Source organism: Butyricimonas faecalis, from assembly GCF_003991565.1.
Taxonomy (GTDB): domain Bacteria; phylum Bacteroidota; class Bacteroidia; order Bacteroidales; family Marinifilaceae; genus Butyricimonas; species Butyricimonas faecalis.
Genome location: NZ_CP032819.1, coordinates 4,835,454 through 4,893,124, shown reverse-complemented (window position 1 = coordinate 4,893,124; position 57,671 = coordinate 4,835,454). Strand labels below are relative to the sequence as shown.

The 57,671-nt window shown below is 40.0% G+C and carries 45 protein-coding genes and 1 pseudogene (2 of these 46 cut by a window edge); 2 read left to right on the top strand and 44 right to left on the bottom strand.

Annotation, left to right across the window (positions count from 1 at the left end):
- From D8S85_RS20835 to D8S85_RS20825, 3 genes are all read right to left on the bottom strand, one after another.
- Nucleotides 1–27, bottom strand: partial view of a Fur family transcriptional regulator gene (locus D8S85_RS20835; protein WP_106624205.1) — the 5' end (the start) only. The gene continues 402 nt to the left of window position 1, outside the view; 27 of the gene's 429 nt are visible here — the first part of the coding sequence; the start codon lies at nt 25–27; its stop codon lies beyond the left edge, outside the window.
- Nucleotides 28–34: 7 nt separating this feature from the next.
- Complete coding sequence (locus D8S85_RS20830; protein ID WP_127075678.1) at nt 35–1,912, bottom strand: heavy metal translocating P-type ATPase; 1,878 nt, start codon at nt 1,910–1,912, stop codon at nt 35–37.
- Between the two features lie 134 nt (nt 1,913–2,046).
- Nucleotides 2,047–2,400 (bottom strand): winged helix-turn-helix transcriptional regulator, encoded by a 354-nt coding sequence (locus tag D8S85_RS20825; RefSeq protein ID WP_106624203.1) that lies wholly within the window; start codon nt 2,398–2,400, stop codon nt 2,047–2,049.
- A 165-nt stretch (nt 2,401–2,565) separates the two neighbouring features.
- Here D8S85_RS20825 and D8S85_RS20820 point away from each other — a divergent pair, with 165 nt between their 5' ends.
- Nucleotides 2,566–3,096 carry a DJ-1/PfpI family protein gene (locus D8S85_RS20820; protein ID WP_106624202.1) on the top strand — a complete coding sequence of 177 codons (531 nt, stop codon included), beginning with the start codon at nt 2,566–2,568 and terminating at the stop codon, nt 3,094–3,096.
- An 84-nt stretch (nt 3,097–3,180) separates the two neighbouring features.
- On the opposite strand, the gene D8S85_RS20815 is transcribed toward D8S85_RS20820, so the two are convergent.
- The 6 genes from D8S85_RS20815 to D8S85_RS20790 all read right to left on the bottom strand — a co-directional run bounded on the left by D8S85_RS20815 (nt 3,181) and on the right by D8S85_RS20790 (nt 8,700).
- A complete protein-coding gene (locus D8S85_RS20815; RefSeq protein WP_172726553.1) occupies nt 3,181–4,140 on the bottom strand; it encodes a hypothetical protein in 960 nt (319 codons plus the stop codon).
- A 14-nt stretch (nt 4,141–4,154) separates the two neighbouring features.
- Entirely contained in the window at nt 4,155–4,418 is a 264-nt protein-coding gene (locus D8S85_RS20810; RefSeq protein WP_106624201.1) for an HU family DNA-binding protein, read from the bottom strand.
- Nucleotides 4,419–4,769: 351 nt separating this feature from the next.
- Entirely contained in the window at nt 4,770–5,738 is a 969-nt protein-coding gene (locus D8S85_RS20805; RefSeq protein ID WP_106624200.1) for a helix-turn-helix domain-containing protein, read from the bottom strand.
- Between the two features lie 486 nt (nt 5,739–6,224).
- Nucleotides 6,225–6,914 (bottom strand): 2,3-diphosphoglycerate-dependent phosphoglycerate mutase, encoded by a 690-nt coding sequence (gene gpmA, locus D8S85_RS20800; protein WP_106624199.1) that lies wholly within the window; start codon nt 6,912–6,914, stop codon nt 6,225–6,227.
- A gap of 95 nt (nt 6,915–7,009) precedes the next feature.
- Entirely contained in the window at nt 7,010–8,044 is a 1,035-nt protein-coding gene (locus D8S85_RS20795; RefSeq protein WP_127075676.1) for an inorganic phosphate transporter, read from the bottom strand.
- A gap of 5 nt (nt 8,045–8,049) precedes the next feature.
- Nucleotides 8,050–8,700: a DUF47 domain-containing protein gene (locus D8S85_RS20790; protein WP_106624197.1), complete on the bottom strand. Its 651-nt coding sequence runs from the start codon at nt 8,698–8,700 to the stop codon at nt 8,050–8,052.
- A 200-nt stretch (nt 8,701–8,900) separates the two neighbouring features.
- On the opposite strand from D8S85_RS20790, the gene D8S85_RS20785 reads away from it, so the two are divergent.
- The gene (locus D8S85_RS20785) at nt 8,901–11,165 is read left to right on the top strand and encodes a cation:proton antiporter domain-containing protein (protein WP_106624196.1); all 2,265 of its coding nucleotides are present in this window, start codon (nt 8,901–8,903) and stop codon (nt 11,163–11,165) included.
- A gap of 95 nt (nt 11,166–11,260) precedes the next feature.
- Here D8S85_RS20785 and D8S85_RS20780 read toward each other — a convergent pair whose 3' ends face one another.
- From D8S85_RS20780 to D8S85_RS20610, 35 genes and pseudogenes are all read right to left on the bottom strand, one after another.
- Nucleotides 11,261–11,848: a hypothetical protein gene (locus tag D8S85_RS20780; protein WP_106624195.1), complete on the bottom strand. Its 588-nt coding sequence runs from the start codon at nt 11,846–11,848 to the stop codon at nt 11,261–11,263.
- 47 nt (nt 11,849–11,895) lie between these two features.
- A pseudogene (locus D8S85_RS20775) lies at nt 11,896–12,981 on the bottom strand (DNA polymerase III subunit gamma/tau); the annotation flags it as partial.
- Nucleotides 12,982–13,103: 122 nt separating this feature from the next.
- The gene (locus D8S85_RS20770) at nt 13,104–13,481 is read right to left on the bottom strand and encodes a bactofilin family protein (protein WP_106624193.1); all 378 of its coding nucleotides are present in this window, start codon (nt 13,479–13,481) and stop codon (nt 13,104–13,106) included.
- A 118-nt stretch (nt 13,482–13,599) separates the two neighbouring features.
- A complete protein-coding gene (locus tag D8S85_RS20765; RefSeq protein WP_127075674.1) occupies nt 13,600–14,565 on the bottom strand; it encodes a ParM/StbA family protein in 966 nt (321 codons plus the stop codon).
- Nucleotides 14,566–14,817: 252 nt separating this feature from the next.
- Complete coding sequence (locus D8S85_RS20760) at nt 14,818–15,573, bottom strand: tetratricopeptide repeat protein (protein WP_106624191.1); 756 nt, start codon at nt 15,571–15,573, stop codon at nt 14,818–14,820.
- 61 nt (nt 15,574–15,634) lie between these two features.
- Nucleotides 15,635–17,452, bottom strand: coding sequence for a BatD family protein (locus D8S85_RS20755; RefSeq protein WP_127075672.1), 1,818 nt, complete (start codon nt 17,450–17,452; stop codon nt 15,635–15,637).
- Between the two features lie 47 nt (nt 17,453–17,499).
- A complete protein-coding gene (locus D8S85_RS20750; RefSeq protein ID WP_106624190.1) occupies nt 17,500–18,333 on the bottom strand; it encodes a tetratricopeptide repeat protein in 834 nt (277 codons plus the stop codon).
- Between the two features lie 17 nt (nt 18,334–18,350).
- Nucleotides 18,351–19,403 (bottom strand): VWA domain-containing protein, encoded by a 1,053-nt coding sequence (locus D8S85_RS20745; RefSeq protein WP_106624189.1) that lies wholly within the window; start codon nt 19,401–19,403, stop codon nt 18,351–18,353.
- A 77-nt stretch (nt 19,404–19,480) separates the two neighbouring features.
- A complete protein-coding gene (locus D8S85_RS20740) occupies nt 19,481–20,473 on the bottom strand; it encodes a vWA domain-containing protein (RefSeq protein ID WP_106624188.1) in 993 nt (330 codons plus the stop codon).
- An 82-nt stretch (nt 20,474–20,555) separates the two neighbouring features.
- Nucleotides 20,556–21,590 (bottom strand): hypothetical protein, encoded by a 1,035-nt coding sequence (locus tag D8S85_RS20735; RefSeq protein WP_106624187.1) that lies wholly within the window; start codon nt 21,588–21,590, stop codon nt 20,556–20,558.
- A 26-nt stretch (nt 21,591–21,616) separates the two neighbouring features.
- Entirely contained in the window at nt 21,617–22,495 is an 879-nt protein-coding gene (locus D8S85_RS20730) for a DUF58 domain-containing protein (RefSeq protein WP_106624186.1), read from the bottom strand.
- A gap of 104 nt (nt 22,496–22,599) precedes the next feature.
- Entirely contained in the window at nt 22,600–23,592 is a 993-nt protein-coding gene (locus tag D8S85_RS20725; protein WP_106624185.1) for an AAA family ATPase, read from the bottom strand.
- 337 nt (nt 23,593–23,929) lie between these two features.
- Nucleotides 23,930–26,386, bottom strand: coding sequence for a replication restart helicase PriA (priA, locus tag D8S85_RS20720; protein ID WP_106624184.1), 2,457 nt, complete (start codon nt 26,384–26,386; stop codon nt 23,930–23,932).
- Nucleotides 26,387–26,404: 18 nt separating this feature from the next.
- A complete protein-coding gene (gene pfkA, locus D8S85_RS20715; RefSeq protein ID WP_106624183.1) occupies nt 26,405–27,385 on the bottom strand; it encodes a 6-phosphofructokinase in 981 nt (326 codons plus the stop codon).
- A 54-nt stretch (nt 27,386–27,439) separates the two neighbouring features.
- Complete coding sequence (locus tag D8S85_RS20710) at nt 27,440–28,291, bottom strand: 4-hydroxy-3-methylbut-2-enyl diphosphate reductase (RefSeq protein WP_106624182.1); 852 nt, start codon at nt 28,289–28,291, stop codon at nt 27,440–27,442.
- Nucleotides 28,275–28,976 (bottom strand): (d)CMP kinase, encoded by a 702-nt coding sequence (gene cmk, locus D8S85_RS20705; protein WP_106624181.1) that lies wholly within the window; start codon nt 28,974–28,976, stop codon nt 28,275–28,277. The genes D8S85_RS20710 and cmk overlap by 17 nt, the downstream gene beginning before the upstream one ends.
- An 87-nt stretch (nt 28,977–29,063) precedes the next feature.
- A complete protein-coding gene (locus tag D8S85_RS20700) occupies nt 29,064–29,894 on the bottom strand; it encodes a hypothetical protein (protein WP_127075671.1) in 831 nt (276 codons plus the stop codon).
- Nucleotides 29,895–30,595: 701 nt separating this feature from the next.
- Entirely contained in the window at nt 30,596–31,570 is a 975-nt protein-coding gene (locus D8S85_RS20695; protein ID WP_106624180.1) for a hypothetical protein, read from the bottom strand.
- 24 nt (nt 31,571–31,594) lie between these two features.
- Complete coding sequence (locus D8S85_RS20690; RefSeq protein WP_106624179.1) at nt 31,595–33,184, bottom strand: PKD-like family lipoprotein; 1,590 nt, start codon at nt 33,182–33,184, stop codon at nt 31,595–31,597.
- Nucleotides 33,185–33,207: 23 nt separating this feature from the next.
- Nucleotides 33,208–33,954 (bottom strand): DUF4843 domain-containing protein, encoded by a 747-nt coding sequence (locus tag D8S85_RS20685; protein WP_106624178.1) that lies wholly within the window; start codon nt 33,952–33,954, stop codon nt 33,208–33,210.
- Between the two features lie 6 nt (nt 33,955–33,960).
- Nucleotides 33,961–35,469: a RagB/SusD family nutrient uptake outer membrane protein gene (locus tag D8S85_RS20680; protein WP_106624177.1), complete on the bottom strand. Its 1,509-nt coding sequence runs from the start codon at nt 35,467–35,469 to the stop codon at nt 33,961–33,963.
- Nucleotides 35,470–35,479: 10 nt separating this feature from the next.
- A complete protein-coding gene (locus tag D8S85_RS20675; protein WP_127075669.1) occupies nt 35,480–38,917 on the bottom strand; it encodes a SusC/RagA family TonB-linked outer membrane protein in 3,438 nt (1,145 codons plus the stop codon).
- An 85-nt stretch (nt 38,918–39,002) separates the two neighbouring features.
- Nucleotides 39,003–40,166: a FecR family protein gene (locus D8S85_RS20670; protein ID WP_106624174.1), complete on the bottom strand. Its 1,164-nt coding sequence runs from the start codon at nt 40,164–40,166 to the stop codon at nt 39,003–39,005.
- Nucleotides 40,167–40,219: 53 nt separating this feature from the next.
- Nucleotides 40,220–40,771, bottom strand: coding sequence for an RNA polymerase sigma factor (locus tag D8S85_RS20665; RefSeq protein ID WP_127075667.1), 552 nt, complete (start codon nt 40,769–40,771; stop codon nt 40,220–40,222).
- A gap of 106 nt (nt 40,772–40,877) precedes the next feature.
- Nucleotides 40,878–43,157, bottom strand: a complete 2,280-nt coding sequence (locus tag D8S85_RS20660; RefSeq protein WP_127075665.1) for a Gldg family protein — start codon at nt 43,155–43,157, stop codon at nt 40,878–40,880.
- A gap of 35 nt (nt 43,158–43,192) precedes the next feature.
- A complete protein-coding gene (locus tag D8S85_RS20655; protein ID WP_127075663.1) occupies nt 43,193–44,119 on the bottom strand; it encodes an ABC transporter ATP-binding protein in 927 nt (308 codons plus the stop codon).
- 8 nt (nt 44,120–44,127) lie between these two features.
- Entirely contained in the window at nt 44,128–46,440 is a 2,313-nt protein-coding gene (locus D8S85_RS20650; protein WP_106625203.1) for a Gldg family protein, read from the bottom strand.
- Nucleotide 46,441: 1 nt separating this feature from the next.
- Complete coding sequence (locus D8S85_RS20645; RefSeq protein ID WP_106624171.1) at nt 46,442–47,377, bottom strand: ABC transporter ATP-binding protein; 936 nt, start codon at nt 47,375–47,377, stop codon at nt 46,442–46,444.
- A 187-nt stretch (nt 47,378–47,564) separates the two neighbouring features.
- Nucleotides 47,565–49,190, bottom strand: a complete 1,626-nt coding sequence (locus D8S85_RS20640) for a PKD-like family lipoprotein (RefSeq protein ID WP_106624170.1) — start codon at nt 49,188–49,190, stop codon at nt 47,565–47,567.
- A 21-nt stretch (nt 49,191–49,211) separates the two neighbouring features.
- Nucleotides 49,212–49,937 carry a DUF4843 domain-containing protein gene (locus tag D8S85_RS20635; RefSeq protein WP_106624169.1) on the bottom strand — a complete coding sequence of 242 codons (726 nt, stop codon included), beginning with the start codon at nt 49,935–49,937 and terminating at the stop codon, nt 49,212–49,214.
- Between the two features lie 16 nt (nt 49,938–49,953).
- Nucleotides 49,954–51,426: a RagB/SusD family nutrient uptake outer membrane protein gene (locus tag D8S85_RS20630; protein ID WP_172726552.1), complete on the bottom strand. Its 1,473-nt coding sequence runs from the start codon at nt 51,424–51,426 to the stop codon at nt 49,954–49,956.
- A gap of 33 nt (nt 51,427–51,459) precedes the next feature.
- Nucleotides 51,460–54,804, bottom strand: coding sequence for a SusC/RagA family TonB-linked outer membrane protein (locus D8S85_RS20625; RefSeq protein WP_394345049.1), 3,345 nt, complete (start codon nt 54,802–54,804; stop codon nt 51,460–51,462).
- Between the two features lie 156 nt (nt 54,805–54,960).
- The gene (locus D8S85_RS20620; protein WP_106624167.1) at nt 54,961–56,130 is read right to left on the bottom strand and encodes a FecR family protein; all 1,170 of its coding nucleotides are present in this window, start codon (nt 56,128–56,130) and stop codon (nt 54,961–54,963) included.
- A gap of 225 nt (nt 56,131–56,355) precedes the next feature.
- Nucleotides 56,356–56,934, bottom strand: a complete 579-nt coding sequence (locus D8S85_RS20615; protein WP_106624166.1) for an RNA polymerase sigma factor — start codon at nt 56,932–56,934, stop codon at nt 56,356–56,358.
- Between the two features lie 503 nt (nt 56,935–57,437).
- Nucleotides 57,438–57,671, bottom strand: the 3' end of a protein-coding gene (locus D8S85_RS20610) for a Gldg family protein (protein WP_228423288.1). 2,064 nt of this gene lie beyond the right edge of the window; 234 of the gene's 2,298 nt are visible here — the last part of the coding sequence; its start codon lies off the right edge, out of view; it ends in the stop codon at nt 57,438–57,440.

Sequence of the window (57,671 nt, the reverse complement as noted above, 5' to 3'; positions counted from 1 at the left end):
TTTTTCCAAATATACCTTCTCGTCCATAAACTTCTTATCTTACTCGTCTCTGTATTCTTATCGCATTCAGTATGGCCAACAAGGCCACCCCGACATCAGCAAACACGGCTTCCCACATAGTGGCAAGTCCCCCGGCTCCCAATATTAGCACGATCAACTTCACCCCGAAAGCCAGCGTGATGTTCTGCCAGATGATCCGACGAGTCTCTTTCCCGATCCGAATTGCCATAGCCAACCTACTAGGCTGATCCGTTTGGAGAACCACATCCGCAATCTCAATGGCTGCATCACTTCCCAAACCACCCATGGCTACACCCACATCACTCAAGGCAAGCACCGGGGCATCATTAATTCCATCGCCCACGAAAGCAACACGTCTCTCCGAATCGCTCTTCAATGTCTCCACATGGGCCACCTTGCCTTCGGGCAACAAATCTCCATAAGCCTCATCCACGCCTAAATACCCTGCTAATTTAGAAACAATTGTTTGTTTATCTCCCGATAATATTTGAATATTATCAATATTTAATCTTTTTAATGCCGCAACGGCTTCTTTAGCATCTTCTTTCACGGTATCTGCCAACAACAAGTGACCAACATACACCCCATTTACCGCACACGCAACAAGCGTTTCGGAGACCTTGGTCAGTTCGGACGGAAACGAGATCCCGTACTTATCCAGCAAACGGGCATTTCCCACCAGTACTTCTTTCCCATCAATAAACGCTTTCAAGCCGTAACCTGCCAACTCGAAGACCTCCATGTCCCGCCGGATGGCAACTTGGCGGGAGTTGGCGTACTGCCCGATTGCCTTGGCTATCGGGTGATTACTCCGACTTTCGACAGAAGCAATTATCCGAATCACCTCTTCTTCGGTAAACCCATCCCGCACCCAAACCTGTTGCACCTCGAATACACCTTTCGTCAACGTCCCGGTTTTGTCAAAAATGACCGTGTTAATCTTCGTGATCGCATCCAGATAATTTCCTCCTTTAAAAAGGATGCCCTGACGGGATGCCGCTCCGATTCCCCCGAAATACCCCAGTGGAATACTAACCACCAACGCACACGGGCAAGATATTACCAGAAACACGAGAGCCCGATACAGCCAATCATTCAACATGAAAGAGAAGTCCGGCTGCACCCACGACACGATCCACGGAATCAACACGATCAACACCGCCAATCCCGAGACTACAGGCGTATAAACCCGGGCAAATTTCCGGATAAAGAGTTCCGCCGGAGCCTTACGCTCGGAAGCATTCTGCACCATTTCCAGAATACGAGCCAAGGCACTCTGATTATAGGACTTGGTCACCTTTACCCTCACGACCCGGTCAGTCACGATCATCCCAGCCAGCACGGTCTCTCCCGTTCGGATGTTTCTCGGTACGCTCTCTCCAGTCAAAGCCGCCGTGTTAAAAGCCGCCACGTCTCCCAGCATCGTCCCGTCCAACGGAACCCGTTCCCCAACTTTAATTTCGATAATCTCTCCAACACTTATTCGTTCGGGTTTCTCGATTACATCATGCCCATCCCGTATAACCGTTGCCCGTTCCGGACGCACATCTAGCAACGAGCGAATATTCGACCGAGCCCGACTCACCGCACTATCTTGGAATTTCTCCCCAATGGAATAAAATAACATCACGGCCACACCTTCCGGATATTCCCCGATATAAAAAGCCCCGATGGCAGCCAAAGACATCAACATGAACTCGTTAAAGTATTCTCTCTCCCGCAAGCGCTCCACGACCTCTTTCAACACAGGAAATCCTACCGGAATAAAAGCTACCAGATACCAGACCAATCGCACGATTCCCGTCTGGAACCAGACGACATTTCCCAAAGACAAACCAATTCCGCAAACTAGCAGCCCGAAGGAAATCAATTCTGCACTATATTTTTTCATTATTCTACCGTTTTAATTTTTCGTGAAATTACAATTCATTTCGTGCAACTAAATTGCAAAAAAACAGAACGCACCTGAACATGATTCCAAAACATCCCCACATGCGTTTCTCCAAGTTGACACTCCATAATTGATTATTTCATCATCACTTCCCGGTGTTTCATGATTTCACCCATATGTTCCAATGCCCAATCCACCAGCACCTGTACCCGCGGCATCAGGCTCTCGCCCAAGTCCGTGAGCTGATATTCCACTCTCGGCGGTACTTCAGCATATACTTTTCTCGAAATTAGCCCATCGGTTTCCAGCGTCCGCAAGGTAACCGTCAGCATACGCTGTGATATGTCGGCAATCGTTTTATGAATATCGCAAAATCGCATGGTTCCATTCGCCTTCAACGTTACCAAAACAAGCATTGACCACTTGTCACCCAAGCGACTCAATACATCACGAATAGGGCAATTATCGTTCGAGTAAAAATTTTTCATTTTTTTCTTCGTTATATATGGTTTAATATCAATAATAGTTATCTTCGTGTAACTATCTTATCTATAAGTTCGTTCTTGTTTATACACATCAAATAGCATACATTTGCTAAACAAAAGTAATAAACTTACTTTAGAGAACTATTGTTTAACTAAAAAATTATACTCATGGCAAAAAAAGTAGCCGTATTGGCTGTTAATCCGGTAAACGGATTCGGTTTATTCCAGTATTTGGAAGCATTTTTCGAAAATGGCATTTCCTATAAAGTATTTGCAGTGGCAGACACGAAAGAGATCAAAACGAATTCCGGCATCGCTCTTGTAGCTGACGACGTGATTGCCCATTTGAAAGGACACGAGGATGAGTTCGACGCTCTTGTGTTCGGCTGTGGTGATGCAGTACCTAAATTCGGGGAAAACGCCGGAAAACCTTACAATCAAGATATGTTAGCCGTGATCAAAACTTTCGGAGACACGGGTAAAATCATGATCGGTCACTGCGCCGCAGCCATGATGTTTGACTCTGTTGGTATTGCCACCGGCAAGAAAGTCGCTATTCATCCTCTTGCTAAACCGGCCATCCAACATGCAAAAGCTACCGACGAGAAATTCGAAATCGAAAGCAACTTCTACACCGCCCAAACAGAAAACACGATTTGGATGATGATGCCACAAGTAATTGCAGCGCTGAAGGAATAACAAAGTCAACAGTTACAGGTGTTCTTCGGATAATATTAACGGCAGTTTAGGCTGCCGTTAATAAAATACTTTTATACGTTCATATTACAAGGCATCTATTATTTTCTTTTGCTCATTAAAAAACATCATCCTCTGTATCTCGCCACTCTGTGAGATCAGCGTGGAATGTCTCTTCAATGAATGAATCCATTTTTTCTGGTAATCACACATTTTACTATCTCGTGAATTCATCGAATTAATCGAATAAACCCGTAAAAAGCATATCTGGAATCCGACTTTTTCCACATAACTATACGTCGCTTCAAAATTTACGTTAGAAAGATAAACCGACAAGCTGTTTCCATTGTGGAACGATCCTTTTTCAGACAATATTTCCAACTCGTGTAAAAGCTGGTATAACTCCTTTTTCATGTCCTGCACGTCTGTCGTTGAAACCAGTCCCAATTCAGAGAAATACTTGATTTCTTTAACGAACGAAGTGAAGAGATTTTCATCTAAGATAAAGCAAGTCTTCTTGACGAGCCTTAAATCTTCAATTAATTCTTTCTGAACTTTTACTAATTTTTCTGGAAGAACGACATCGGACAAGGAGGTGGGAGTTCTCAAGTGTTCGTTCTGGTATAACCACCTGCCAATCCGGAACTTTGACAAATGTTCGTAAGGGGCGTAAAAGGTATAGGGAATCGTGTTCGATGCAGTCACGAACTCCGTCGTCGGGTCAGCCTTCACATAACGGAAAAGCCTCTGGTAACGCATCAGAATCTCGTAATAGGTATCCATGGGATCTGCAAGATCAAGCACGTTCAGATCAAACATTGCCCCTCCGGACATACTGTTACCGATAATCCTATCTAACGATATGCCCAACTGATTGGCAATGATCGCAACCTCACTGAACGTAAAAGCCACCTCTCCCCTCAATCTCCGATAAATTGCCTCCTTACTCATGCACAATATATCCATAAGAATATTAGCAAGATTACCCCCTTTAGGGGTAACCTCGCGCATCGTGCTGATGAATTCATTTACCACGGCTTTCTTCATAGGGGTATCATTCCTTAATCAAAAAAGTATTTACCTATAGAAAACTTAACTACTTTCTTAGCCGGAATTACCATGTTCTCCTTGCTATTCGGGTTATAACCGTTGCGCTCCTTACGTTCTCTGATAGTAAAAGAACCCAGTTTCAACAAGGATATCTTTTCTCCTTTTTTCAATGTTTCAGCCATTGTCCTGATCACAGCGTTTACAGCTTTAGCTGCTTCCACCTTACTAGTTCCGTTTTTTTCGGCCACTTTTTCAATTAATTCTCGTTTGTTCATCGTAAATGGTTTTTAAATTAATAAATAGAGTTTATGTTACATATCACGAAGCCGCACCCGGCGAATAATCACCAGATGCGGCTCGAATTATAATTGTATTTTTGTCCCATTGATTTGCACGTTTAAAATTCATACCATACAAGCGATATCTCGCTCACTAAACGGTACAAATATGAAGTATATTCTTCATAATTCTGTGCTACATTCAGGGTATCAACAATATACCAACTTTCTAATATCGTACTATATTTATATTTTAATTTATTTTATGCAACAAATAGTTTTTACTTCTGATAGAAATTTCATTAATCGAAACAAAAATGGAAATACATTTTCAAAAACAGCACTAACCTAAATACACAAACCTTCAACGATTTCCCGTTGTGTTTTAAAGAATTTAATACGTTGCATCTCCCCGCTTTGGGATATTAACGTGGAAAATTTCTTCAACGAATAAATCCATTCTTTCATACTGTTAAAAACTTGCTCGTCACGCGTCGCAAAAGAATTAATCGCAAAAACCCGGACCAAACTGATATGATAGGCAGAAGACGCCATATAACTATAGGTGGCTTCGAAGTTTATATTAGATATATATATAAAGACCTCCTGTCCCGTTTTGAATATTCCTCTCGTGGCAATCTCTTCCAGCTCATGGAGCAACTGGAGCAACTCCCTTTTCAATTTCTGAACATATTCTTGGGAGATCAGATGTATGCTGGCAAAATACCTGATGTCATTGATCAGATAAATAAACAATTTATTATCCCATATATACTCTGTGTACGGAAACTTCTGAGACTCCCGCACAAATTCTCTCTGTTTTTCCAAGAATTTATCCTCGATCTCCATATCCTCGAAATGCTTCTCTATATCAATCTTTTCAAACTGATACATCCACTTGAACATTCTAAATTTAGACAAAAGTTCATATTTTAAGTAAAAAGTCTGAGGAATGATGTTCGAGGCAGAACAAAGTTTCGAAGATGGGTCATGGTTCAAATCCCGGAAAATCTTCACGTAATTATCCACGATAGAATAATAGGTTTCCAATGGATCGGTTTGACGTACAATGTTCAGATCAAATATTGCATTCGAACTCACATTTGTTTCAGCCAGTTTATCCAACGACACACCCATTTTCCGAGAGATTGCGGCAGCCTCCGCTAACGTAAAAGGTACTTCTCCCCGTAATCTACGATAGACAGCCTCTTTACCTAAATATAAGATATCTATTAGCGTATTCGCCAAATTAGTACCATTCGGTAATTTTTCATTCATGGCTTTAACCAACTCGCTGTTGTAATTATAAGTTGTCATGATTTGAGGTTTGATTAATGCAACTATTTGATTTATCGTACGAGCCCTATTTACTTCTGTTGCGAAATACGAAATAAATATTTAGTAAAGGTAACAAAAATATCGGGAAACAAATCAATCCAAAATACAATTCTTTCATTAGAAAATATTTACTTCAAAAATACACCTTTACAGTCACCAATCCAAGCATTCCATTTGATACCTTTGTAACAACAAAAAAACAAAGCATGGGTTGGTAAAATGTTACAGAACCTGCGGATCTTATTTAATAGGAAAGAATATATTGGTCTGCACATATTAAACTAAAAACATTTCCTGAATGCCCCTCGGTATAACAAACGCCGATCCCCACATACACCTCTTACCGGGGGCATTCTTCAAAAAATTAACAAACTATCCTTGAATACCCTTCGGTTGTAACAAACGTCGATCCTCACACACACCTTCTAAACCGAGGGTATTCATTTACAAGATACATGCAGAAACCTATTCTAAATATTTATGAAATTGTGGATGCAATTGTTCATCCAACTCGTACAACTGGGGGATTCCCGTTGGAATCTCCAGATTGACAATCTCCTCGTCACTGATATCATCCAAATACTTGATTAATGCCCGCAAGCTATTCCCGTGGGCTGTTACCAAGACCGTTTTTCCCAAAAGCAACGAAGGTGCTATATAATCCTGCCAAAACGGGAGAACCCGCGTAATCGTCAATGCCAACGATTCCCCCAAAGGAAGAACGGCCGGGTCTACCTCCCTGTACTTATCCTCGAAAATAGCACAACGAGAATCATCCGGTTCCAACAATGGAGGTGTCACGTCAAAACTCCTTCGCCATACATGCACCTGTTCTTCTCCATATTTCTTTACCGTCTCTGCCTTATTTAATCCCTGTAACGCCCCGTAATGTCGCTCGTTCAAACGCCAATGATGAACTTCAGGCACCCACACCCGATCAACAACTTCTGCCAAGATGTGCTGCGTACGAATCGCACGTTTTAACACCGAAGAATAAGCCACATCAAAGAAAAGAGCATGCTTTTTGATCAGCTCTCCTGCCCGGCGTGCTTCTTGTTCACCTCGTTCACTCAGATCGACATCCGTCCACCCGGTAAACCTATTTTCCTTATTCCAGACACTTTCTCCATGTCGTACCAATATCAACTTGTACATAATTCTTTATTAATGAATTGTTGATAACGTATACGACAAGGGGAAGATAAAGGTTTAAACCCAATGAACTTTATACCTTACGAACCCTATAAACTTTATTCCGGTAACGTTAGGAATAATCCCATCACCCAATAAACCAAGCCGGACATCACGATAGTTGCCGGGATCGTAAGAATCCAAGCCGCAACAATATTCGTGGCCGTAGCCCACCGAACGGAAGCAACCCCTTTCGTGATTCCAACCCCGATGATAGAACCAGTAATTGTGTGAGTCGTACTCACAGGAATCCCCAATACGGCTGTCCCCATCAATGTCAAAGCTCCGGACGTCTCGGCACAGAATCCCTGCACGGGCTTCAAGCGAGCCAACCCATCACCTAAGGTCTTGATCACCTTCTTTCCCCCGATAATCGTACCTAAAGCAATAACCGAGTAGCAAGTAATAATCAACCAAACAGGAACGTGGAATTCCCCCGTATTCTCGTACAAGTAATCATTCACGAAAGTATTACTTCCCGCAACACTATATAATAAGATAGCAATAATCCCCATCGTTTTCTGTGCATCGTTAGCACCGTGTCCTAAACTGAATATAGCGGAAGAAAACAATTGCAATCCCTTAAACAACCCTTCCACTTTCATCGGATGCTTTTTACGAAATACGAGCATCGTGAGACACATCATAAAGAATCCCAGTATCATACCGATCAAAGGGGACAGCACGATAAAGATGGCTATCTTGAAAATCCCGGAAGCCACCAGAGCGTCACCCCCGAATGTAAACCATACCGGACCGATCAATCCCCCGATCAAAGCGTGCGACACACTGATAGGCATCCCGAAATGAGTACACAACCAAACCCAGATCACCGAACCGATCAAGGCGGCCAAAATAAGATATTCATTGATTTTAGAAGGATCCACTATTCCTTCACCCATCGTATGAGCCACGCTCACGCCAAAAATAAAGATAGCAGCAAAATTCCAGAAGGCAGCCCAACAAACGGCCATTGTAGGAGAAAATACACGTGTCGCCACGATCGTAGCGATCGAATTGGCCGCATCATTCATTCCGTTCAAAAAATCGAAAAGAAGAGCGATCACAATAGCTAAAAGAACGATTGTCAACATGGCGATCAGGCAAATTTAATAATAATACCTCTCACAATATCACCTACGTCTTTTGCCCGGTCGGTAGCATCTTCCAACACTTGACCGATATTCTTCAGTTTTACGAGCTCGATAGCGTCTTTCTCGTTCGCGAAAACATCACTCATAAATTGTTCATACAAATCGTCCACATCATGCTCGATCTGTTTAATACGAATACATTTTTCATTAATTTCTTGCGGTTTTTTCTGGATATACTCCAATCCATTCATAATATCCTTCAAGATACGCGCATCTTCCACGATACATTGCCCCATCGCAATCAATAGCTGGTTCACACATTTCGGACGGTACATCAACATTCGTTTTGCGGCATCGTGAATAAAATCTAGAAACGTGTCCATACGCCCACTCAACATGTTGATATCCTCACGATCGAAAGGGGTAACAAACGTCTTGTTTAGCTCCTCGTACAACTTAGCGGTAATCATATCTCCACTATGCTCATACTCCTTGACGTTCTTGTACAGTACTTTCTGTTTTTCAGGGTCATGCTCTTGTAATAACTCCACTAAAAACTTGGCAGCAGCCTCGATATTGGCAGCCTGCTCAATATACAAAGGATAAAACTTCTTTTCCTTTACCACAAACAATTGAAGAAATCGATCTATTTTCATATATTTATTGATTAGCACACAAATGTAGTATCCCTACGCGGATATGTATGTTAAAAAATATAAAACATACAATCTTTTTTTCCACACGTTAAAGCCGAGTAATAGAATTGATTTTTTCTCATGCAATCCATACAAAGATAATCGATGCTTATTCATCCAAATCAAAAATCATTAACTTTGCAACCTCAAAAATAAACATCATGTCTGACATTCCTGTCCTAATATCGGATTTGGCGATTATCTTATTTTCCGCCGGATTGATAACCATCCTTTTTAAATGGCTAAAACAACCTGTTGTGTTGGGATACATCATGGCAGGTATTATCGCGGGTCCCTACACGTTCGGTGGTCCAATGATCATGGATGCCGAGAACATTCATATCTGGGCTGACATCGGAGTCATATTCCTTCTGTTTGCCCTGGGGCTTGATTTTAGTTTCAAGAAACTCATGAACATCGGGGGAACAGCCATGATCAGTGCCCTCACCATCGTGGGAGCCATGATGATGTTGGGCTACATCACCGGATTATCACTCGGCTGGAGTCATATGGATAGTCTTTTCCTCGGGGGTATGCTTTCGATGTCGTCCACTACCATTATTTTCAAGGCATTTGACGACATGGGACTCCGCAATCAGCGTTTCGCGGGAGTCGTCTTCGGAATTCTTGTTGTGGAAGACCTCTTCGCCGTAGTTCTCATGGTATTACTTTCTACGTTAGCCGTCAGCAAACACTTTGAAGGCATGGAAATGGTCGATAGCATTTTAAAACTCATAGCTTTCCTCGTTTTCTGGTCTATTACCGGAATATTCCTAATCCCAACCTTTCTGAAAAAAACGAAACAATGGCTCAACGGGGAAACCTTATTAGTCGTATCACTCGGACTCTGTCTAGGCATGGTTCTACTTGCCGTAAAAGCGGGCTTCTCCTCTGCCTTGGGAGCTTTTGTCATGGGATCTATCTTAGCGGAAACCATCGAGGCTGAGAATATTGAACACCTCATTAAACCCGTAAAAGATCTCTTTGGAGCGATCTTTTTCGTATCGGTCGGGATGATGATCGATCCCGCCATGCTCGTCGAATACTGGTTCCCGATATTACTAATCACCATAGTCGTCATGGCCGGACAAATCACGTTTGCCGCATCCGGTGTTCTCCTGTCCGGACAAAGCCTGCGAATTGCCATTCAATCGGGATTCTCGTTAGCACAGATCGGTGAATTTGCCTTTATCATCGCAAGTCTCGGCACGACCCTGCACGTGACGGATAAATTTCTATATCCCATCGTGGTCACCGTCTCCGTTATCACCACCTTTTTCACTCCCTACATGATCCGCCTGGCAAACCCAGCTTACCAGTTCGTAACTAAACACCTGCCGACCCATTGGATTCATTTCCTTGACAGGTATAGCACGGGAACGAACACGATTCGCCATAAAAGCACATGGCTTCAGTTACTGAAAGTATTATGTCGCATCGTGATCACCTACACCATTCTGTCTGTCTTCACCATAGCTCTTTTCCTACAATATCTGACCCCGTTAATCCGCAAGGAACTTCCCGGACTACAGGGTAGCCTCGTTAGTGCCATTGCCATCCTGCTACTTATCTCACCCTTCTTACGGGCAATCATGATGAAAAAGAACCATTCGGAAGAATTTCAGCAGCTATGGAGTGACAGCAAATACAACCGAGGACCGCTTATTTCTCTCATCGTGCTACGGGTAGCGCTCTGCATCGGGATCGTGATGTTCGTCATATCCAGCCTCGTGAACGTTGCAGTCAGCCTCCTGTTGGTGATTGCCACCACGGTCATTCTGTTTTTCATTTATTCCAAACGGTTAAAAAAATACTCTATACAACTAGAACGCCGTTTCCTGCGTAACTTCACTGCCCGCCAACATGAACAGGAACGCAAGGCTCCCATCAAGCAACGCTTCGTTAAACACTTGCTCGATCGGGATCTTCACCTTGCAGACTTCGAAGTGTCGCAATCCTCTCCCAGCGTCGGCAAAACGCTAAAAGAATTGAATTTTCGTCAGACCTGCGGAGTCAGCGTGGTAACTATCATCCGGGGAGAAGAACGAATCAATATTCCCGGTGGGGAAGAACGCCTGTATCCTTTCGACCACATCATCGTGGCCGCCACGGACCAAGAAATTAATGTCTTCCGAGAGTTTGTTGAAAATCGCGTAGAAAAACGGAAACATGAACTTGAACAACAACGTCCTCCTGAAGTCAGTCTGGAACAGTTCACCATTGAGGCGAACACCCCACTCGTGGGACGCACCATCCGAGAATCCGGTATCCGTGATAAAGCCGCCTGCCTCGTCATCGGCATCGAACGCAACGGGACCTCCATTATGAACCCCGCCCCAGACACCACCTTCGAGACCGGAGACGTGGTTTGGATCGTTGGAGAAAAAGACAAATTACTCCATCTGGCTGCAGGAGAAACAATTTAATAATTAAAAATCCATGAATTTACGATTTATGATACCAAAAAACATTGACCTGCAAGCCAGAATCATAAATCGTAAATCATAAATCATAAATTACTTCATTCTATCTCCAACCCGAACAAGGCTTTCAATTCACTCACGGCAGGATTGATTTCGACAAAATGGTCAAATTTATCCTTAGCCGTAAAAAGTCGTCTTTTTTCCTCGCCATTTTCTGACTCCGTGTAAACTTGAACATGCAAGGTAATAAAACCATTATTCAACTTTTGGGCAAGAAACGAAAGCAAAGAAGGATGCATCTCCTCTATTTTGGACAATAAAAAATCATTATCAACCTCAAGTGTAATGACAAACCCCTGTACTTTTGGAGTATGGGAAGTCAAGGCAATCTTAACAGTCGTGTCTTCCTGAGAAGTTGCAACATAAGATTCTAAGGCGGAAATCACATCTGCCACCGTAAATTCACTCTGTGCCTTTACCCGGTTATCCTCAACTTTCCCTTCTTCCCGCTGAATCTGCATGCTATCCCGGGTCTCAGCCATCGCCATCTTCAATTTAAATGAACGTGGCGGTTCCGCTTTATTGACATTCGTTCTTCCGACAGGAGCTGAAGATGCTTTTTCCACAGGAGTCGTTGTTCCACCACCCGATTGTTGGAATTTCCCGTTAAAACCAGCTATCTTCAATAGCCCGGTAAACTCCTCTATACTAAGACTTTTTTTTTTAGTTCATTAATTTGGCACAACTTGATCAAGGTAAGTTCCACGCATAAACGCTTCTCCACACGCATTTTATACTGCATCTCGCATTGCTCGATCACTTTCAAGGCATCAAATATAAATTCGGGAGTTACAGTTTTCGCTTGTTTCAGGTAACGTTCTTTGATAGAAGCACTCACTTCCAACAATTGCACGGTAATCTCTTCTTTAGCAACCAATAGATCACGGAAATGACGTCCTAATCCGGAAACCAAATTACCGGCATCAAAACCTTTTTCCATAATCTCGTTAAAAAGCAAAAACGCCTCGGCCACTTTACCATCGTGGAATAAATCTGTCAACTTAAAATAGTAATCGTAATCCAACACATTCAGATTCTCGATCACCTTATCATAGGTCAAGTTTTTCCCGCAGAAACTCACAACTTGGTCGAAAATCGACAAAGCATCACGCATAGCCCCATCGGCCTTCTGTGCGATCACGTTCAACGCCTCTTCCTCTGCCTGTACTCCTTCCTTGACTGCAATTCGTTTTAGATGCTCGATCGTATCGGGTACTTTTATCCGGTTAAAATCGTAAATCTGACAACGTGATAAAATGGTCGGTAATATTTTATGCTTTTCGGTCGTTGCCAAAATAAAAATAGCATGGGCAGGCGGTTCTTCCAATGTTTTCAAGAAAGCGTTAAAAGCCGAGGCACTTAACATGTGTACCTCATCAATAATATACACGCTGTATTTCCCCACCTGTGGTAAGATGCGCACCTGATCAACCAAACCTCGAATATCATCCACACTATTGTTTGAGGCTGCATCCAACTCGTGAATGTTCAACGAACGCCCGCTATTAAACGCCTTGCATGACTCACACTCGTTGCAAGGCTCGGCATTCGGTTGTAGATTCATGCAATTAATCGTCTTGGCAAATATACGGGCACAAGTTGTTTTACCCACCCCACGAGGACCACAAAACAAATAAGCCTGAGCCAGTTGTTTATTAAGAATTGCATTCCTCAAAGTGGATGTAATCGAGTATTGCCCGATCACCGTGTCGAAACTTGCTGGTCTGTATTTACGTGCCGAAACAATAAAATTTTCCATGATAATCTATAACAAATTGTGATCCGGTACGATTATTACTGTACCGGATCACAAATTTATAAAGTAAAATGATTTATCAAGCCACAAAACCCAATAATTTTTCTATCACTCGAAACGATGTACTATTTCTCTTCTATAATTTTATAAACACCATCAATAACAACTCCCGGTTCGATATAAATATTTTTTGTCAAAATATTTCCTTTTATATGAGCCGGAACTTTCAAAGTCAGAGATTCCAATGCCACAATATTTCCTTTCACCCTACCGGAAATCAAAGCAGAAGAACACTTTACGTTTCCTTCGACTTGCCCTTCTTTAGAAATCACTACCCGTTCCGTTGTTATAACATTCCCTTTAAAATCGCAATCTATCCGAACTGCCCTTTCCGCACGTAAATCTCCGGTAATAGTCGTTTTGGTCGGCAAATTTATAAATGCATCAACCTGCACCTCTTCGTCAGATTCATTTCGATCTTTCTTTCTCTTTCTAAAAAACATACCTTTGATTAATCATTACATTCAACAAATGTTACGCAAGTGCTAGCATTCCCCACATCCAAGCCGACAGCCAACTGCGCAGCAGAACTTTTCAAAAACGCATCAGGATCAAGAGACTCTAAGTTAGCAAGTAAGCATTTCCCAATTTCGATTTTGAATGGAGACAATAACCATGAGACGCACATTTTTCCGGTTCCGGGTAAACAGATATAGACAAGAAGTTTCCGAATTCTTCTTTGATGCAATCTATCAAATCTTGATAATAAGCACCACCTCCGGCCACGAACATCTGATTACATTTACTAAAATCATCATCTGTAAACGCTTTTTTCAAACGAGGAGAGATAACGTCATTGTAGTACATTCTCAATACCTTCTTACGCAGATCCGCAACATCATGACGAACTCTATTTATTGTAACCCGACCTTCTTGAAACAAGACATCCAGTTGATGTTCCGTCTTCAAGTCCAAATAAAACTTCTTGGATAATTCATGTTCGAACAATTGTACCGCATAACGAACCCCGTTCATACTGACTGCAGAACGATTCACAATCCCAGAAGGAGTACTTACAACCGCCTCGCAAGTTCCAAATCCAAGACTTATCATGAAAAAATTACCTTGCGCACGTATACTTCCCTCCCGAACTGCCGTAATACACCCCACAATCTCCGGAATAACATCTACCTCTGCAATATTTATTTTCTTTGTTTCCAATCCAGCTTGGCCAAATGTTCCACCATCAAAAGTGATCGTTTGCTCCGTTCCTATTATTTTTCGAACTTCATCTCGATACAGCATATATGTAGAGAACGGGAAACCCACGGTCAAATTCATGGCAAAGTCACCTTGAGAAGCCGCCAGTAACAAACCGGCTTTCAACAACAATTGATATTCTTCCTCAGTAGGAGCTGAATTGATATTTTTATGAGGGGAATAACCTTCCCGCAAAGCTAAATTTCCAACAATATAATCGTTTTCGTTAATCTTTATTTTTATTCCATCCAAAAGATTGTTTGCAACATTTGAAAGTTCTTGATTTGTAAACTCATAGGTGCTTGGGAAACAGTATGACTTCATCATATACTTTTAGTTATTATTTATTTTGTTAAACGATCGTTTTTCTGAAATACAAATATAAGCAATTTTCGCAAATTGCGAATGAAAAGGTTTATTTTTTCGAAACTAAGAATCAACGTGTTGTGTTGATCTATTATTCGAAATAATATTTCGTTGCATTTATATTATTAGACAACCTTTCATGCTTCACTTAATTCACCACTTTTACACGTGCTGAACTGGTCAAACTCCCTCCCCTTAGAAGTACTCCCTCTACTAGATTTTTTCCAAATCCGTTTTAGCGATCCATCCTTCGTTTCCATCGGCTAAACGAACATTGTACCAATCTCCAAGAGTTCCAATAACCTGCACTTTTAGTCCTTCATGAATCACGAACAATTCGGTCCCGCTATTATCCGGAGCCCCGCGTACCACCACGCTGGGAGTCATTACAATTCCGCTATCCCTATCGGTCATCCGGTGATATTGCTTCAACGCAAAGAAAATGGTCATCACGGACACCAACAACATGATTATCCCTAAAGTAAACCAACTTTTCTTTAAAGATATAGATGTTGCATGGAAGAACAAGGCTGCCATAATCAGAAACCCTATAAAAAGAATAACAGACACGTACGCCCATTGATCAGCCGTAAAAGCAGTCACAAAAGCATTATACCAACGTACCAGGAAAAGTTCCGGTAACACCTTGATGTTATCAACCGTGGCCTTTTGCGCCATCGTCAGATTATATTTTATATCATTATCACCTGGGTGCAACAACAAAGCACGCTCGTAATTCAATATGGCTTTCGCAATCTCCCCTTGTTTGTAATAACAATTTCCCAAATTATAATACACGGTCGCAGACTCCATATCATCAGACAACATCTCGTTATACAAATCAATCGCTTTCTGATAGTCGCCTTCTTGATACATTTTAGTTGCCTCCTCCGCCAGCGCCTTTACATCAGTGGCATAAGTTGCCACACCGGATAAGAGCAATATCAATATTATATATATCCTTTTCATTCTTTTCAACTTTTAGTTTTTAGTTCTTAGCTTTTAGCTTTTAACTTTTAGTTTTTAGTTTTCATATCGCTTTATCCAATTTCGTGATAATGGATATACTATCCTTGTACACGCTATCCATCTCTTCACCCTGATTAGCACCCGGGGCATAGCGAGCATACTCGCAATGATCAAGCACCTCGATAAAACTCTGAATTAACGCCGCATTTGTCCCCCGACGAGTCAAGTGATCACTAATATTATCCCGATTCAATTCTGAGGCAGCAATGTTCAATTTATAACTTACATATCCCCACAAAGCATTTAATGTCTCTTGATAGAACAACTCGGAATTTCCGGCTTTCATCGCAACTGCAGCTGCACGTAAACGTTTCTGAGCCATTTTATTCGCCGTCTTACTCTTTACCCGTACCAAATCGGCATTTGCCTTGATCCGACGACGATTAAGAATCATCCCTACCACGAAAAGTACAAACGGGATCAAAAAACTCAACCAGTATTCCATCGTGGCAAAATACAACACGCCTTTCAGCCGGAGATCATCCTTATGGGTCTTGATATAGCGAATATCCTGCCCCAACATCCTGACATCTTCTTTCTTGAATGACTGTAAAGCTGCTTCTCCGGATCCTTGACTGCCTTCATTTCCCTTTTCAACCCGAACAGCGTACTCTTTTCCTTTCAACATCTTATAAGCACCGGCCTGAGGATCAAAATAAGAATACTGCACGGCAGGAATCTTGTAATCACCCGCGTAGCGAGGTATCACGAGATATTCAAAGGTGACAGTTCCAGACGTCCCGCTTAGATCCCGGGTTACTTTCGGATCATACACATCAAAATCATGCGGGAAAGTAATTTTCGGAGCCTCCAACAATTTCATGTTCCCATTCCCACGTAATACGACCTTATACGTCAAAGCATCATTCGCCTTTAAAGTATCCGTTGATATAGAAGTCGTCATGGCAAGAGTTCCCACCATACCGCTAAATCCTAACGGCTTCCCAGCTTCGGGTAAGGGTTTCACGGTAATTTTCACAGGTTGGCTCTTGCAGAGTACACGGACATCACGGGAATTTCCGAAGAATTCATCAAAAATACTACCACCGCGACTACCCACTCGCTGGCGGACGAGACAATACAATTCATAAGGCTCGATCGTCAATGTCCCGGCATGTTGCGGAAAAAGAATTGTTTTTTGTAACACGCCTACCCGATCGTATATTTTCCCGTTATACTCCTCTCGTTCCAATTGTATCTGGGGAATCTTCACGTCTTCAGTCAGAAACCCATCAAAAGGCGGAAACTTTTTCCCCTGTACATCAACCAGATTTACCCGGGCATATACTTTTAACGTGGCGGTCAAACTCTCTCCCACGTAAAGGGAGTTACGACTCACTTCCATGCGTATGAATAAATCATCATCCGTAATCGAAGTACTTCCCCGACTCTCAGAAATATCCCCGGAACTTTGGGCATTACTCCGAGGTTTCCCTGAACCCTTGATTACTTTTATCTTCAAGGGCTGGGACTTATACTCTTTACCGTTCACCGTAATCGTGGCAGGCTCGATCGTAAACTCTCCTTCTTCCTGCCCCTCCAAAATATAAGTATACGTGTACTCTTGATTTTGCTTCATATCACCATTGATAATCGTGATATTAGAAGACGTGCTCAACGACGGCCCTGCCAGTAAATCAAATCCTTTTATCGTGGGCACCTGTAAGTTCTCCCCCTTGGCGTTCAACACGAAGGAAAGACGGAATTGTTCCCCGACTTCCACAACGGAAGGTGCGGAGGCAACAAATTCTGTCTTTTGGGCAAATAACTTAGACCCACCAAAAACGCATAATAACAATATGATAATGAATGACTTCATTTGTTTATCTTTTAATTCTTTATTATCCTTCTGAAAAACGTACAAAATTACCAGTTTTTCTCAATCTTCATCTTCTTTGCCTTTTGAGCTTGAACTTTATCTTTCTGTACCTTTTCTTGTGTTTTCTTTTCGTCCGCTTCCAAGGCCTCTAACAAACGTTGGGCATCTTCTTTCGAGATTTTAGGCTGAGCTTGTTGTTCCTGCTGTTGTTGATCCTTATTCTGCTGGTCTTTATTCTGTTGATCTTTATTCTGATCTTGGTTTTGCTTATCTTGATCCTGTTTATCTTTATCTTGCTGATCCTTATTCTGATCTTGCTGGTCTTTATTTTGATCTTTATTATCGTCCTTATTTTGGTCTTTGTTCTGATCCTGTTTTTGATCTTGATTTTGATTTTGTTGATCCTTATTCTGATCCTTATTCTGATCTTGGTTTTGATCCTGATTTTGTTGATCTTGCTTCTGCTTACGAGCAAATTCCAGGTTATATTTTGTCTCTTGAGAATTCGGACGATTCCTCAACGACTGTTTATAAGCCTCGATACTTTCATCCAACTTATTCATAGCCAAAAGAGTATTCCCGATATTGTGATACAACTCTCCTAACTTTTCCTTGTCCTTTTCATTCTGGGCCAACGATTGGAACTGTTGCAATGCCTCGTCAAACTTCTTCTGTTTATAGAGCGCATCCCCCAAATTAAACGCTCCCTCGTATGATTTTACCTCCGTATCCAAAGCCTTACGGTACTCCACTTCTGCCTTTTCAAAATCCTGTTTATTAAACAGATCATTTCCTTCCCGGATAAACTTTCGCTCCTGTTGTGCAACCGACGGAAAACTTATAACTACAGCTGCTATCAGCGTTATCAATATCTTCACCATAATATCTCGTTTAAAATTTACCGATTCGTTTCAACATTTTTCGTCTCGCTTCCAAATATATTGATCTTCAAGAAATTCTTGTTTTTACGGCCCAATACCATAAAATCTAGCAACACGAATATCAACGCCATAATCAAAAAATACTGATATTTTTCAGCATAATCACTAAACACCCGCTCTTCCAACAACGTCTTATCCATTCGATCAATCTCATCCAACAACGTGTTTAGCCCCACGTTCGAATTGCTTGCCCGCACGAATATCCCCTCTCCGGCCTTGGCTATCTCCTTCAACGTCTCCTCGTCCAACTTGGAGATGATCGGGTTACCACTTCCATCTCTCATGTATTGTCCCGGATTTCCCTTTTCTGGAATCGGTCCTCCTTGTGCCAACCCCATCCCGATCGTGTGTACATAAATACCTTTCTCCCGGGCTGCTCTAGCCGCGGCAACCGCATCATCCTGATGATTTTCTCCATCCGTGATCACGATAATCGCTTTCGAAGCCTCCGTGTCCGGGGTGAATGATTTGGCAGCCAAGTCTATTGCCGTTCCTATCGCCGTACCCTGTATCGGGACAATATCGGTGTTAATTCCCGATAAAAACAACTTAGCTGAAGAATAATCCGTCGTGATCGGCAATTGCACGTAAGCATCCCCTGCAAACACGATCAACCCGACTTTATCATCACTCAATTTTTCCACCATGCGGGAAATAGCTTGTTTTGCCGCGTCCAACCGACTAGGTTTTATATCCTGCGCCATCATGGAATTCGACACATCCAATGCAATAATCAACTCCACGCCCTCTTTCTTTACCTGCTGCAATTTTGACCCGAATTGAGGACCTGCAACCCCAAGAATGACGAAAAACAAAGCTATCAGAACAAGCACAAACTTCAACGTCTCCCGCTTATAAGATTGCAATGGCATCAATGTCGCCAATAATTCAGGACTCCCAAATTCAGCAATCGCTTTTTTCTTCCGAATCCTTGCTACCACGTAAAAAACAATTAACAAGGGTATAATAATCAGCAAGTATAATAATTCAGGATGTGCAAATCTAAACATAACCGTTTCAATTTTAAATTTAATGATTTTAGATTTCAAATTTTGGATTGTACCAATCTACAATCTAAAATTTTCAATTAAGGGATTTTCCTCAATAACGTATATCGACCTAAAGCCTCCACGATCAGTAACAAAGCCCCGATCAAAGCAAAATAGAAATACTGTTCATTCTTACGACTGAAATGTTTCACTTCTACTTTACTCTTCTCTAATTGATCAATCTCCTGATAAATTTGCTCCAGTTTCTTGTTATCTGTTGCCCGGAAATATTTACCACCCGTCATATTGGCAATCTGGGTCAATATATCCTCATCTATCTCAACCGGCATACGCTGCAATTGCGTCCCAAAAGGTGTCTGCACGGGATAGGGAGCCTCGCCTAAAGATCCGACCCCGATCGTGTAAACCCGGATGCCAAAAGTTTTTGCCAATTCTGCCGCTGTTATCGGTGCAATTGCCCCTCGGTTATTAACTCCATCCGTCAAAAGAATTATCACCTTGGATTTCGCCTTACTATCTTTCAAACGATTCACTGCGTTCGCCAACCCAAGACCAATGGCCGTTCCATCCTCAATCATCCCGCTATGAATATCCTTCATCACGTTGACTAACACGGCTTGATCCGTTGTCAAAGGACTTTGTGTGAAACTTTCCCCACTAAAAACAACCAACCCGATACGATCCTGAGGACGTTCCAATATAAACTTAGTTGCCACCTCCTTGGCTGCTTCCAAACGGTCGGGAGTAAAATCTCGTGCTAACATACTACCGGAAATATCCAATGCCAACATAATATCAATCCCCTCGCTATTATAGGTCTGCCAACTCGTGCTGGATTGCGGTCTAGCCAACGCCAGAACCAAAAATAGAATGGCCAAAACCCGAGCTGCAAACAACAAATGGCGTAACCAGATCCGACTTCCCCGTTTCATTTGCTTGAACACCCGAATTGAAGAAAACTTCAAATCAGCATGCGAGCGTTTCTCCTTGAATATGTACCAGACAATCATTGGTATCAGCACCAACAACAACCAAAAGTACTCGGGATTTGCAAATTCATATCCAAACATATCTTCTATTTTAGATTTAATAATTTCAGATTTAAGATTTTGATTACAAACGAACCATAAATCACAAATCGTAAATCATAAATTAATTTTCTTTGTCTTTCTCCCCTCCGGCTTCTTTCTCCGCCTTTTCTCTCGCCTCCCTCTCCTGCTGTTCTTTCAGCTCCCGCTCCAGACGTTCTTTCTCATGCTCGGCTCGAATTGTATCATTCGTTTCCTGTACAAAATCATAGGCAATATCCAAATTTCGGATATTCTCATCCTGCAATGGTTCCGCTTTGGCAAACTTCACGAAATCAGCCGTTTCAAACATATCTGCCAACTTATCCCTTTGTTTGGCATCTACTTGCTCACACTCCTCCAAAGCCTTCAACGTCTCAAAAGAAGTCTGTTCCATGGCTGAAATTCCCAATTCTCCATCCAAATAATTCCGAATCGTGTCTGTTAACTGCGTGTAATACTCTTTAGTCTTTCCACTCTGCCACAACTTCTCCTTCTTGATCTCCTCCAAAGCCTTCATGGCCAACACGTACGGTGGAATTGCAGGTTTCTCATGATGGAAAAGACTCTTGCGGGATTTCCGAACTTTTATAATCCAGACAACCAGAAGAATCACCACGACTCCCAACAACGTCCATAACAAATAAGGCAATATCTCGGCAAATGTCCATGGGGCAGCCAACGGCATCACGATGTCATAATTCCCTTTCTGCTGATCGACCACGAAAGTATTCACGATCAAGTGTAACGGATCCGTCCGAAGCGTGTTATTATAACTTTCCTGTTGAATCTCGATAGGCATTGGCGGAATCACGAACACGCCCGAATCAAAAGAAGTTATCACGTAACTCTCCTGCACGAGCACCCGCCCGTCCTTTTCCATGATAGAATCACGAACTGGTCCGGATATAATCTCGATCCCTTGCACTATCGTATCCTTCAACTGAGGAAACGCCACCTTCACTCCCGGTTCAGCCTTTACCTTCATCCGGAAATGAATCTGATCCCCGATCAGTATATAATTTGTGTCAATCTCGGCACTATATTCTCGATTCTGTGCTTTCAATGCAGTGACACAACCCAGTAGAACAATTACGAATAGAATAATTCTATTTTTCATTTTAATTCTCCATTTTCAATGTTCAATTAATACCCGGCCCCTCTTTTCTTGAATAACGTGATCAATGCTCTCACGTAATCTTCATCAGCGCTGATAGATGCCATATCGACACCGGCGTGTTTGAATATCCGATCCAGCTCTTTGTCACGCTCGATACCATACGCCTCGAACTCGTCCCGCACTTTCTTATCGGAAGTATCCACCCAAACACTTTCTCCCGTCTCAGCATCCGTCAAGTACATCATCCCGACAGGAGGCAATATCTTCTCTCTCCGATCATATAATTGCAAAGCCACCACATCATGCTTCTTATTGGCAATAATCAACGGGTGTTCGAAATCGTGATCGTCCATGAAATCGGAAATCAAAAAACAAGTACACCGCTTCTTAATAGCATTTGTCAAATATTGCAACGCTACAGAAATATTCGTTTCCTTGTGCTCCGGATAAAAATCCACCAATTCCCGAATGATATGCAAAATATGTGTTCGTCCCTTCTTGGGCGGAATAAATTTCTCAATCCGGTCAGAAAAGAAGATCACGCCAATCTTATCGTTGTTCTGGATAGCAGAGAAAGCCAGCACGGCCGCAATCTCGGTAATCTGATTCTTTTTCAATTTCGATACCGAGCCGAAATTACGCGAGGCACTCACATCAATCAACAGCATCACCGTCAACTCACGTTCTTCCTCGAATATCTTCACATAAGGATGGTTGTAACGAGCGGTCACGTTCCAGTCAATACTCCGGATATCATCCCCGTATTGATAAGCTCGCACCTCGCTAAACGTCATTCCCCGACCTTTAAAAGCCGTGTGATACTCCCCCGCGAAGATATTGCTCGATAATCCCCGAGTCTTTATCTCTATCTGCCTGACACGTTTTAATAAATCTGAAGTCTCCACCTTATTAATTTTAGATTTATAGATTTTAAATTCACTCTAAATCACATTGAAATCTCAGATTGAAAACATGTCATTTCCAATCTTCAATTTTCAATCTTCAATTTCTAAGGCACTTCAACCGTATTCAGAATTTCACTGATAATATCCTCACTAGTTAAATTGTTGGCTTCTGCCTCGTAGCTTAAACCGATACGATGACGCAAAACATCGTGACAAACAGCACGGACATCTTCCGGAATCACATATCCGCGACGCTTGATGAAAGCGTATGCCTGTGCAGCCTTAGCCAAACTGATACTAGCACGAGGCGATGCCCCGTAAGCAATCATGGAAACAAATTTCTCCAAACCATGCTCTTGCGGATAACGGGTTGCAAACACGATATCAACAATATATTTCTCGATCTTCTCGTCCAAGTAAACCTCCTTCACCACTTCACGAGCCCTTAAAATATCTTCCGGCTGCAAGATCGTGTTAGATTGGGGATAGATTTTCTCCAAATTTTGACGAACAATCAACTTTTCTTCATCTTTTTTCGGGTAATCAATCACCACTTTCAACATGAAACGGTCAACCTGAGCCTCGGGAAGAGGATAAGTACCTTCCTGCTCGATCGGGTTCTGGGTTGCCATGACCAAAAATGGCTCTTCCAACTTATAAGTCATATCCCCGATAGTCACTTGACGTTCCTGCATGGCCTCCAACAAAGCCGATTGCACCTTTGCCGGAGCTCGGTTAATCTCATCCGCCAGAATAAAGTTTGCAAAAATCGGTCCCTTCTTTACCACAAACTCTTCTCTCTTCTGAGAATAAATCATCGTACCGATAACATCGGCCGGCAACAAATCCGGGGTAAACTGGATTCGACTAAATTTAGCATTAATAATATGTGCTAGTGTATTTATCGCCAAGGTCTTCGCCAAACCGGGAACCCCCTCCAACAAAATATGTCCATTAGAAAGCATACCGATCATCAGTCCTTCCACCAAGTGTTTCTGTCCAACGATCACTTTGTTCATCTCCATGCTAATCATATCCACAAAAGAACTCTCTTGTTGTATGCGCTCGTTCAATGCTTTGATATCAACCGTATTCATATCATTGATTTTTATATTGATTTATATTACTACTTCGTCTAACGTCAAATATTCCTCTTCGGTTTCAATTTTCCCCAAAAGTGAATTTACATCTCCACCGTTTTCCGTTTTTCCAAAAATAGAGATTATTCCGCCAAATGTTAAAATCAAAGATACTAAATAATGTTAAGATAAACTTTAAGGTTTTCCCAAATAAATTTTAATCCTGCCTTAAAATACGGTTTATAAGTAAAATACGACCTATTCTTTAACATTTGCCCTTTTCTCACGACACACTTGTTAACAGATCGTTCTCGAAAAACAGATAAATCCAGACTTTTATGCCAACAATACCCCATTACAAAGGATCGACATCAAAATAAACCCGCACCCCCTTACCCACGGGAGTTTTTGCCAATTCATCACATTTTTGTTTCAAAAATATTTTCAACTTTGACAGGGAGAGTCCTTGCTCTGCCTTAATTAATATCTGAATCCGATACATTTTTCTCACCCGGGACACATCCGGCTCTGCCGGACCGCATACCCTGCGCTCCAATCGTTCCCTCATCTGTCGGGCAAGCTCATTTGCCGCATTCCTCAAAACCACCTCATCCACATGCCTCAATTCAATCTGGATTAACCTGGAAAAAGGCGGATAATTAAACATCTCCCGTTCCCGGGACAACAGGGTGTAAAACCCATGATAATCCTCCTTCCCCACCAATTGATACACCCGATTCTGCCTATCCACGACTTGGATCACGACCTTACCGCGTTCTCCCTTACGCCCACTACGCCCGCTCACCTGCATCAACATATCATAGGCCCGTTCCTCTGCCCGAAAATCGGGAAAACCGACCAGACTATCGGCATCCATCACCCCGACAAGCTTCACCCGCTCAAAATCCAACCCTTTCGACACCATCTGAGTGCCGATCAACACATCCAAATTTCCACTCTCAAAATCATCGATCAAAGCCCTGAACTTTGCCTTATTACTTATCACATCCAAGTCCATCCGGGCAACCCGGGCCTCCGGAAAATACTGTTTCACGTCTTCCTCGATCCGTTCCGTTCCCGGGGTACGATTCACGTAATGTCCCTGCCCACAATCCTGGCACACGGCCGGAACTGCCCGCAAACTCCCGCAATAATGACAATTCAGCGTATTCCGATAGCGATAATAAGTCATACTCACATCGCAATGCTTGCATTTCAAGATAGAACCGCAACGGTCACATTGTAAATAAGTCGAATATCCCCGTCTATTCTGAAATAAAATCACCTGCATCCCGTTCTCCAACACCCGTTTCATCTCCTCGTATAAAACCGGAGTAAAACACCCTTTCATCATCTTTTTACGACGATACTCTTTCATATCCACGAACAACAACTCCGGCATCATCACTTCCCCGTAGCGGGTTGTCAGTTGCACGAAACCATATTTCCCGCTCAATGCATTCTGATAACTTTCAAAAGAAGGGGTTGCAGACCCCAACAATATTTTTGCCCCACTCATCTTGCCGAGCATGATCGCGGCATCGCGACCGTTATAGCGGGGTGCCGGTTCTTTTTGCTTGTAAGAACTTTCATGCTCCTCGTCAACAATGACCAATCCCAATCGCTGATAAGGCAAAAACACGGACGACCGCACGCCCAACACCACGGGATAAGGATTCGTACCGTTCTGTTTACGCCACATCTCTGCCCGGGCACTATCGGCCATACCCGAATGATAGACACCGACTTGATCTCCGAAAACCCGTCGCAATCGCTTCACGATCTGCACGGTCAAGGCGATTTCCGGCAACAAATACAACACCTGCTTCCCTTGCCTTAGCGTCTCTTGTATCAAATGAATATATATTTCCGTTTTACCCGAAGAAGTTACCCCCTGCAACAAAACACAATCTTTTTCCCAGTAACATCCCAGAATATCGCCCAACACCTTTTCCTGTGCCTCCGACAACGCATGTACCTCCCCCACTTCCTCTTCAGACACCTCCAAACGACTGACTTCTCGCACAATAACCTCCAACACGCCCCGTTCACACAATCCCTTCAAAGCCGCGACAGAATTACCGATTTTCTGAACAAACTCCGTTCTAGGCAAACACTCTACGTGATGCTCGTCACTATAATATACCCAATCACACAACATCTTGTATTGAGCCTTTGCCCGTTTCAAACCATCAAGAATCCCGTCCAACTCTTCACTCGAAAACTTTCGTTTCCATCTCACCCAACGTTCAACTTTCGGTTTGAACAAATCATCTACCGACTCTTTAATCCCGATAATTTCTTTTTCCAACAAAGCTCGAACAGCAACATAGACATCCTTTCTCTTCAAGAGCTTTTCAACTTCAGCCATACACATCTCGCCTCTTTCTCGAAAAACTCCCATAATTTCTCTCTCTTCCCGGCTTAATTCACTTTCATCTGCCAGTTTTTCTTCCCAACCATTCACCAAACTCAAACTCGTGTAACTCTCCAAACGCATCGAAACAGGTAATGCGGCACGCGTGACCTCTCCCGGTGGAGTCATGTAATATTCACTAAGCCACAATAGAAATTTCAAATGAGAAGCAGAAAGAGCAAAACCTTCCTCTATAACCCGTTCTATCGGTTTCGTTTCAAACCCGACAGGCGGATTCGTATGCAACGCGTAGACAACACCCGTGTAACGTTTATTCTTAACAAATGAAACGACCACGAGCGTACCTACCGTTACCGAATGTTCATATTCTTCCGGTACCGAATAAGTAAAAAAACTCTCCACTCCCAGAGGGATAATGACATCTGCGTACAACAAACGAATTAATTTTAGATTTTAAATAGCCAAAACTTCCGTAATATCCAACAAATTATGATTCAACGGTTTTGAATTCTTGATAGCCTTGTTGAAAGGAACATGAACAATATCCTTATTCATAATCCCAACCATGATACTGGTTTGATCATCCAACAAAGCATCCACCGCCGCCACACCCAACGTGCTAGCCGTCACACGGTCAAAAGCGGAAGGAGATCCCCCTCTCTGGATATGACCTAAAACCGTTACCCGCACGTCATATTCGGGATGCTTTTTGGCAATCCGGTCGGCAATCGTGTACGCCCCACCCGATTTATCACCTTCTGCCACGATCACGATACCACTCGACTTATGAGGTTTGTAATCATGCTCCAAGTAACGATCCAAATCATTCAGATCCGTCTCGATCTCCGGAACCAGAACAGCTTCGGCCCCCGTGGCTACAGCCGAACGTAAAGCGATAAATCCGGCATCCCGTCCCATAACCTCGATAAAGAACAAACGATTATGAGCACTTGCCGTATCCCGTATCTTATCCACGGCCTCTACCACCGTATTTACTGCCGTATCATACCCGATCGTGTAATCCGTCCCGTAAAGATCATTATCTATCGTACCGGGAATCCCTACAACATGCACGTTATGCTCTTGGCAAAACAACCGGGCCCCGGAAAAAGTTCCATCCCCACCGATCACCACCAAGGCATCAATTCCCAATTCTTGCATCTTCTCGTAAGCTTTCGTACGCCCCTCCGGTGTACGGAATTCCTCGCTGCGGGCCGTCTTCAAGATAGTACCTCCGCGTTGAATAATATTACTTACGTCATGGGAATGCATACGCACAATATTTCCTGCTATTAACCCCTCGTATCCATCGTAAATACCATAAGCCTCACAGCCATTAAAAATAGCGGCTCTCACAACTGCCCGAATCGCGGCATTCATACCCGGAGCATCACCTCCTGAAGTTAAAACTCCTATTTTTTTAATCTTTCCCATAAAAACAATGTTTAATTGAAAATCTTTTAGCTTTTAGTTTTTAGTCTTTAACTTTTAGCTTTCAGCTTCCAACCCCTCTTTTATCTCTTCCATCACCCACCTCGGTGTTGAAGTTGCCCCGCTAATCCCAACACTCCCGGCCTCGTCAAACATCTCGTCACGCAGGTCTTTCACCCCCTGCACGAAATAAGTCCGGGGATTCACTTCTCGACAAACTTCGAAAAGCTGCTTACCGTTGGAACTCTTTTCCCCACTAACAAACAAGATCACATCGTGTCGTGCTGCAAAATCCTTCAACTGCGGGATTCTATTGGCCACCTTACGACAAATCGTATCGTTTACCACCACAGAACTTCTGGCATTCTCCTTCACCAACTCCACCACACGCTTGAAACCGTCCAAACTTTTAGTCGTTTGAGAAAACAATATCACCGGCCGAGAAAAATCGATATATTTCAAATCTTCCTCTTGCTCGATAATCAGTGCCTCATCATTCGTCTGTGCTACCAACCCGTTCACCTCGGCATGTCCTCTTTTTCCATAAATCACGATCTGCCCCCCGTTCGCTCTCACCCCCTCGTACGCCTCTCGTATTTTCTTCTGCAAATTCAATACCACAGGACACGAGGCATCAATCACCTCAATCCCGTTCTTCTTTGCCAATTCATAAGAACTCGGCGGTTCACCATGAGCCCTGAACAACACCCGGCATGCCTTCAAACGGGCAAATTCATCATGATCTATCGTACTCAATCCCAGTTGTTTCAATCGCTCCACCTCCAAACTATTATGCACAATATCTCCTATGCAATATAATCTTCCATGTTGCAACTCTTCCTCCGCCTTGGCAATCGCGTTCACAACCCCAAAACAGAAACCGGAATTCTCGTCAATTTCTACTTTCATACCTTGAACGAATGATCTTTAACATCTCTTCCACTTCTTCCTCCACGGTCATATCGCCATTATCAATCAACACGGCATCCGGCGTCTTCACCAAAGGGCTTGTTTCCCGGTGCTCGTCGATATAATCCCGTTTCCGGACATTCGCTTCCACCTCTTCGTAAGTCACTTTTTCCCCCTTCTCGATCAACTCCTTGTAGCGCCGTTGGGCCCGTACTTCAGGACTCGCCGTCATAAAGAACTTCACCTCTGCATGAGGGAACACGACACTCCCTATATCCCTTCCATCCATGATCACGCCCCCCTCTTTTGCCATTTCCCGCTGCTTCTCAACAAGCAACTCCCGCACGTAAGGCAACGCGGCAATCAAACTCACGTTATCAGAAACCTCCAACCCGCGAATGGCCGTCTCTACATACTCGCCATTCATGTAAGATTCATAACACTTCTTCCCCTCGTTATATTTAAAACCGAAAATAATGGTCGGAAGCACTTCTTTCAATTTCTCATCATCCACGTTCCCGTCTTTAATCAGCCCCTCACGCATCGCTTTCAACGTCACGATCCGGTACATGGCACCCGTGTCGATATACGTGTAACCCAAACGAGCTGCCAGTATTTTAGATACCGTGCTTTTTCCCGTAGAAGAATGGCCGTCAACGGCAACAATCAAACCTTTCTTTTCCATTTTCAATCTTATCTATTCAGATTGCGAAGATACAAAAAAAGGGAGTAATCTTCGCGACCACTCCCTGCTATATTTTTGTTACAAATCTTAATTTACCAACTGTAACAATTTCTTGGCTCTCTCCATCATCGTCTGGTTAGAAGACTCTTCTGCCAAAGAAGTAGCTATTTTAGCATATCTTTTAGCAACATCCTCGAAACCACATTTGTTAGAAATCAAAGCATAATTGTAAAGGGCATCAAAATCTTTCTTTGACTCGACAGTCTTACCTGCCCACAACTGAATCACCTTCAAACGCGAAACATCATTCATGATCTCCAACGCCCCATCGGTGATCTCCTTGATCATTTTCCTGTTCTCGGGGAAATAACGGAATAATTTTCTAGCTTTATAGAAATAATCTTCAGACTTACGCTCTGCTCGCAATTGCTTGATATAAAAATAATCAGCCACCACGTCATAATGCTCGTAACCGGAACTCTTCAAGAAATCCAAATACTTGTTATACTCGATCTTGTTACTGTTATAGTACTGTTCCAAATGACCGACAAACACGTTATCCAATTTCTGGAATACATCATCCTTCGAGAAATTCTGCATGAACTTGGACTGATTCTTAAACAAATATTTAATTTGGGGAGCATTCACATCATCCACGTAATCCCGGATAATCGACCAGTTATAATCTTTCAAATAGTCCGCCTCTTTCTGAGTCTGAAAATACCTGTTCACAACATCACGATTCGGCTTCCCTTGGTTTTTCAACTCTCTCAAAAGTTGAATTGTCGTTTGGGGGTCCGCAGGATTCGCCTCGAACTTCTTCACCAAATTATCCAATGTACCCATCTCCTTCTCGTGAGCTTGCACTCCAACAAGATTGAATAATAAAACACCTACGATTAATACAATTTTCAACATAATACTTGATACTTAAATTTGAACTTACACCCATATAACACCTTTAGGGGCAAAAAGGGTGACTTGAAAATCGATTTTAACTTAATATTTAACATGAATTAATTATTTCACTTACAAAAACGAATCAAATCTCCCCTTTAAATAAAAATCTATAACCTTTTCATTCTTTTTCTCTCTACTCCGTGAAATGTTTAATATTTACGGTGTTATATACGGACTAAACATATGACATGTTTCACTCCAATTCCCTTTTTTACATGTGAAGGTCTTAAATTTTAACAATCTTAATTTTTAAATGCTCCACTCTGATACAGAAATGAATGTTTTGTTCAAATTTATCTATAACATCAGAAGAGGTTGTCGTGGGGAGATACGTGGCTATTAAGTCCGATTTAATACACGAAATGAAAATAAATACATGATCACATCCGGATCACTACCGTGTAAAACGCTATTAGAACGCTATTAAAACCCTATTAAAACGCTATACGGAATAGCGTTCTAATAGGATTTTATAAACATACTAAAAACTTTATATTCGAAAGTGATCCACTAGTGATTATGATTTGTAAATCTATTGTTTTAATACAAGTCCAGTATCATCCAATATCTTTAAAAAGATTTACCCTTACCTTCCTCTATAAAGAGGAGGATAAGGGTGATCATCATTTTAAAACAAACTTTCTAAATCATTCTTTCTTTTACAAAATGCTTGGAAGATTAAAACTATTTTCAATCAGAGGTGTAAACAAATGAAAATCTCCATGTCCAGCCTCATACTTGATTTCCATGTATTCCCCGTTTCCAAAATCTATTCGTTTTAAAAAACCGTCACTGTTGTATTCGTAGGTTCTTTCCCCATCCGTGTAACGAACAGAGATTACATTCTCTCCGGAATACTGATACTCCAAATTCAATGTCTTGCAGGAAACTTTCGTCAACAACCCACTGGAATAAGAGAACGAATAAGTATCATGCAACCTGTAGTCCTCTCCACTCCCGTAGGTGTCATCAGACAGATAAAGATTCATGGACGTTACCATATTCCCGTTCAGGTCGAATGCAGCCTTATAAATCAACCGATCGAATTCTTCATTGTCCTTTATCTCTTTTTTGTACATGTCTTCCAAAACCCGGCAAATAATCAAATTCGCTCTATCATCATACTCGTACAAGTAGCGTACCCGTTTGTTTTTCAAATATTTATTATTAAAATTCTTTCCCGACCCCACGTCTTCCCGTGCTTTGTTGTACACAAAAGTTTGTGCTACCAGTATCTCGTTTTTGTACTCGTTACTCAAAGAAAACAATTCCCGTGCAATCAAGGGAATACTATCCTTTGCCAAGCTACCGTATTTATCGTACAACTTTTGAATCGAATCGGCATCGATATTCGGGATGTAGTCATTCAAACTATATTTCAATCCGTTATCAGTCCCAGAGGATGTCATTACGGCCAATTTATCATTCGCATGATCACGTACCACAACAGAATCAAGGGTCTCTTCATAATAAACCATGTTCATCACATACTCGCCCCAATGAGCATTTCTCCCGGTGATCTCTTTCACCCGAAACTTGTTTTTAGGCGAGTCTTTCACATCCAAATCATCGTCAGAGTCGCTACATGCAAATAACCCAGCACCTAACAACATATATAATATCCATTTTTTCATTTTTATGTCAACTAAAATTAATATTTAGACTGTCTGAGGAGTAATGCAAAGAATCCGTCCGAAGCCTTTATACTCTTGGTGATAATCCTTGTCTTTCTCCAATATACCGCTACCAATATTCGTGATCGGGACACAAACAAGCTTACCTTCTTTCGTACTCTCGTTGTAAATGGCAATTACCATCATCCGGTTCATCGCCCAATCGGTGTAATATCCCTCGTCGCTTGATGAATCCTTGAATTTCAATTTTCCCTGCCATCCTTTCCGCCAAAGGGTAATCGAGGTTATTTTTTCGTTGGGATCTTCTACCGAATACCTTTCGAAAGCCTGGGGATCACTTCCCGGCAAAAGTAAAGCATACACTTTTTTATCCGTAGCGTAATAAAGCACTTCTTCCAAAGGAGAACATTCAAAATCGACTGCATCCATCATATCCGGAAATGAAGTTAAATCATACATGCCCAATGCCTTACATGTCGGATCAAAAAGAGATCCTCCGGTAAAAGTATACAGATAACGTTTTTGGGCATCCTTTGTCTCAAATACCGTGAAAATAGCATTCGCGTTTCCTTCTGCCATAAACAAAGCATTCATCCTACCCACGTTATTTAAATCAAAAGGTCCCCCGGTTTGTTGCGTAACGACTTGTAATTCATCATACGTGTACGGACATTTCAAGAAACGACCGTTCAACTCGTCATACACATAAAGCGACGTGTAGTTATATCCTTCCATGATACTACATCCCATGGTAGCATGATATTCGGAATTATCAGAAGATTCTAGATTAGCCGAATAATTCTCGTTTCCATAACGAATCCGACGAGCATAAACATCGTGATCAACAATCATCACTTCATAAAGCGCACTATTATCATACATCAAACACATTGGCTTAAAACGATCTTCGGGAATCGGGATGTAAAATATATCATTATTTGTCTTTTCCAACACGTAATCATAAGGATCCATACGACGTACCGAATGATCGGTTATCACGGTCAACGTACGTTTATATGAATCATGCACGGAAGTCATCATATAGGTAACCAAACCAGAAATAGCATTTCCTCCATTGGTGGTGGAATAGACGTTTTTCAAAATAATGTTATCTTTTTCGTCAAATTTTTGCGTGAAACTTTCCGTGAAGTTTTGTGACATAATAAGATTCAAATCTGTGTTAATTCCATCCCGCGTGTCAGCCACGACCAATCCCTTCCCTAGATTGCTATACACGGAAAGATAGAATTGTTCGTAATTCTGTAAACGAGTTCGATTATCCGTGACAGTAAGTATAATTTTATATGGATTGGAATTCGGAGCCACGGACACGACGGCTTTCAAGGTCATCGTGGAATCCATAACAAAAGGCAAAATATCGTTTCCCGAAATTTCCCACTTATAACTTAAATCCGCATCATCAGACCCGATTTTATATACAACCGGCTTAATTTCCAAGGTATCCAGCAAGAAGGCCGACATTGAAGTCGGTGCCCCTCCCATATCTATCACCAAAGGATTAATGGTTTTTATCGAAGTGTTGGATTTATCATCATAACAAGACGTAAAATAACCAACCATCGTAAACAATAATATAATAAACTTTATTTTCATAATACTCAATATGTTTCAATACATTAGTATAATATTTGCACCTCTTTTCCCTTACTTGGCCCGTCATCATGAGTCAAGGGAGTATCATGCGTCTCGTTATACTTTTTCAGAGCCCGTTTCACGAGTACCTGTAAAGCTTCGAATTCTCCGTCAGACATCCACCAGGTTTCGGTATCCGCATTTCCTGGCCAGTAAGGAATAGAGGTCCTTTCCGTCGCCTCTTTAATAAATTGCCACCAACGAGTAGAATAATCTCCCCAGAACCACCTCAAATAAGAGTTCCAGTTAGCCGGTTGGATCTCCTTCGCTGTAAATTGTATCGCCACGATTCTATTGTTATACGAAACATCTTTAAAATCATCGTTCGGCACGATCCGTATATGAAAAACATACACGGTATCTTTCAATTCATCCGTATGTTTTAATTCCACGGACACATACCCCAATTGAGCATCAGCGGGAACAACTCCTCCCAAAATACGATATAATCCTTCCGGAGCCGTGTTGACCTTACTTGTATCATCTGTTACAAGCTCAGCTTCCACGTAGCGTTCCGTGTCAGATGGTTTTCCAAAAATCTGAATGGGGCACTTTATTGTATCCGTTTCTTTTCCCGGGTAATCCAAAAAAGAGTAAGAATAATCGGAAGTCGTGAAATAAACACTACCATCCGTATCGAAAAGCATGGTTTTTTCCTGATCACAGGAATAACTTATTATTCCCACAAACATCAATACCAGTAATCCGTTTAATTTATTAATCATCTTCATATCTTTCTATTTATTCTCGTCCGTAGTACTGTTAGGCTCTCTTCCTCCCACGTTAATCTCATCCTCCGGAATCGGTAACACGTAGACCTTCTCCGTGATTGGAAGCGAAGAATTGGGAAATTTCGTGTAACCTAAACGCTTATAGAAATAAAACATCTGCCCTTCTCCCAGAAATTCTTTTTTCCACTCTTTCTCTATCTCCTCAGTAAGTTTTTGGGAAGTAATCCCGCTCGGTAACATCTTATCTTCCGCTATTCCCCGGTTACGACGCACCACGTTCAACAACGCTACCGCATCTTTGGTTTTCCCCTGTCGATTCAAACACTCGGCCCCCATGTAATACATTTCAGACATCCGGATCAACGGCATCCGATCCGAATACTTGTAGTTTTCCATATCATAGAACTTCCGTATCGAATATTTCGAAGTGGCTCTCGTGTACAAACGCGTGTAGCGATAATCCGAATTTCCGACATGATCATCAATCTCAAACAATTTCTGGGCATACTCCGACGTGTGGAACAATAACCTGTTATTGGGATTCGGACTATTATAATCCGGATCGATCAAATCTCTCAACCCTTCGTACAACTTGTGTATATCCAAACGGAAAAGATGTTCGGTTGAAAAAGTCAGGTCACGCTCTATCTCGGCCTCGTTATTAATCGTCTGATCTTTGATCCAATCTAAATTCTCGATCTGGGAACGATTGTTTATAAAATTTTCCACAATCGACAAAGCTTTATCCCGCTTACCTTCCCACATATAAACACGAGCCATCGTGGCTTGCACGGCCCAGTAATTAAAACGAGTCATCCGATTCGTGTAAAATTTATCATCATTCGGCAAAACGTAAGCTTCATTTTTCTTCGCGGTAGACCATGGGTCGTACTTTTCCAACAACACAGATGCTTCCTCCAAATCCTTATGAATAGCCGACAACACCTCTTCTCCGGTATTCTGCTTCGTGATCTCCTTGTTATACGAGGTCACGTAGGGAATACACGCTCGCTTCAAGTTCTCCGGATGATTTTCCAAATCACCCCATCCGAACATCCGTAACAATTCGAAATGAAGAAAGGCTCGCAACCCCAAAGCTTCTCCCTTGATGATACTATAGTGGGTAGGATGCAGGATATTTTCCTTGTTCTCAATATTTTCGAGAATATTGTTCACGTTGGCTATCGTTGTATAAGCCTGCCCCCAGATATTACTAATAATCGACTCTGCCCGGTCATACTCGAAATTTTTAATTCGGTAATAATCTCCCCCATTTTGGTCAATACTATATTGCTGGGCGATCACGTCCAGAAAACCCGTTGTGAGTTCCCGTCCATACATGGAAGACTTGCTCATCAGGATATAGCACCCAATAATTGCATCTTTAAAACCGCTTTCCGACTCGAACATTATATCTGATTTTACCTCCGTTTTCGGCTCCACATCCAGCCACCTCTGGCAAGAAATCGTGAGAGAGGAGAGTAAAACAAGAGTTATTTTTACAATCGCTTTCATGTTATTCTATTTAAAAAGTTGCTGATAACGAAAAATTAAAACTCCGGGCAAACGGATAGGAGGTTCCCCTTTCCAAGCGAATGGAAGACCACGTGTACACGTCGTTCATGTAGAAAGAAAAACGCAATACTTTTAACCCCATCTTGGTTATAAAAGCATGATTCATCATATCATATCCAAGATTCACGGAGGAAAGCGTCAATTCATTCCGATCTTGCACGAAACGTGATGTTGCTTGTGTTTTAATCTGTTTCTGTTCATATTCGTTCGTTCCGGGCTTCTGTACATAAGCATAATTCAACGCTTTGTACGGCTTGACATCTCCCGGATTTCTCCAACGCCCGTCATAAACTCGTTTATCCACGTTGTAATTCAAATCAGCATTCTCCACTAAATCAACCAATGTCTGGTTATACATCTGCCCACCGAACTGATAACGGAACACACAATTCAAGCTCAACCCTTTCCATGTCCAGTTGAACCCGAAATTACCGGAGAAATCCGGCAATTCATCCCCGCAGATAACCATATCCGCTGCACTCCAGGAACTCGTACGTTTTCCGTCTTTATTCAAGAAAATCTCGTAACCCGTGGCCGGATCAATTCCTAATGATTTCACGGCCCAGATTGCCGTCATGGATACCCCTTCGTAATATTTCTGTACCGGACGATTCTCGTAACGATCGCTCGCAATTTCATCCTGCTTTTTATTATATTGCTTCATGGCATCGGATATACCCGTAATTTTATTTTTATTATGAGACACGGCCGCTGTCAACGTGAAGAATGAACGATCTTTCGTGTTCCGCCATGGCGTGTAAGTCAAGTAAGCATCGAATCCCGTATTTTTCACGTCACCGATATTTTCTTTTACAGAAGTAAAACCTGTAGAAGCAGGAAGAGTAAAGTCCAACAATGTATTGGTCGTCTTCGAAATATAGTAATCAAACTTCAAGGTAAAGTTATGAGCAATATCCACATCTATACCAATATTGTAATCAAGCTTCTCCTGCCACTTCAAATCGTCATTCTTCATGCCTTTCAAATAAGCACCCATAAATTGATCATAAGTTTGCTCCATAAAATACAGATAGGACGCGATTGATGCATAAGCCTCGGAACTTTGTGACCCGGTATAACCGACAGAACCTCTCAATTTCAACAAGTTCAAATGCTTCCATTTGTCCTTCATCCAATTTTCATTATGAATATTCCACCCCATACCAATACTCCAAAACGATCCCCATCGATTGTTACTACCGAATTGACTGGACGCACTCATCCGGTAAGAGCCATCCACAAGAATACGATTATCGTAAGCATAGTTGGCCACTCCCAAGAACCCCATATCGCGAGTCGTTGACTCCACTCCTGTGGGTTTCATGTCTTTGGTATATTGTTTAGCGAAAATAATATTGTTCATTTTATCGTTAGGGAATCCCTCTGCATTATAGATATCTTCCTCAAACGTGTTCTCAGAGAGGGTGTATCCGATATTGGTAAACACAAAATGTTTTCCCCATTCTTGAGACCAATTCACATTCAAGTCTCCCGTCATAGTTTTATTGTCTCCCTCGTTGATCTGGTATGAACCTTTACGGAAATAATCCTCATCCGAGTAAGAACGGAATTTTAAATGATTTGCCGGATAAAACTCATCAGCTTTGGTCCGTTTCTCTGAAATCCCGAAACGTCCGGTAGCCTTCAATCCCGGTCTAATCAACCATTCGATATAAGCGTTATTCGTAACATCAATATATTCTTGTCTTAAAAGAGTGTTCAAGGATGCATTATACAAAGGGTTAGCCACAAAATCAGTGGTTGTATCCTTATCTTTATCCTCTATAAATTGAAGAGCGATATTCTGCGACAATAAACCATTCTCATCGTAAGGAGACCAATATGGATTCAGACGTGCATACTCGCTGAATTCACCGTAAGGAGAATCATTACTCACATTAGATGTCACGGTCAATATATTCCTAAAATTAAACTTTTTATGCCGGTAGGACACCATAAGAGAACCGGCCGTATTCACTCGCTCCGATCCTTTCATCACCCCTTGTACATTATTATAAGACAAATCAGCAATCACGCGCAAATCATTACTTCCCAATTCTACTGACAACGTGTGCTTGGTTCCGACACCCGTACGTAATGGTTTAGCTAACCAATCGGTATCTACCCCGGCTAACACGGCTGACAATATACGATTATACTTTTTAGGCAATCCCGTGGGATCATATTTATCGCCATCATACAATCCGGCATCTTTTTCCACTTCCAACTTCTGGGCTGCATTCGTGAGATGATAAGAAGACAAATCTGGAATTGACAAATCCACACTTCCGGCATACGATACCCGTAATTCCCCATCTGTCGTTTTTTTGGTTTCAATGACAATAACGCCATTTGCCGCTTTTGATCCATAAATAGCCTTAGCGGATGCATCTTTCAGAATAGTCAGGCTCTCGACCCGGTTCATGTCCAAGTCCATAATTTTTTCCACAGTTGCCTCAAAACCATCCAAAATAAACAAAGGAGCATTTGGGTCTGTCCCGTACGTCCCTTTCAAATCAACGCTACTTTCACTTATATTAAAAGATGAAGTCCCGCGTAATTGCATCTGCGGTGTCTTATTGGGATCTGATCCGTAAGCCATATTATCGAAAATCATCAAACTCGGGTCCAGATTCTTTAAACTCTGAAAAACATTCTGGTTACTTACTTGTAACAATTTCTCTTTCGTCACGGAAACAATAGAACCGGTGAAACTGCTGGCTTTCCGGGTAAAAATACCATTCACGACAACTTCTTCCAAGTTTTCAACATCTTCTTCCAACACCACGTTGATTTCTGTCTGGTTAGTCACTTTTACTTCCTTAGAAATCATCCCGACAAAGGAAAACACTAACGTTATATCTTTTTGATCTGGTAATGTGATTTTATAGTTTCCATTAACATCAGTCACAACCCCAATAGTTGTCCCCTTCACTAAAATTGTTACTCCAGGAAGAGGTGCTTTTTGGGCATCCGTGACTTTTCCCGTGATACTTCTCTTCTTTACCTCATTCTTTTGTTGTTCAAACTCTGTTAGATTACGAATGATAATCGTTTGGTCAACAATCTTGAAGCCAAGTTTCGTACCTTTCAAACAAGTCTCTAACACCTCTTGTACCGAGGCTTTTTCCAAATCAACCGTCAAGTTTACCACTTTCGCCACATCACTGTGACTATACAAACAAGTATATTCACTTTGAACTTCGATCGATTTCAATATATCGATCAATGCAGCATTCGTTTTCTTGATACTTAAGGCTGTTTCCTGCGACTTCACTTTGGCATTTACATGAAACACCGCAAGTAGCATAAATAACACAAAAAATTTCATAGAACGAAAATTACCAAGACTGGAAGGCCAGTCCTTGCATTTGAACTTTTTTTTCATACATTTGTAAATTAGATAAATTAAATTTTCCTTGAATTCTTTTTCAAGGATTATAACAGGTGGTATTACCAGTACCACCTGTTTTTTATGGATTACTTCTTACAAAAACACTTTTTTCATTGATTTCTATTTCTATTTTATTAATTAATCTCAACATTTCAATCACCTGATCCAAATCACTGTAACGTTTGATGTTCCCCGTGAACAAGATATCTTTAACCGACTGATTTTCATAGAAAACATTGATATCGTACCATCGAGCAATCGTGTTCATAATCTCTTCTAAGCGTTGCTTCTCAAAAACAAAACGTCCGTCTTTCCAAGAGCAATAGAGACGCACATTCACTTCTTCAACAATCGTCTCGCCATTCTCTTTGTTCAAACGCAATTGTTCCCCGGGCTTCAAGTAAGTATCTTTATCTTCTGTCTGGAAGGCAACTTTTCCATTTACCAACGTTGTTTCTAAAAACACCTCATCTTGATAATCTCTCACGTTAAACGAGGTTCCCACTACCCGGATATTTCCTTGATGAGTATGTACCACGAAAGGATGTTGAGCATCCGGGGCTATATCAAAATAGATCTCCCCTTTCATGTACACATCACGCTGTTCTTTAGAAAATTGTACAGGGATACGAATTTCCGATTCTGAATTCATCCACAAACGGCTACCATCACTTAATGTCAAATCGTACTCCCCGCCTCTAGGTATCGAGATCGTGTGATAACGAACTGCCATGTTTTGAGATTGACCTCCTTTACCGGAGGAGGAATCCGGTTCCATACGCTCTTCCACAAAAGCCAAATAAGTTGTATCGGAGATATCGATTTTTTGTCCATCGGATCGAGTCAATATGGCTTTAAAAGAACCAGGCTGTATTCTCTGTGTCACTGTTACCGGAGCCTGCTCCGGCTTCCGCAAATTCAAGTAAAGTACCCCACTTAATATAAACACCCCAATAACCACCGCAGCATAACGATAAAAAATTAAGCGTCTCCGTCTGCTTTTTACTTGATTCACTCTCTTCGTGAATTCATCAAAAGCCTCCCCCACACTATGTTCACGAACGAATTCAAGCTTAGATGTCCAAAAATCTTGTGATCGGTAAAGTTCATATAACTGCATATTTTCTGAGGATTCACCTTTCCAACGCTCCAATTCTTCCCGCCCCTCCTCATCAATTCTCCCTGTAATTTCGGCCGCAATTAAATCGGCTATACGATTTATATGAAGATATCGTTCCGTCATAATTTATCTTATTTTCTTACAAGACACGTAACGATTCAAAAAGTGACAAAATTTTACAAGAAATTAATCAATAAAACTAACAACGGATGATTCAACTTCTCCCGTAACCGTTCTTTTCCCCTCTTTTTCTGTTGCTTAACAGCATCAATAGATATTCCCAAATGAAGAGCGATTTCCTTATCACTCAACCCCTCTAAATTCAAACTTATTACCTCCTTGTATTTCTCTGGAAGTTCATTAATAGCCCCTCGCAAACGAATGAACAACTCTTCCTCCAACAACACGTTATAAAAAAAATCCTCTGAAACCAGTTCCGTTTCGTTCCGATAATTTTCTTCTACTTTCTTATCTCGGATATAGTTCAAACACTGATTCTGAACGGAACGATACAAATAAAAACGTAAATCGGTTATTTGTACAAATTTTTGAGGAGTATTCCATAATTTAAAAAACGTATCCTGCACAATATCCTCCGCAGTTTCCATCTCCACGTATTTACAAGCGACAGCCAATAGTGCATGAAAAAACTCTTCATACAAGACTTTAAAAGCATTCTCGTCTCCACGAGAAATTTGCTTGGTTAGTAATCTGTTGTCTGCATTCATAGCACTATTCACATAATTAACGCAAAGGTATGATTTTATTTTATACAGACAAGAGTCGCCCGAAATTCACGGGCGACTCTTCATATTTCATTTTTCAATAATATTCTTATCTTCTCTTTCTCCTAATTAAAAATACAATACTATACCCCATGATTCCTAATGGAATTAACCAAACAAATAGAATTTTTATCCAAACCAATGCACCTTGAGAAATATATAAATTATTGTCTGGCGGGCGCACTCGTTCTGTCTCAATAGGATATTCATCATAAGACAAACTACGAAACATTTCAGTAACCAGATTAAAATTCGCCCCATTCAAACCCGCCCTACTTGTTGACAACTCTTTTGTAGACAAACAATCAGAATCTCCTATCACAAAAATTCGTTGTTGCGGCTTATCTTTTATAAAACGTGTTAAATATAACATGACTGAATTAGATCTTTCAACCTCTCCAATTTTATCATTTATCGTCGATTTTTCATTAATAAAATCTGTCGTTTCATACTCAATCCATGAACCCTGAGAATTGGTGGCTAAAACCTCCGATATTTCAAATCCTTTTGTCGAATCAATTATTTCAATAGCACAAGCAGAAGGAGTTATTACTGTATATCCTCGTTGTATCAATTGCGCAAAATAAGGAGAAGCTTTTAAAGCACCTTCTGTAATTCTCGCTGCAATCACATCATCCAAATACTGTTTACTTGGTGCCACCAAAATACCATCAGCAAAATGTAACCCAAGTTTTTCTACAATAGGATTCATATTTTTCTGACGTTTTACCTCGCCCAATATAATTAAATTTCCTCCCTTATCCACAAAAGAGCTGTAATTAACAAACTCTTCAGGAGTAAATGGAACCTTCATATCAGAAATAACCAACACATCCACATTATCAGGTACTGGTTGTTCTAAAGTTAAATCTTGAACTCGAAAACCTTGATTAATTAAAGCATTTCTAAAAGTCGGATTTTTAGCAAAAGCTGCATATCCCCGATCCCCAAAATCATCACAAGCACGTTCTCCATGTCCGGTTACAAAAGCAATCAAAGGAGATTTATCTACTAAGGTTTTCAATGCAGCCGTAATCTCACTCTCGAAAGGATGCACATACATATCATTATAAATACGCAAATAGGCTTTCTGACCATTCTCTCTTTTAAATACTCGAACAATACGACCGTTCTCCGCAGAAATATCTTCTACTTTTTGCACTTCTTCTGCAGAAATAAACATATCCGGATTATAATCATATCCCTCACATACTTTCAACATTCGTTCTTTAGGCCCCAACCCCTTGTAAACCTTATCATAGTGAGAACTCGTCCCTGGACCATAATAATAAACATATTCGATCTTCATGTCCGGTTTAAATCGAACATAACGTTCGAAACGATCCATATCATAATTCTTTGAACTGGGAGAGGCATGATACCATGTATCATCCAACAAATTAACATAAGTTGTTAAAGTCAACCCGCCATCAATTTTCTTCACAATTTCCTGACTATTTTTCGTCAAAGTATTCAATTTTGTTGCTGTTGCATCATAGTAAACAATCATCACGGGACGAGAAGAAATATAGCCGCCAACTAAAACAAAGACAAAAACGATCAAATAGCTTCCTACGGTCTTTAATGTCGAACTTTTTAAACGTTCCCCCTGCAATTTGATAAAGGCAAAAGCAAGAAACATAAAAATCACAAGTAGAAAATAAATAATATCTCTACTACAAATCATACCTTCCAAAAAGATCTTTGAACGTCCTGAAATAGACAACCAATACGTTAAATCTCGTACGAAATCTATATCCTGACCGACATTTCCTATAAAGTTCAATATAGCTAAAATTGCCAAAGTACCAATAGCAGCAACAACCTGATATTTCGTGATGGTTGACATAAACAAACCAATTGCTGCATAAGTACATATTGTAATAAACACTCCAAGCAAAGCGGTAAACATAAATTGAATATCCGCACTTTTAACGATAATGACTGAAAATATCAAAGGTATTAATAAAACAGCCACAAGAATCACCCCATAAACAACCACAGATAAATATTTACCTACAATAATCTGTAAATTTGAAACAGGGGAAGAATATAATAATTTTATAGATCCGCTACTTAATTCTCTACTCATCAATCCCATAGTTAAAAGCGGAATATACAAATAAAGATTATTCAACATCTCAGAAAAAACGCCACGATACCCACCTATTAAAGATGCTGTTGCATTGTATAAACTATACCCCATTGCCAAACTGCGTAGCCCATCACTTAGACGGTCACAATACCCGACCCCTAACTGAAAAGCAAACACGACCAACACCATCCAAGCTATTGGAGAGAAGAACAAAACTCTTAGTTCTGTCTTCATTATTCTCATTATTGTTCTCATCAATACTAATCTATTTAAAGTTTCCCTGACAATTTGGCAAATACTTTATCTAAGGACTCTTTCTCTAAAGATATTTCCCGAAGATGCCAACTATTATTAACTGCTTGATCCACAACACGCTTGACAATACCATTATCTCCTTTAAAATGGAGTCGGAAACGAGTTTTTGTTAATCTTTCAACCCGTTCTATTCCTTCTATACTCATAAATTTAGCATCATCCATGGGTGCATTATGCATAATCACCAATAACACACTTGGCTCCATGTAGTTATTAAATTCCTCTATTGACCCCTTAAACACCATTTTTCCATGTTCAATCATCATGATACAATCACATACAGCCTGCACCTCTGGCAATATATGAGTTGATATTAATACAGCTCGTTCTTCTGCGATTTCATGAATCAAATGACGTATCTCAAGAATTTGATTAGGATCCAATCCATTAGTGGGTTCATCTAGGATAACAAATAAAGGATTATGAATAATCGACTGAGCAATACCCACCCGTTGTTGATATCCCCCAGAAAGATTGCTAATTACTCGTTTACTAAAATGAGAAATTCCACACTTAGCTTTTGCTCGTTCCACGGCTACCGGAATTTCAGATTTAGGAACCAAACGAATATCTGCACAGTGATAAAGATATTCATCAACCGTCATATCCATGTGCAAAGGAGCTTTTTGCGGTAAAAATCCTATAAACTTCTTCGCTTTGATCGGATCATGACGAAGGTCAACTCCATTAATAAAAACTTCTCCCTCTGTTTGAGTTAACACATTACATATAATATTCATTGTTGTCGATTTACCTGCACCATTAGAACCAAGTAAACCAAATACTCCCTTTGAATCTATCTCAAAATTAATATCTTTAATTGCCCAATCAACACTATAGCGGTGTGAAAGGTGTTTTACTTCTACAATCTTATTTCCCATAATCATTATTATTTTCTTTGTCTACGGAATATTGTAACAATTCCCAATCCCATAATACACAATGGAAATATTCCCATGCAAAACCAATTAACAATCGAACGACAACCTTTAGGAAGCCTTATTCGAGAATCAATCGTATCTGCTTTTCTTGTATCTATCGGGAACTGCTCGTAAGATAACCAACGGAAAGAGCCATTGATAATACTATAATTTGATGCACTGATTCCCGCAAATTGAGAAGTTAGAGCCTCATTAGCAATAAAATCCGAATCCCCGGAAATAACAATTCTTTGCTCTTTATTCCCTACTTTTCGATTCATTGTAAGAAGGAGCGTATATTTATCCATTCTCTCCCCCGCCTCTGGATTACACACAAACTCTCCATCAACAAAATCGGTCGTTTCCCTTTCCAACCAAGCAGTTGTATCTGAAACTAACACTGGAGTCACCTCAAAACCCCGTACATTTGAATAATCTAACGCAACAGATGTTGGTAAAGCAACCACATAGCCATATTTATGCAATCTTTCATACATTGGGAATTTTTGAGCCGCATCCTTCGTAAAATAACCAACGACAACCGTCGGAGAAGTGTATTCATTTCTATTTACCAACACTCCATCCGAAAACGTCACACCTAAAGATGCTGTCAATTTATTCATATTCTCCCTCCTACTATATTCCCCGAGAATAAACAAATTACCTCCTTTAGCAATATAGTCTTGCACTTTTTTCAATGCAACAGTTGATAATGGTTCTCGCAAATCGGAAATAACCAATACGTTTATCGACTCATCTATTGGATCTGTATCCAAATTTATCGTTTTAGTATCAAAACCATTATTCAAAAGTGATTGACGAAACCATTTATCCTTCGCAAAAAGATAAAAACCTCTTCCCCCATAGTTATCTATTTCTCGAGACCCATATCCTGTCGAAAAAGCAACCGTTGGAGAAGGTGAAATAAAACGCTTCAATGTCGCAGTAATCTCTGCTTCTTCTGGATGTTTCGTGTTATCATTAAACATTCTTAGATAAGCCCTTTGTCCATTTTCCCGCTCAACAATCCGTATAAATTTATTGTGCTCCGGAGTTAAATCAATGATGTTCTTTATTTCCTCGGGACTCATAAACATATCTCTCTTCAAGTTGTTAGCTTGACACAACAATTCCACCCTCTCCTCGAAAGTCTTGTTCGGGAAACGCCATTCCAAACTGGAATTATTAGACTTATCGTAATAATAAACATACTTCATTTCAATATCCGGCTTAAATCGATAATATTTTTCAAACCGTTTGAAATCATTATTTCGATTACGGGGTAAACCATTGTATAAATCCTCGTCCAACAAGTTCACGTAAGTTGTTATTGTTAAATCTCCGTCCAAATTTTTAATAACATCTTGGCTTTCCTTTGCCAATGTATTGGATTTTGTATAAGTAGCATCATAATAGTATTTTGTATATGGCGTGGAAGAAACATATCCAAGAATCAACACCACAAATACAATTACACAATATTTTAGCACTTTTATTTTCAAGGGCGTTATTGTTTTTTCTGTATTCAATTTCAAAATAGATAATGCCAAGAAAAAACCAATAACAATTAGAAAATAAAAAATATTATCACTAGCTATTAAACCATCAATAAAAGGATATGCTCGCCCTGTAATAGATAACCAATATGTAATATGTCGAACTAGATCATAATCCTGTCCCACATCCCCGATAAAATTCAATACAGCTAAAACAGCTAAGGTTCCAATAGCCGCAACAACCTGATATTTAGTGATTGACGACATAAATAAACCTATCGCCGAATAGGCTAATATCAATAAATACAATCCCAACATACCGGACAACACTAATGGATAATCAAAATTTACAATTGTTATGGCAGAAAAAATAACGAACACGCCAAGTACGGCAATCAATGCTCCTCCATACACCATCATAGACAAAAACTTTCCTATAATAATAGAAGTATTCTTTACCGGAGACGAGTATAACAACTTTATAGAACCACTTTGATATTCCCGACTCATCAATCCCATTGTGATGAGAGGGATATAAAGATAAATATAACGCTGTATTGGAGGAAGTATTCCTCGCATCCCGGTATACACCCCAGAAGTAACAGACCATAAGTCATATCCCATATCTTGGTAACGCAATTGTTCTCCATATATTTGAGCGAAAGACATTCCTATTTGGAAACCAAATATTACAAGTACAAGCCAAGCTACGGGAGAATAAAACATCGAATTCAATTCTATCTTAGCTACACGAATGGCTGTTTTTATATTACTATTCAATTTCATTTTATTTTCTATTTTTTGTTTTTCCTGACAATTGTGCAAAAATTTCATCCAAAGAACAACGCTCTACAATTAAGTCTTTCAAATCCCAAGCATTAAACACGCTTGCCTCTATATATTTTTCCGTAATTCCGGGATCTTCTTTGAAATAAATCCTAAAACGCCCCTCACCCAATAATTCCACTCCTTCATTTTCACACAATGATAATAATACAGATTTATTCGGAGCATTACCCAATTCTATCACAAAACTTTCCGGTGCCACATAATTATCAAACTCTTCCATACTACCGGAAAAAACCAGTTTGCCATTCTCGATCATTTTAATCTCATCACATATTGCCTGAACTTCTGACAATATATGTGTTGATAATAGAACAGCATGATCAACAGCTATTTCCCGAATTAAATTCCGAATATCTACAATCTGATTCGGATCCAAACCATTCGTAGGCTCATCCAATACTACAAATTTCGGATTATGCACAATAGCTTGAGCTATCCCCACACGCTGTTGGTATCCTCCTGACAAATTTTTAATTAGACGCTCCCGGAAATGCACGATCGAACATCGTTCCAAAGCTTGATTCACAGCAACATCAACTTCTTCTGCTGGCATCAACCGTAAAAAAGCAGAATGTCTCAAATATTCTTCAACCGTCAAATCCATGTACAACGGAGGTTGTTGTGGTAAAAAACCGATATACTTTTTAGCTTCAACCGGATTTTCCCTCAAATTAATTCCATTTATGAATACATCCCCTTCTGTCTGATTCAAAACACCACAAATGATATTCATTGTTGTCGATTTACCCGCACCATTAGATCCGAGCAACCCTACAACACCATTTTCCGTTATTTCGAAGTTAATGTTTCTAATTGCCCACTGGACACTATAACGATGAGATAAATTACATACCTTTACAATACTATTTCCCATAAAATTCATTTTTTTAATCAAGAAGCACGCACCAAATCAAAAAACACCCCAAGAATAGATACACAAAGATCTTGTTCATAAGTCAAAATCCCACCCCAACCTTTATCCGTTCATGAAAGGATTCTCTTATCAACCCAAACTTTTACAAACAAGACCTTCGTGAATAATTCAAGTCACGGCATTTCTATTAATTCCAACTACTGTATCCGTTTCCTATCTTCCAATTGATTTGAAGAATTTTTCCAAAACGCTCTTTAGAAGAACACATAATTCTATCCGTTTCCGGACGATTCTTTGCATTTACAATATTGACAACATGAAATTCTCCATTCTCCAACCCAACTGCAACATACTGGTTTTGTTGCATATTTTCAGCATCCATAGCTGTAATTCGAGCATTAAATTCCAAATACTTTGATAATATCCGAGTATCTTTATCTAGCATATATAGAACATTACCTACAGCAAAAAATGCATAATTAGAAGTTGTATAAGGAGGTATCACCATAGAAGAAGGAATTCCACCTAGACCATTCAGTTCAAAAACTTTTACGTTAGACACTTCCATATAGTATCCATCTGCTCCTGATTCACGTTCAAGAGCAAACTCTTCCAAATACAAATCACCATTCTCGTTTTTAAACAAAATATTAAACGCAGGATAAGTTGTAGACGAATTTACTGGGGTCAATTTTCGATACTGCATTGACACGATTTCATAACCACTAAAATCATTTAATGGAATATAATTAGCAGGTAGAACTTCTCCGGCCCCTAATACTGCAGCTCCAGGGACTTCTATAATATTAGCAGCTCCTTTCAACGGATCATCATCCCAATTTATTTTGCCGTCAATTATTGCCAATAAACGACTATTTTTTTTGTCAATAATCGGTGTATAACGAGCTGTATACATCAAATAACGCCCCAGCACGGGTTCACATTGCTCTAATATTTTCCCTTCATACTTCATTGGCTCTGGCAAAAAATAATCAGAATTAAATAACTGGTTATCTGATTTTACACGAGAATATAAATGTCCATACTGGTCATACACGACATCTGTTTGAATCATGAATACTCCTCCTTGAATTGTAACTCCAGCGGGAACTCCTCCCATAAAGGTTTGATTTAAATCAATATCTTTCGTTAATCCAACTCCCTCCAAATCAACAGCACCACTCTCGGAAAATATCCAAATATTCCCAGCCCTAACATCATAATCCGCACAATAATGTTCCCGCATTGATATTGGCCCCTGTCCTAACTCGATTCCTCCATTTCTTGAAGGATACAGATCTTTATATTCTTTCCACTCTGTAATAGTCATTGAAGACCAATCCGCACTCCATTCCGTATCAACTGTTTTAAAGAAAGATAACATGGTCTTCCCCTCCTGCTCAGAAAGGATCATCCATGAAAAAGAGGCATCAAACTCTCCGGAAATAGAAATATATCCTTGTTGCATATAACTAATTCCATAACGTTCATCTGTCACTTTAAGAATAAGATTAAACGTAGATATAATTTCATCAGCAATCCAAAAGAAATTTCTACTATTCCAATTGGGATCTTCCGGACGTTTTTTCCCATCAATACTCCATTCATAAGAAAGATAAGAAGCATTTTCTGGAAGATCAATATTAAATTTAGGTTCAATTTTTACGGTATCCCCCAATGTTTTATAAACAGATACAAATTTCTCAATCTCGATATTCTCAATATCAATATAGTCATAATTTCCTTTATCTTCATAACAGCTAACACATATGCTAACTATCAATATGAAGAAGAAATAATTGATTCGTTTCATATTTGTAATGTATTTTATCAATTAATAAATCGGAATAATCATCGGAGTTCCATCATCCTCTGTCACATTATTTGCTCCAACATATTCTTTCACTTTCAGCGAATAAAATCTCATCTCTCCAGCAGCCATTCCTTCAAAACTAGTAAGTCCGGTTGCCAATACAAATGTCTCAAACTTCTTTTCTGACCAAGCTCCTAAATAAACTTCTTCCACACGATTATCCCACCATTCCGGTTGACTTGCTTTATTATTAAACCTTAGCCTCACATCAGAATACCCCCGATACCCAATACCGAAATTTTCATTTGCTATTAAACGCAATGTGATATAAAATTCTTTATCCTTTTCAACTTCACCCGTATGAATAGTCATCCACAAAGAATCCATAACCATCCCTTTTCTAAAATACAATTTCTCAGGATAAGTAACCATCCCTTCTCTTGCATTGGTCAAGGTATCCACAATTATAACCCGATACTCTGCATCTTCTTGTAAAGTGTCACCAATAAGCACAACTCGGAAGGGATGTTCGATTTTCTCTTCTCCCGGATAATGAGTAACAGAAATAACTGCAGTATCAACTCGCACCCATTCATATGACAAATCGGTCGGACGTTTTACTTGACGCTCAAAATACAACAAACGTTCCTTTCCGAAAACATCTGTTTCACTAGTACTACAACTTTGTATACATAGAGGCAATACAAGGCCTATTAATAACAAAAACAAACATGTATATTTTTTCATTTTTATTTCAAATTTATCAGTTAATATTCTCACTATCAGGCAAAGGAAGAACAAAATCTTCTATTGTCATCACGTTGGAACATTTCACATTCAACTTTTTATGATAAAAAAACAACTGTCCCTCTGTAATGTATTCTCTTCTCACCTCTTTTAGTAACTCTGTTCTAAAAGATTCATAATTATTCACGTTCGTCAAACGACCTTTCGTACAATTTCTTCCCTCCCGAACATTATCCAACTGATTTACCGCTTCACTCCAATTTTCTTTCGACGCATAATATTCTGCCAAAATATAATACAATTCACTATATCGAATAATTGGACATATGTCATTTGTTTCTGAAGAAATTTGAATATTGCGAGCAGGCATATAATAGGATGATGTCGAAGTTAAAGGTGTAGATAACACGTCCTTTCGATAATCAGCAGGATCGTCAAATGCCGAACTCCAATCTTTTAAAACAAAACGGGCATCCCCCGAAGAATATCCATGATCTGTTGCATATGGAAGATAATTCTCGTATAATTTGGGAAAGGATAACGCAAAGATTAAATCCCGTTTCATCTTACGGTCTGTTAAAACATTTTCTCTCGTAGGAAAACTATATAATACTTTATCATACGGGTCTTTCAAATTCATTATCTCGTTAACACATTCAAAAGCTTCATCATGTTTCCCCGCATAATTATAAACTCTTGCTAGCAATGAAATTATTGCAGGATAATTCATTCGATACCCTCGGTATGCATAAAAGACATCATCAGGCTGATAATTTGTTGATCCTTCCTTTACATCAAAATTTCCACCATTTACAGTCAATCGAAGAATATTTTCGTCTGAAAGTGTGTCATAGGAAGCAACTAAATCTCGAGCCTTTATCAAATCGGTCACCACCTTATTCAAGACTTCCGTTACAGTCAAATTATTCTCCCCGTAAGAAGGGAATTTATCAAAATAAGGTATATACAAATTATTATCATCCATTATCGGTGCCGGCGCAAACAAACGCAACATATCAAAGTGTAAAAGAGCCCGGAGACCGTAAGCCTCTCCCATAATTAAATTTTTCTCCACATTTCCCATGGGAAACATCGTAGAATCAACATTCTCAATAGTCCCAATAATATTATTACAATTAGCTATCGAATTATAAGCTAAAGTCCAAACCTTTTCAATATAGCTTTTTACCTCAGAATCTGTATATTTATAATTAGCAACCTTATAATATGTATGATATCGACCTATATAATTGGAACCTAAATAATACGGATTTGCCAATACATCAACAAATCCCCACGTCAGTTCCTTTCCATACATTCCTGTCTCTCCCATTTGCTTATAGATTCCGTTAAGAGCATTTCGATATCCCAAATGAGACTTTAATAAATCTTCTTCATCAACTATATCTTTCGGCGTAACATCAAGCCAATCGGAACATGATGCAAACAACACCAACAAAGAAAAGAAAAAGTACCTCTTTATTTTCATAATATCTTTCTTTTTCATTTTAAACTAAACTCACTAAAAAGCCATTTTCAGAGAAAAATTCACGGTACGGGCAAAAGGATAACTTAATCCGCGTTCTTGTTTCACATTAGATAAATGAAATAAATCACTCATACCTAATGTTAAACGAATCATACTCATACTTAACCTATTTGTTATTCTTGTACCAAAATCATATCCTAACTCCAAAGAAGTCCAAGACAATGCATTATACTGCTGCACGAAACGAGAAGTTGGTCTTGTTATTTCTACAGAACCTCTATCATTAACAATAGACTTATACTTCACCTTATCTCCGGGTTTTTGCCAACGACTTGTCAATACTCGCTTATCTACATTTTCTTTATAAATATCCACATTTTCAACCTTATCCACTAAAGTCTGATTATAACGGTCTCCCCCGAATTCATACATAAAACTTGTAAAGACAGAAAATTGTTTATATACAAAATTAAATCCGATTGACCCTTGTGCTCCTGGGTCTGTATTTCCCAAAACAACTTGATTAGAAGCAAGCCATTTATTAGTTACCGAACCATCTTTTGCAATATATACCTCTTGTCCATCAGCAGGATTTATGCCCATAGATCGTACTCCCCAAATCGAATTTAAAGAACCTCCTTCTTCATATTGTAAAAACGGTTCTGCAACCTCACTGTCATAAGCCGTTGCGTTTTCAAATTTCTCCTGAACACGTCTATTATATGCTTTCAGACTTTCAGATATTTTCAATATTTTATTCTTATTATGAGCCAAATTAGCATTAACAATTAAACTCATATCTTTCCTTCGAATAACATGAATCCGTAAATCTAACTCAAATCCTCTATTAGAAACTTCTCCTATATTATCCCGATAAGAAGTAAAACCAGTTGAAGTAGGTACCGTTACATCAGTAACTAAATCCACTGTTTTTTTATCATAATAACTCCCTTTCAAATAAATAAAATCATCGAATAATGAAATCTCTCCCCCAATATCCAATGTGTTTGTTGTTTCCCAAGTCAAATTTTTATTTCCCAAGGCTTTTAATACGGCCCCATATCCGGTTTTATACCACTCATCAGTAAACACTTGATAACTAGTTCTTGCTGCATAGGCAGGGAAATTCACTTTTCCTGTCTGACCAAAAGAGCCCCTTATCTTTAATTGATTTACAAATCCAAGATTCTGAATAAAATCAAATTTATGAAGATTAATCCCTATTCCAGTAGACCAAAAAGGAGCATAACGCTTGTTGGCACCAAAAGCAGAAGACCCATCCACACGTACTGAGGCATCCAACAAATAAATATCTTTATAAGAATAATTCATTGTTGCTAAAAAACCCACCAATCGATTACTTGCTTCGCTATGTGATGTTTTATCAACCTGTTCTTTTGCGTATTCTGGAGAAGATAATTCTCCGGATGGAAAACCTCGATAATTTGAACTCTCTGATCTTGTATCTGTCTGTTTAATGCTAATTCCGGCCAAAGCATTAATCATATGCTCTCCAATAGCTCCATTATAAGAAAGAGTTGTATTCATATCATATGTGAAATTTTTACCTTCAGATAGATACAATTCACCAGACAATAAATTGGTTAAAGACAAATTATTTGAATTTCTCTTAGACAAAGGATCAATAAAACGTTTACTTTCGTCATAGCCTCTAGTTAAACTAATCTGCCCTTTTAATAACAAATTCGGAAATATTTTCCAGTTGATTGAGAAATTATTTACCAATTCCTCTGCAGAAGACTTATCAAAACTACTCAAACTTGGCTCATAAAGCGGATTTTCGATTCTTGAACTAAATGATGACCAATCTCTTACATGTTCTAAATAATTTCCATTTTCATCCTTATACTCATTATATGGTAACTGTTTTGCAAACTTTGAAAAATCACCATAAGGAGACTCTTTAGATTTTGTGATCAAGAAAGAAATATCATTTCGTATGGACAAAGATTTATACGTATATTGAACAAAGATTCCAGTCCCCACACGATCCCGAATAGACCCTTTCATTACACCATCTTGATTTGTATACTGTAAATCAAAACCAAAACGGAAACTATCACTTCCCCCGTCAAGATATAAACTGTGTTTATGATTAAGGACCGTATGAAGAGGTTTTGATAACCAATACGTATCAACTCCTTTTTTCACCGCTGCCAACTTCTCATTATACTCCTTTTCTAAGGTAAAAATATCTCTCTTATAATTTGAATTCGGATCATAATCATAACATCCAGCTAAACGTTCAACTTCCAACTTTTCCTTGGCATTCAATAGATCGTAATCGCTTAAATCCGGCATTGTTAAATCTGCAACAAAATTATAAGACACATTCATCTTACCCGCTTTAGGAGTGACAGTCGTAATAATAACAACGCCATTAGCAGCACGGGAACCATACAAGGCTGTTGCCGCGGCATCTTTCAGAATGGTAATCGACTCGATCCGGTTTGGGTCATAATCATACAATTTTGTCACACTAATTTCAAAACCATCCATTATAAACGTAGGTAAATTAGGATTGTCAACCAAATTCGATTTGGACAAAGGATCACGATCCAATTGTTTGGTTGAAGCAATGCCAGATTCTCCGCGAATGTACACTTCCGGTATTGCATTAGGATCCGATCCCCAACGATTATTTTCTTTAATCCTAAAAGAAGGATCAAATGCCTGAATAGCCTTTATTACATTTGTAATATATACCTTCAATAAGTCATCTTTTTTCACGGTAACAGAGTTTCCCGTAAAACTTGAACTTCGAATATTACTAAATCCTGTCACAACGACCTCTTCAAGATTTTCAATATCTTCTTCTAAAATTACGTTTACTTCTTTTTGATTAGTAACCTTTACTTCTTTAGTAAGCATTCCTACAAAAGAATATACAAGTGTAATTTCTTTCTGCTCCGGCAACGTAACTTTATACACACCTGCCGTATCCGTCACTACACCGATAGATGTTCCCTTAATCAAAACCGTCACTCCCGGTAGCGGATTTTTTTTATGATCCGTTACACGCCCTTTAATTATACGGGCTTCTTTCTGCTGGTTCAATGGAGCCTCTTTAATAATAATCATACTATTCTCGATCTCCGCCACAAATCCCGTTCCTTTCAACGCCTCGCTTAAAACTTCCGACAACAAAACATTTCGCATGTTTACCGTAATATTTTTCACCGATTTCGTTTTGTTGTAATCATACAAAAATCCCATGTCACACTGGCTCTTGATCGCTACGATCAAATCCTCGATACTCGCATGTTTCAACTCAATACTTACTCGCTGGTTTTGCGAGTGAACAGCTGCATTCAACCCGAAATTGAACACGAACAAAAAAATACAAAGGTGCTTCATTAACAAAAGAATTTTTAGATACCACCTTTTTTGGAAAGGTGTGTACAGTTTACCTCTTTTTTTCATAAATTTGTGTTGTAAAATTAAACAATCAAATAAGCTTGCTGGCTTATTTATGTAGCAGGGGAATATTGCTGTATTCTCCTGTTTCATTATTTACTTCATAACTCGTACTACTTTTTTATCTATTATAAACTTCACGTCACTCGTGCGTTCTATTAATCGCAACAAATAATTAAAATCATCAAACCGCCTCAACTCACCAGAGAACAAGCTCTCTTTCACATCCTCGTTCTGATAGAACACTTCAAAATCATACCACCTGGACAGGGTGGACAAAATATCCTCCAAACGCTTCTGTTTAAATACATATTTCCCATTTTTCCAAGCTACGAATTCCGCAACGTCCACTTTTCTCTCCGTGGCAATACCACTCTTTTTATCATATGCAACCTGCATTCCCGGTTCCAAAACAAAACTTTGTTTCCCTCGCTCAAAATCAACTTTTACTTTTCCTGAAACCAACGTTGTGTAATCATTTACCTCGCTGGCATAACAGCTAATACCAAAACTCGTTCCCAATACGGTCACTTTTTGCTCCCCGGCATGAACAATAAAGGGTCTATTCGCATCCCGTTGCACCTCAAAATAAGCCTCTCCCTCTAAATACACTTCACGTGTATCATTAAAAAAAGCAACTGGATACCGTAAACGAGATTCCGAATTCATCCATATTTTTGTTCCATCTTCCAACTCAATCCGGTACTCTCCCCCTCTCGGTATGCTCAATTTGTTGTACACAATCTCTTTAGGAGTTTCCTGCTTATCATCCACAGGCAGATAACTCACCAGCGACGTATCAATCTTTATCTGCCTCCCCGTTTTCTCTTGCAAAGAGCCTTGGTGCCCTCCCAAATGATACGTGGCCCCGTCTGCCATTTCCAAAATAGCATTGTACTGCCCCGGCACGATATTCTGTACGGCAATATTTACATCCTGTCCCGTATCGGAGTGGTAATATATTATCAAACAAAATACAACCACAACGGATGCAGCAACACTCACACCCCACATCCAATACCGTTTTCTCTTCATGCGCAACCGTCCTTGTACACGTTTTTCAAACATCTCCCATGCATCCTGAATTTTCCCTATCGCAACCTCCTGTATATTCTCTTGCTGATACATACTCCGCATCCGCTCGTAGTATTCCCGATGCTCCCGTCCCTCCTTTAGCCATGTTTCAAAACGTTCCTCCTCCACCGCAGAAAGCCTTCCCTCAATCTTTCGGTAAATCAATCTAGCCGGTATTGTTTTATCTTTCATAATTTCTGCCTTAAAAACACACCTATAACGAGCAGTCGTTTATTTTGTGCGACAAGGATTTCAACCTTTTTACTAAAAAATAAAAAACATTTTTTGAAACACCTGATTTATACCGTATTGTATTTATAAACAAGTTTAACTGGTATCACACGAATACACCATAAATTTCAAAACAAAATCAAATTGAATAGCCTGTAAATAGACCAAATAACATGAACGAATCTGCTATCTATTTTTCAAAAATATGAAAAACAAAACAGAAGAATCAACCACTCCCGAGAGAATATCTCGCAATTTTTTATATCCCCTGGACACCTGCGTACGAATCGTGTTAACCGTGATTCCTAATTCTTCTGCAATCTCTTGATACTTTTTCCCTTCCAATACATTCAACTTAATAATCAACCTGCATTGTTCCGGTAAACTTTCTATAGCTAAATTCACTTTAGCATACACTTGCTCATCAATCTCTTCATCTATATCCGAGATACTAATCATCGCTTCTGCCATCAAAAACTTGTACTTATCCTCCACTTGCAGATGACGAAGATAATCTACCGCTGCATTACGAGCAACCCTATAAAACCATGATTTCAACAGAAAATCATCAGGAAGAGAACGACTACCTTCAAATAATTTAAAGAAAATATCTTGTACAATATCTTTCGCTACATCCTCATTTCCAACATGACGCATGACAAACATAACAAGTGGCTGATAGTATTTTTTAAATACGACCTCATAAGTTTGGGTATCTCGCTTCCGTAACCCCGAAATATACGACTGATCTTCATTTAAACTCATATCCAACTTCTTACGTCTTAAATGCTATGTCATTTCAAAATACATTAAACGCTCGTTTACTGATCTTCAAAAATATAAAATAATTCAAACAGACCTACACTTATCGCCATTTTTCATATATCACCTCGAAAACACTCGCTTCTATCCAACCTTTGTCTTTTTATATCACAAAACTTTATATTACGATTTCCCCTCATACGTCTTTTAGTTTCAAGATTAGGACGAAAAGAAACGGTTCCGCCTGTCCCGCTGTCTAACACCGCAACGGCTGTGGGTACATTAACACTCCACACGGGGGTACGGAACCGCCATATGGAGATAGCAAGCATAAAAAATGCCTGCTACATTGTGGCAGGTTTCCCCACCGTTGCGTTATGTTAGACATCACAAATATAAAAATATTTTCACAAAAAGAAGCCTGCCATTGATGTAAATTTATTCAATGACAGGCAACTTATACTGTTTTAAGTTATATCGGACTCACGTTAACTAATATTCATCCTTTATTTACGTTGCCTACGCAGAAGCAAAATAACTCCAAACAAAAATACAACCAATGGAAGTATCCACTTCACAAATACTTTTACCCATAATCCAGAAGTTGTTCCTAGATACAAATCGTTATCTATTGCTTTCGGATGTCCGATATCCACCGGCAATTCTTCATAAGACAACCAACAAAACATGCCTCGAATCAACGAAAAATTGGAAGCTCTGATTCCTCTTCGAGCCGCAGA

Excerpts from the sequence above, each read along its gene's own strand:
- D8S85_RS20830 (WP_127075678.1), bottom strand. The coding sequence starts at position 1,912 with ATGAAAAAATATAGTGCAGAATTGATTTCCTTCGGGCTGCTAGTTTGC.
- D8S85_RS20825 (WP_106624203.1), bottom strand. The coding sequence starts at position 2,400 with ATGAAAAATTTTTACTCGAACGATAATTGCCCTATTCGTGATGTATTG.
- D8S85_RS20820 (WP_106624202.1), top strand. The coding sequence starts at position 2,566 with ATGGCAAAAAAAGTAGCCGTATTGGCTGTTAATCCGGTAAACGGATTC.
- D8S85_RS20815 (WP_172726553.1), bottom strand. The coding sequence starts at position 4,140 with ATGAAGAAAGCCGTGGTAAATGAATTCATCAGCACGATGCGCGAGGTT.
- D8S85_RS20810 (WP_106624201.1), bottom strand. The coding sequence starts at position 4,418 with ATGAACAAACGAGAATTAATTGAAAAAGTGGCCGAAAAAAACGGAACT.
- D8S85_RS20805 (WP_106624200.1), bottom strand. The coding sequence starts at position 5,738 with ATGACAACTTATAATTACAACAGCGAGTTGGTTAAAGCCATGAATGAA.
- gpmA (WP_106624199.1), bottom strand. The coding sequence starts at position 6,914 with ATGTACAAGTTGATATTGGTACGACATGGAGAAAGTGTCTGGAATAAG.
- D8S85_RS20795 (WP_127075676.1), bottom strand. The coding sequence starts at position 8,044 with ATGTTGACAATCGTTCTTTTAGCTATTGTGATCGCTCTTCTTTTCGAT.
- D8S85_RS20790 (WP_106624197.1), bottom strand. The coding sequence starts at position 8,700 with ATGAAAATAGATCGATTTCTTCAATTGTTTGTGGTAAAGGAAAAGAAG.
- D8S85_RS20785 (WP_106624196.1), top strand. The coding sequence starts at position 8,901 with ATGTCTGACATTCCTGTCCTAATATCGGATTTGGCGATTATCTTATTT.
- D8S85_RS20770 (WP_106624193.1), bottom strand. The coding sequence starts at position 13,481 with ATGTTTTTTAGAAAGAGAAAGAAAGATCGAAATGAATCTGACGAAGAG.
- D8S85_RS20765 (WP_127075674.1), bottom strand. The coding sequence starts at position 14,565 with ATGATGAAGTCATACTGTTTCCCAAGCACCTATGAGTTTACAAATCAA.
- D8S85_RS20760 (WP_106624191.1), bottom strand. The coding sequence starts at position 15,573 with ATGAAAAGGATATATATAATATTGATATTGCTCTTATCCGGTGTGGCA.
- D8S85_RS20755 (WP_127075672.1), bottom strand. The coding sequence starts at position 17,452 with ATGAAGTCATTCATTATCATATTGTTATTATGCGTTTTTGGTGGGTCT.
- D8S85_RS20750 (WP_106624190.1), bottom strand. The coding sequence starts at position 18,333 with ATGGTGAAGATATTGATAACGCTGATAGCAGCTGTAGTTATAAGTTTT.
- D8S85_RS20745 (WP_106624189.1), bottom strand. The coding sequence starts at position 19,403 with ATGTTTAGATTTGCACATCCTGAATTATTATACTTGCTGATTATTATA.
- D8S85_RS20740 (WP_106624188.1), bottom strand. The coding sequence starts at position 20,473 with ATGTTTGGATATGAATTTGCAAATCCCGAGTACTTTTGGTTGTTGTTG.
- D8S85_RS20735 (WP_106624187.1), bottom strand. The coding sequence starts at position 21,590 with ATGAAAAATAGAATTATTCTATTCGTAATTGTTCTACTGGGTTGTGTC.
- D8S85_RS20725 (WP_106624185.1), bottom strand. The coding sequence starts at position 23,592 with ATGAATACGGTTGATATCAAAGCATTGAACGAGCGCATACAACAAGAG.
- pfkA (WP_106624183.1), bottom strand. The coding sequence starts at position 27,385 with ATGGGAAAGATTAAAAAAATAGGAGTTTTAACTTCAGGAGGTGATGCT.
- D8S85_RS20710 (WP_106624182.1), bottom strand. The coding sequence starts at position 28,291 with ATGAAAGTAGAAATTGACGAGAATTCCGGTTTCTGTTTTGGGGTTGTG.
- cmk (WP_106624181.1), bottom strand. The coding sequence starts at position 28,976 with ATGGAAAAGAAAGGTTTGATTGTTGCCGTTGACGGCCATTCTTCTACG.
- D8S85_RS20700 (WP_127075671.1), bottom strand. The coding sequence starts at position 29,894 with ATGTTGAAAATTGTATTAATCGTAGGTGTTTTATTATTCAATCTTGTT.
- D8S85_RS20695 (WP_106624180.1), bottom strand. The coding sequence starts at position 31,570 with ATGAAAAAATGGATATTATATATGTTGTTAGGTGCTGGGTTATTTGCA.
- D8S85_RS20690 (WP_106624179.1), bottom strand. The coding sequence starts at position 33,184 with ATGAAAATAAAGTTTATTATATTATTGTTTACGATGGTTGGTTATTTT.
- D8S85_RS20685 (WP_106624178.1), bottom strand. The coding sequence starts at position 33,954 with ATGAAGATGATTAATAAATTAAACGGATTACTGGTATTGATGTTTGTG.
- D8S85_RS20680 (WP_106624177.1), bottom strand. The coding sequence starts at position 35,469 with ATGAAAGCGATTGTAAAAATAACTCTTGTTTTACTCTCCTCTCTCACG.
- D8S85_RS20675 (WP_127075669.1), bottom strand. The coding sequence starts at position 38,917 with ATGAAAAAAAAGTTCAAATGCAAGGACTGGCCTTCCAGTCTTGGTAAT.
- D8S85_RS20670 (WP_106624174.1), bottom strand. The coding sequence starts at position 40,166 with ATGACGGAACGATATCTTCATATAAATCGTATAGCCGATTTAATTGCG.
- D8S85_RS20665 (WP_127075667.1), bottom strand. The coding sequence starts at position 40,771 with ATGAATGCAGACAACAGATTACTAACCAAGCAAATTTCTCGTGGAGAC.
- D8S85_RS20660 (WP_127075665.1), bottom strand. The coding sequence starts at position 43,157 with ATGAAGACAGAACTAAGAGTTTTGTTCTTCTCTCCAATAGCTTGGATG.
- D8S85_RS20655 (WP_127075663.1), bottom strand. The coding sequence starts at position 44,119 with ATGGGAAATAAGATTGTAGAAGTAAAACACCTTTCACACCGCTATAGT.
- D8S85_RS20650 (WP_106625203.1), bottom strand. The coding sequence starts at position 46,440 with ATGAAATTGAATAGTAATATAAAAACAGCCATTCGTGTAGCTAAGATA.
- D8S85_RS20645 (WP_106624171.1), bottom strand. The coding sequence starts at position 47,377 with ATGGGAAATAGTATTGTAAAGGTATGTAATTTATCTCATCGTTATAGT.
- D8S85_RS20640 (WP_106624170.1), bottom strand. The coding sequence starts at position 49,190 with ATGAAACGAATCAATTATTTCTTCTTCATATTGATAGTTAGCATATGT.
- D8S85_RS20635 (WP_106624169.1), bottom strand. The coding sequence starts at position 49,937 with ATGAAAAAATATACATGTTTGTTTTTGTTATTAATAGGCCTTGTATTG.
- D8S85_RS20630 (WP_172726552.1), bottom strand. The coding sequence starts at position 51,426 with ATGAAAATAAAGAGGTACTTTTTCTTTTCTTTGTTGGTGTTGTTTGCA.
- D8S85_RS20625 (WP_394345049.1), bottom strand. The coding sequence starts at position 54,804 with ATGAAGCACCTTTGTATTTTTTTGTTCGTGTTCAATTTCGGGTTGAAT.
- D8S85_RS20620 (WP_106624167.1), bottom strand. The coding sequence starts at position 56,130 with ATGAAAGATAAAACAATACCGGCTAGATTGATTTACCGAAAGATTGAG.
- D8S85_RS20615 (WP_106624166.1), bottom strand. The coding sequence starts at position 56,934 with ATGAGTTTAAATGAAGATCAGTCGTATATTTCGGGGTTACGGAAGCGA.